General features: G+C 40.4%; 35 protein-coding genes and 1 pseudogene. 24 read left to right on the forward strand and 12 right to left on the reverse strand.

Annotated elements, in window-relative coordinates:
- Positions 1–307: 307 nt before the first annotated feature.
- Positions 308–1,444: pseudogene (locus DES38_RS09680) on the forward strand (IS256 family transposase).
- A gap of 112 nt (positions 1,445–1,556) precedes the next feature.
- Positions 1,557–2,036, forward strand: a complete 480-nt coding sequence (locus tag DES38_RS09685; RefSeq protein WP_110251910.1) for an HIT family protein — start codon at positions 1,557–1,559, stop codon at positions 2,034–2,036.
- A gap of 266 nt (positions 2,037–2,302) precedes the next feature.
- Here DES38_RS09685 and DES38_RS09690 read toward each other — a convergent pair whose 3' ends face one another.
- Positions 2,303–3,028, reverse strand: coding sequence for a helix-turn-helix transcriptional regulator (locus DES38_RS09690; protein WP_110251911.1), 726 nt, complete (start codon positions 3,026–3,028; stop codon positions 2,303–2,305).
- A gap of 422 nt (positions 3,029–3,450) precedes the next feature.
- On the opposite strand from DES38_RS09690, the gene DES38_RS12140 reads away from it, so the two are divergent.
- The 4 genes from DES38_RS12140 to DES38_RS09710 all read left to right on the forward strand — a co-directional run bounded on the left by DES38_RS12140 (position 3,451) and on the right by DES38_RS09710 (position 8,633).
- The gene (locus DES38_RS12140) at positions 3,451–4,593 is read left to right on the forward strand and encodes a D-alanyl-D-alanine carboxypeptidase family protein (RefSeq protein ID WP_110251912.1); all 1,143 of its coding nucleotides are present in this window, start codon (positions 3,451–3,453) and stop codon (positions 4,591–4,593) included.
- A gap of 695 nt (positions 4,594–5,288) precedes the next feature.
- Positions 5,289–7,349 carry a P-loop NTPase fold protein gene (locus tag DES38_RS09700; RefSeq protein ID WP_110251913.1) on the forward strand — a complete coding sequence of 687 codons (2,061 nt, stop codon included), beginning with the start codon at positions 5,289–5,291 and terminating at the stop codon, positions 7,347–7,349.
- Between the two features lies 1 nt (position 7,350).
- The gene (locus tag DES38_RS09705; RefSeq protein ID WP_170114384.1) at positions 7,351–7,893 is read left to right on the forward strand and encodes a GNAT family N-acetyltransferase; all 543 of its coding nucleotides are present in this window, start codon (positions 7,351–7,353) and stop codon (positions 7,891–7,893) included.
- A 71-nt stretch (positions 7,894–7,964) separates the two neighbouring features.
- On the forward strand, positions 7,965–8,633 hold the full coding sequence (locus DES38_RS09710; protein WP_110251915.1) for a hypothetical protein: 669 nt from the start codon (positions 7,965–7,967) through the stop codon (positions 8,631–8,633).
- A gap of 143 nt (positions 8,634–8,776) precedes the next feature.
- On the opposite strand, the gene chbG is transcribed toward DES38_RS09710, so the two are convergent.
- Together chbG and DES38_RS09720 are read right to left on the reverse strand one after the other, a co-directional pair.
- Complete coding sequence (gene chbG / locus DES38_RS09715; RefSeq protein WP_110251916.1) at positions 8,777–9,478, reverse strand: chitin disaccharide deacetylase; 702 nt, start codon at positions 9,476–9,478, stop codon at positions 8,777–8,779.
- A 104-nt stretch (positions 9,479–9,582) separates the two neighbouring features.
- A complete protein-coding gene (locus DES38_RS09720; protein ID WP_342767376.1) occupies positions 9,583–10,314 on the reverse strand; it encodes a GntR family transcriptional regulator in 732 nt (243 codons plus the stop codon).
- Positions 10,315–10,478: 164 nt separating this feature from the next.
- On the opposite strand from DES38_RS09720, the gene DES38_RS09725 reads away from it, so the two are divergent.
- From DES38_RS09725 to DES38_RS09740, 4 genes are all read left to right on the forward strand, one after another.
- Complete coding sequence (locus DES38_RS09725; RefSeq protein WP_110251917.1) at positions 10,479–11,804, forward strand: 6-phospho-beta-glucosidase; 1,326 nt, start codon at positions 10,479–10,481, stop codon at positions 11,802–11,804.
- A gap of 172 nt (positions 11,805–11,976) precedes the next feature.
- Positions 11,977–13,272 carry a PTS sugar transporter subunit IIC gene (locus tag DES38_RS09730; RefSeq protein ID WP_110251918.1) on the forward strand — a complete coding sequence of 432 codons (1,296 nt, stop codon included), beginning with the start codon at positions 11,977–11,979 and terminating at the stop codon, positions 13,270–13,272.
- The gene (locus tag DES38_RS09735) at positions 13,265–13,588 is read left to right on the forward strand and encodes a PTS sugar transporter subunit IIA (protein ID WP_110251919.1); all 324 of its coding nucleotides are present in this window, start codon (positions 13,265–13,267) and stop codon (positions 13,586–13,588) included. Before DES38_RS09730 ends, DES38_RS09735 begins: the two co-directional genes overlap by 8 nt.
- Before the next feature lie 5 nt (positions 13,589–13,593).
- Positions 13,594–13,902, forward strand: a complete 309-nt coding sequence (locus DES38_RS09740; RefSeq protein ID WP_110251920.1) for a PTS sugar transporter subunit IIB — start codon at positions 13,594–13,596, stop codon at positions 13,900–13,902.
- A 286-nt stretch (positions 13,903–14,188) separates the two neighbouring features.
- Here the strand turns inward: DES38_RS09740 and DES38_RS09745 are convergent, their stop codons facing one another.
- A complete protein-coding gene (locus DES38_RS09745; protein ID WP_110251921.1) occupies positions 14,189–14,731 on the reverse strand; it encodes a putative periplasmic lipoprotein in 543 nt (180 codons plus the stop codon).
- A 530-nt stretch (positions 14,732–15,261) separates the two neighbouring features.
- Between DES38_RS09745 and gshB the strand changes: the two genes are divergently transcribed.
- The 4 genes from gshB (at position 15,262) to lexA (ending at position 23,170) form a co-directional block, all read left to right on the forward strand.
- A complete protein-coding gene (gshB, locus tag DES38_RS09750; RefSeq protein WP_110251922.1) occupies positions 15,262–16,311 on the forward strand; it encodes a glutathione synthase in 1,050 nt (349 codons plus the stop codon).
- A complete protein-coding gene (locus tag DES38_RS09755; protein ID WP_110251923.1) occupies positions 16,304–18,334 on the forward strand; it encodes a flavohemoglobin expression-modulating QEGLA motif protein in 2,031 nt (676 codons plus the stop codon). Before gshB ends, DES38_RS09755 begins: the two co-directional genes overlap by 8 nt.
- Before the next feature lie 293 nt (positions 18,335–18,627).
- Positions 18,628–20,343 (forward strand): methyl-accepting chemotaxis protein, encoded by a 1,716-nt coding sequence (locus DES38_RS09760; protein ID WP_170114385.1) that lies wholly within the window; start codon positions 18,628–18,630, stop codon positions 20,341–20,343.
- Positions 20,344–20,731: 388 nt separating this feature from the next.
- Complete coding sequence (gene lexA, locus DES38_RS09765; RefSeq protein WP_110251925.1) at positions 20,732–23,170, forward strand: transcriptional repressor LexA; 2,439 nt, start codon at positions 20,732–20,734, stop codon at positions 23,168–23,170.
- Between the two features lie 187 nt (positions 23,171–23,357).
- On the opposite strand, the gene DES38_RS09770 is transcribed toward lexA, so the two are convergent.
- Positions 23,358–24,224 (reverse strand): helix-turn-helix domain-containing protein, encoded by an 867-nt coding sequence (locus tag DES38_RS09770; RefSeq protein WP_170114386.1) that lies wholly within the window; start codon positions 24,222–24,224, stop codon positions 23,358–23,360.
- 376 nt (positions 24,225–24,600) lie between these two features.
- Between DES38_RS09770 and DES38_RS09775 the strand changes: the two genes are divergently transcribed.
- Positions 24,601–25,074, forward strand: a complete 474-nt coding sequence (locus DES38_RS09775) for an AraC family transcriptional regulator (protein ID WP_110251927.1) — start codon at positions 24,601–24,603, stop codon at positions 25,072–25,074.
- A 352-nt stretch (positions 25,075–25,426) separates the two neighbouring features.
- On the opposite strand, the gene DES38_RS09780 is transcribed toward DES38_RS09775, so the two are convergent.
- On the reverse strand, positions 25,427–25,879 hold the full coding sequence (locus tag DES38_RS09780) for a competence protein ComK (protein WP_110251928.1): 453 nt from the start codon (positions 25,877–25,879) through the stop codon (positions 25,427–25,429).
- A gap of 375 nt (positions 25,880–26,254) precedes the next feature.
- On the opposite strand from DES38_RS09780, the gene DES38_RS09785 reads away from it, so the two are divergent.
- The 3 genes from DES38_RS09785 (at position 26,255) to DES38_RS09795 (ending at position 30,585) form a co-directional block, all read left to right on the forward strand.
- Positions 26,255–27,682 carry a sodium/glutamate symporter gene (locus DES38_RS09785; protein WP_110251929.1) on the forward strand — a complete coding sequence of 476 codons (1,428 nt, stop codon included), beginning with the start codon at positions 26,255–26,257 and terminating at the stop codon, positions 27,680–27,682.
- Positions 27,683–28,000: 318 nt separating this feature from the next.
- On the forward strand, positions 28,001–29,458 hold the full coding sequence (locus DES38_RS09790; protein ID WP_110251930.1) for an alpha-amylase: 1,458 nt from the start codon (positions 28,001–28,003) through the stop codon (positions 29,456–29,458).
- 140 nt (positions 29,459–29,598) lie between these two features.
- Positions 29,599–30,585 (forward strand): aldo/keto reductase, encoded by a 987-nt coding sequence (locus DES38_RS09795; RefSeq protein WP_211305857.1) that lies wholly within the window; start codon positions 29,599–29,601, stop codon positions 30,583–30,585.
- 128 nt (positions 30,586–30,713) lie between these two features.
- Here DES38_RS09795 and DES38_RS09800 read toward each other — a convergent pair whose 3' ends face one another.
- Positions 30,714–32,102, reverse strand: a complete 1,389-nt coding sequence (locus tag DES38_RS09800) for an MATE family efflux transporter (protein WP_110251932.1) — start codon at positions 32,100–32,102, stop codon at positions 30,714–30,716.
- A 286-nt stretch (positions 32,103–32,388) separates the two neighbouring features.
- Between DES38_RS09800 and DES38_RS09805 the strand changes: the two genes are divergently transcribed.
- A complete protein-coding gene (locus DES38_RS09805) occupies positions 32,389–32,814 on the forward strand; it encodes an Hsp20/alpha crystallin family protein (RefSeq protein ID WP_110251933.1) in 426 nt (141 codons plus the stop codon).
- Positions 32,815–32,906: 92 nt separating this feature from the next.
- Here DES38_RS09805 and DES38_RS09810 read toward each other — a convergent pair whose 3' ends face one another.
- From DES38_RS09810 to dhaS, 3 genes are all read right to left on the reverse strand, one after another.
- Positions 32,907–33,818 carry an alpha/beta fold hydrolase gene (locus DES38_RS09810; protein ID WP_110251934.1) on the reverse strand — a complete coding sequence of 304 codons (912 nt, stop codon included), beginning with the start codon at positions 33,816–33,818 and terminating at the stop codon, positions 32,907–32,909.
- Between the two features lie 71 nt (positions 33,819–33,889).
- Entirely contained in the window at positions 33,890–34,876 is a 987-nt protein-coding gene (locus DES38_RS09815; protein WP_110251935.1) for a dihydroxyacetone kinase subunit DhaK, read from the reverse strand.
- A 6-nt stretch (positions 34,877–34,882) separates the two neighbouring features.
- Positions 34,883–35,434, reverse strand: a complete 552-nt coding sequence (gene dhaS, locus DES38_RS09820) for a dihydroxyacetone kinase transcriptional activator DhaS (RefSeq protein WP_110251936.1) — start codon at positions 35,432–35,434, stop codon at positions 34,883–34,885.
- 172 nt (positions 35,435–35,606) lie between these two features.
- On the opposite strand from dhaS, the gene DES38_RS09825 reads away from it, so the two are divergent.
- The 3 genes from DES38_RS09825 (at position 35,607) to dhaK (ending at position 40,908) form a co-directional block, all read left to right on the forward strand.
- Complete coding sequence (locus tag DES38_RS09825) at positions 35,607–36,716, forward strand: glycerol dehydrogenase (protein ID WP_110251937.1); 1,110 nt, start codon at positions 35,607–35,609, stop codon at positions 36,714–36,716.
- Between the two features lie 180 nt (positions 36,717–36,896).
- On the forward strand, positions 36,897–38,906 hold the full coding sequence (locus DES38_RS09830; protein ID WP_245882003.1) for a serine aminopeptidase domain-containing protein: 2,010 nt from the start codon (positions 36,897–36,899) through the stop codon (positions 38,904–38,906).
- Positions 38,907–39,141: 235 nt separating this feature from the next.
- Positions 39,142–40,908 (forward strand): dihydroxyacetone kinase subunit DhaK, encoded by a 1,767-nt coding sequence (dhaK, locus tag DES38_RS09835; RefSeq protein ID WP_110251938.1) that lies wholly within the window; start codon positions 39,142–39,144, stop codon positions 40,906–40,908.
- A gap of 227 nt (positions 40,909–41,135) precedes the next feature.
- On the opposite strand, the gene DES38_RS09840 is transcribed toward dhaK, so the two are convergent.
- Together DES38_RS09840 and DES38_RS09845 are read right to left on the reverse strand one after the other, a co-directional pair.
- On the reverse strand, positions 41,136–41,993 hold the full coding sequence (locus tag DES38_RS09840) for an SDR family NAD(P)-dependent oxidoreductase (RefSeq protein ID WP_110251939.1): 858 nt from the start codon (positions 41,991–41,993) through the stop codon (positions 41,136–41,138).
- 45 nt (positions 41,994–42,038) lie between these two features.
- Positions 42,039–43,979: an oxidoreductase gene (locus DES38_RS09845; RefSeq protein WP_211305854.1), complete on the reverse strand. Its 1,941-nt coding sequence runs from the start codon at positions 43,977–43,979 to the stop codon at positions 42,039–42,041.
- 327 nt (positions 43,980–44,306) lie between these two features.
- Between DES38_RS09845 and DES38_RS09850 the strand changes: the two genes are divergently transcribed.
- Entirely contained in the window at positions 44,307–45,869 is a 1,563-nt protein-coding gene (locus DES38_RS09850; protein ID WP_110251941.1) for a PucR family transcriptional regulator, read from the forward strand.
- Between the two features lie 104 nt (positions 45,870–45,973).
- On the forward strand, positions 45,974–47,046 hold a 1,073-nt coding region (locus DES38_RS09855), incomplete at its 3' end, for a glycerol dehydrogenase (protein WP_110251942.1).

Below are 47,046 nucleotides of genomic sequence, written 5' to 3' on the forward strand. Positions count from 1 at the left end.
CCCCGAACCCAACAAATGACTCACTAAGAAGAGGCACTTACGTCAAGAGCACGCCGCAAGGCGGTGGCTAGTATAGCATAAAAATCAAGCATCCGCATCGATTAAAATAGTATAAGTATAGATTTTTGAATATATTGGGATATATTCAAAAAAGTTTATGCATTTGATTTTACAATTCAGGATTAGAAATGAAAGCTAAATTATAAGATAAAGTCCATATAATTGTGTAAAAGCAAAAAAGCCATATGAATTGCCTATTTACGTACACTGTTTTTAACCACTAAAAACATACCCAGGAGGCAATCATATGACCCAAGTACATTTTACACTGGAAACCGAAGATATTCAAAGCTTAATTGACCAGTCGATCAAAGATAATGCGGCTAAACAGATTCTACAAACGGTATTTAATCAATTGATGGACGAGCAGCGAACCGATTATATTCAAGCAACGAATTATGAACGATCAGATAACCGAAGAAGTCAGCGCAATGGCTATTATGAAAGATAATGAACGATGCGTATTGGTTCTCTTGAATTGAAAGTGCCTCGAACACGCGATGGCGAATTTACACCAACTGTATTTTAGCGGTATCCATGCAATGTGTATATTTCAGGTGTCTCTAGGCGTGAAGTTTCTCAAATCGTTGAGGAACTGTGCGGTAAATCAGTCTCTAAGTACTTTGTCTCCAGTTTAACAGCCCAGTTGGACCCTATGGTCTCCGAATGGCAAAATCGATCTCTATCAGACAAGCATTTTCCTTATATTATGACCGATGTTATCTACATAAAGATCAGAGAACATCATCGTGTTGTTTCTAAAAGCTGTCATATAGCGGTCGGAATATCAGGAGATGGAGAGTGTGAGATAATTGGCTTTATGATTCAAGATGAAGAAAGTGATGAGACTTGGTCTCTCTTCTTTGACTCCCTCAAAACCAGAGGTTTAGAAGGGGTGGAGATGGTCATTTCAGATGCACAAAAAGGCTTAGTTAAAGCTATCAAGAAATCATTTATAAACGCTACATGGCAACGATGTCAGGTTCACTTTATGCGTAATATCCTTAGTTGTATCCCTAAGAAAGAGTCAAAACCTTTCAGAGAAGAAGTCAAAGCCCTCTTCAAATTTACTCATATTGAAACGGCTCGAAAGGCTAAAAATAAGCTAGGAAGCGACTATATTGACCAATCCAAATATCACAAAGCCTGTGAAAAGCTGGACGAAGACTTCGAAGCTGCCTTTCAATACGCCGTTGTCGGTAAAGGTCAATCGAAACTAAAGAGCACAAACCTTCTTGAACGATTAAACGAAGAAGTTAGGTGCAGAGAAATAGTTATCCGAATCTTTCCGAATCACGCCTCTGCCAATCGTTTAATCGGTGCAGTTTTGATTGATCGTCACGAAGACTGGTTAAGTTCTACCAGAAAATATATTCAATTTTAACCCATAGGTTAAAGCTCTAAAGCAGTGTACTGTATTTTACACAATATTATGGACTTGACTAATTTTTTTTATAGAAATAGTAATGAAATATACTTTTAGAGGTAGGTAAAAAATGAAAACAAACTTAAATGAAGAGTGGAAAAAAGATAGAATTGCATCTGCGCATCGTGGGGAAAATCCAATGATAATTGCAGAAATGAGAAGTGGTTTTGCTGCCATTGGAGATACTCAGTTTCTACCAGGATATTGTGTGCTTCTACCATCTAAAGCATTTAGTTCTCTTGAAGAACTTGATTTCAAACAGCGAAGTGAATATTTGTTAGACATGAGCTTGATAGGAGAAGCTATTTTAAAAGTATGTCATCCTAGAAGAGTTAATTACTCAATTTACGGAAATACAGATGCTTATTTACATGCTCATGTGTTTCCTCGATACAGTTGGGAACCTGAAGAACGAATTCCTTATCCAGTTTGGCAATATTCTGGTGATAAGTGGCGCAATTCAGAATATCAATACTCCGATAAAAAACATGGGAAGATTAAAGCATTATTAAGTGCTAAGATTTATGAGTTAATGGAAAAAGCATATTAAACAAATACTTGGTTCATGAACTAAATAATGTTTTGTGGATCTATTTTCTAACTCGAATGTGATTCTTACGGATTTTTGAGGATTGTGTTAGACCCAACACTAGCCGAAAGATATTTGTCTTAGTCAGAAGAGATTCCTGGTTATAAACATGTGCCGAAAGCGTACTGACCTAATAATATGACAAGCCCAGACCTTGCTAATAGGTCTGGGCTATTTAGCGCTTATTCTTAATAGTTAAGTTTATTTTGCCGGTATGTTGATGATGTTTAATCCATTATGCTTGTGAAATTCCGATTAAAACTACGAATACTTTGAAAACCACAAATTCGCCCAATTTGATTGATAGTTAGTGTCGTTTCAAGTAAATATGCACAAGCCTTTTTAATGCGGAACTTATTTAAATATTCATTAAATCTTATCCCGGTTAAGGTTAAAAATGATTTTGATAAGTAATTATAATCATAACCCAGCTTTTCTTGAATTACTTTAAGTGAACATTTTTCACCGAAATGATGTAAAACATAGTCGATGATTTTATGAATCACTTCGCGTTTTTTGTTGGTGTGTTCGATCTCAAACGGTGCGTGTTGGATCAGCTTATTAAGTAAGTCAAAGGTAAATGCCCGTTCCGCATAAGGTGAGGTGAATTTTTCAATGTCAATGGGATTAGGCCAATCAAACAAGGGATTAACGATTGTTTTATTCTTGTACGTTGCATCAAATTCACTTACTAATTCAGGTGAAAAAGTGATGATTGTAAACTTGGCGGTAGTTGAAATATCAATTTTATGTATTTGAAGGACGTGTATAAAAATCGCTTGTTGCTTGTTAACGTGATAGCTTGCGCCATCAATTAAGACATCAAGTTCACCATCATCCACACGAATGAATTCATATGCGTTGTGATAGTGAAGGGATACGGCCTGTTGGTTCTCTATGCTACATTGAAAGAGTGAATGATCACTGTCATCATTGTTGATTAAATTAGTCATGGTAAAATACCCCTTAGTTATTGAATGTAATCATATCATACAATAGGCTCAGTTTATTTTCCAGTATATTGTTAATAATGTGTCGTTTTTTTGATGGTAAGTGAACGATATGTGACAATATATGCATGAAATTAAGAGGGCTTCTATAATTTAGCGTGTGAATCGTTATCTATAAATAGAGGAGTGAACCAACAAAATCAGTGGGATTGCATCTTTTAATTAAACATTAAAAAAACATTGCTAACTTAAGCTTATGTCTTGTAGGTGAAGTTATTTTTTACGAAGAATGACAAGTTATTCATTAATGATTCATGTTAAAATAGGTAATAACATGGCTTTGTTTTCTTTATTGATGACCTGAGGTCATCAGTTTTGCTTATTAAATAAAGCGAAGATTGTTAGCGACGTTAGGAGAGATAATAATGAATAGGTTAATTAAATTAAATACACCAGGATTTTCTGTGCAGTATCCTTTCTTTCGGATGCTGCGCATTGGCGTCTTACTAGGCGTGATGATTGTTGGCGTAGCAGGATGTAACAGTGAAGGTAGTAGTCCGGCAGAATCTGTAGATAAGGCAACAGACCGAATTGAGGACAAAGATGCTGAAGAAATCATTGATACGATTGAACCACCGGAAGAAGAAAGTAATGAGGGAAATGAAGATGAGGGAACGGATAAAGAAAATTCAGACTCTGATGATGATCAGTCTAACCAAGATGAAGAAAGCGATGAGTCAGATGAAGAAGAAATAGACAATAATGATGAAGATGATCAAGACAATCAAGACTTAAAAGCCCCTGATACTTACTCATTAGATGCGGTCCCAGAAGCAGATTACTTAATTCGTAGTGACGTCAACTTTCGTCGAGGACCGAGCACAGACTATCAAGTGATTCGTGCGCTTAGGACAAGGACGACAGTTGAGGTATTAGGTCAATATCAAGATTGGTACAAAGTATCAGAAGGCAATCAATTAGGGTTTGTCCATCGTAACTACGTGACAACTAAAAGTGCTTTAAATGATCAAGAAACGGTGTCAAAAACAGTCATTGATGGTGTACTGATTGTCAATAAAGGTTACGGGTTACCACGTGACTATGCACCCGGTGAAAGTCACGCAGCTAGACAACAATTTGAAGCGATGAAGAAAGAAGCCAGTCGCTTAAACTACCAAATTGAAGCTTTTTCGACGTACCGGAGCTATCAATATCAAAAAGAGTTATACAATCGCTATGTGAATGAACGTGGTCAACAAGCTGCCGATACTTTTTCTGCGCGGCCAGGTCATTCTGAACACCAAACGGGGCTTGCTTTTGATATTGGTTGGGATGGTTATTACACCGATGAACGAATGGAAAGTACCGCGACCGGTAAATGGATGGCCAACAATAGTTGGAAGTTTGGTTTTATTTTACGCTACCCCAAAGGGAAGGATCATATTACGGGTTATAAATACGAACCATGGCATTTCCGCTACTTAGGAAAAGACGTCGCCAAGAAAGTCTACGACAGTGGTGTGACAATGGATGAATACTTTGGTGTGGTTGCGCCTGACTATTCATAGTGACTTAAGAATTGAAGACGTATACGCTGTTTTTTTTGGAATGAGGTTTGAAAAGAATTAATGAACGGATAAAGGATGTCTATAAGTTTACGATTATAAATTATCCTTCCGGTAAACCTGTTGTTGTTTTGAAGTGATGCTCTTGGTTGTGCAAACGGATGTTTTGATAAGTTTAGTCGTTAAGGGGATATGCATAATCATAAAAGCAATGCATCTCTTAAGGGTAAGGCTGTCAACACGTGCGCTGCAATATCACTCAAAAGAACAGCTATGTCAAAAAGACTGATGCTAGCTATAAATATTATAGGACTCAAAAGACAATCCTATTCATTAAAAGTTCAGATGAAATGACAAAAAGCAGCGAGATGATCGTTCGTAGGGAACGTCTAATTGAGCATCAAGAAGGATTAAGCTTAGCTTGTGATACCAATTTCAGATAGATAATGGTAGGATTAAGGTGTGATAAAGAAGATTCGCCGATGAGAATAGGCGAATCAAGTTTTTTAGGGTGTTAGATCGTCTACGACCATTCTTACGGGTATTAAAGTTATTAAAAGCTTAATTCTTCTTTAAAGATAGGTGTGGGACTTAGACGCAAGAGGATCTGACTATAAACTCGTCCGTAATACGAATACCTTTTATAGGTCTTTGTTGAGTGTTAGATAGATCTTACTAATTCAACTGAGGTGATGTAAATGTCGTTTGATTTAAGAGATGCTCCAATAACTTCTACAGAATTTGACTTATTGGATACAGGCAGTTATGCAGATGCGATATCCCAATTCATATTAAACAGTAAGCCACCTGTAACCATTTCGGTGCAAGGGGAATGGGGATGTGGTAAAACGTCACTACTTAAAATGATTGAAAAGAAAGTTAATAACCCTAACGCCACTAAATACTATGAGAGTGTGTGGATAAATACGTGGGAGTTCTTTGTTAATAACACGTCTGATCATGCGTGTGAGCAAATTATTTTATACATACTTAGAGAAATAACAAAGCAAAAAAACGCAAAACAGTCGCGCACGGATATTGAAGATTTAAAATTAAATGTTAAGCGCTATTTAAATAGTGCCGCAAATATAACGATGGACATTGCTGGGGTTACTGAACAAACAAAAAAATCAACCATCGATGTTTTTAGTGACTCTCGTTTAACGACGGTATCCCAATTGCGAGATTCGATAGAGCAAACCATCAACCGGTTAGTCAAGACTCATAATGGTTTAAGTAGTTATGGTTTTGTCTTTTATGTCGATGATTTAGATCGAATTGATCCTGTGCACGCGATTCGTATTTTGGAGATTATAAAGAATTTATTTGATATCGATCATTGTGTATTCATTCTAGCGATTGATTATGAAATCATTACAAGGGGATTAAAAGAAAAGTATGGGGAAGGCGATATACAAAATGAAGCAGCCTACCGTGCATATTTTGATAAACTAATCCAATTGCCTTTTTCTATGCCAATTAAACATTATGATTCCAAACGCCTAATTGAAAAGTCATTGACGGAAATTGGCTATTTTAATACCTTTCCTTTAAGCGAAAGGGATTACAATAAATTTGCTGTAATTGTTAAGAAGACAATCAATAACAACCCAAGAAGTTGGAAACGGATTGCGAATGCCCTATTCTTAAGTGATATTATTGATAAACAGCGCGGTCCAGTCCTAACAACGAAAGAGAATCGGATTATCAACTTTGTATTTGTAAGCTTGCAAATTGGTTACCCAAAAGTGTATGCCTATATGATGACTTACCCGGGGATGTTGATTGATTTTCTCCATGATACCGATGAACACTTTATCACTAAACTAAATCATGAATTAAAAGAAAATTTAACTGAAGAAGCTCTGCATGACATCACGGCAATTTTTGATTTACTGAAAAATTTAGTCAATGATTTTACGGCAAGTCGTGAAATTATATTGAATTCAGCAACAACGAGTATTGAAGACTTATCGCAAATGAAATTCAAGTACGATGGCAGGGCCTATGATAAGTCCTCACAAACCCAGTATCAACAAGGAAGCAAGCTTATTGATAAACTTAAGCTAACGCGTCATGCGAACATATTAGATTTAGGTTGTGGTAATGGGAAAACAACGATTGAATTATATCATGCAGAACCATCCAATCGGATTGTAGCGATTGATCAATCCTCCAGTCAGATTGATATCGCAATTGAAAATCGAACGGCTGCTAAAATACCTGCAACGGCGATAGATTTTCAACAACTGGATGCATTAGATTTAAAAGAAAAAGAAGCATTTGATTTGATTTTCAGTAATGCAGCGCTGCACTGGATCATTGAAAGTAAGGTGATGTACACAAAGATATTTGAGGCGCTGAAACCGAATGGTACCATTGCCATTCATCAGGGCGGGGCAGGGTCTTACCGAGAGTTACATGAGGTTGCTTATGAGACGCTAAATGAGCTTCAACAATCTGATCAATTCAGCAATTGGCAGATTCCACTATTCTATCCGACTAAAAGAGAAATGCAGGACTTGTTAGAAAGTGTTGGGTTTTCTTCAATAAAAATTGAGAGTGTAGAATCTAACGGTCAAGAGTACAGCAATTTAATTGAGAACTTTTCTAATGCTTCATTATTGCCCTATTTACAACACATTAAAAGCGAAGACATGAAAGCCACTTTTAAGCGAGCATTTATCGAGCGAGCTAAGCAAAAAATTGACAGTGTCTACACACACCGTTTATATGTTTTTGCAGAAAAGGGGCGATAACATGGAGATCTATCGATTGGCTGCTGATGAACCAGTGATTCAAGAACAAATAAAAGCATTAGTGTTTGCGTGTGATCAGGAGTTTTATCCACCGCTGTCTAGTCGGACAAGTTCAACCCAAAGCCACCTAAATACAAGTGATTCAGTCAAGGAAGATGGACCACTTACGTATTATGAAGAAATTAAGCAACAATCTTTTATTGTTGCTGTTGAAGATAGTAAGTTGATAGGCTTTTTAACATATATTCAAGATTATCCGCAAGCTGTTTTCGCTGAGTATTGTCCGGGTTGTAACAATCACTATGTCACAACAATTTGTGTGACTAAAGCAAACCGCGGCCAGAAGATTTCTCATCAGTTGTATGAAGAATTGGAGAAACAAACGGCATCAACAATTAATAGTGTTGTATCTACACGAACGTGGTCAGAAAATTATGCGCACATTAATGTGTTAGAAAAAAGAGATTATCAAATGATTTATCAATTAAATAATCATCGCGGCGAAGGCATTCATACCCTGTACTTCGCAAAACAAATAATGTAGATGTGTGTTTAAACTATGAATTGTATTTATTCTGCTCTGTAAACGCATGCTATAAATAGGGGGTGAGCATCGTGTTTGATTGGATTGAGTTACTTTCTTTACTGGAAGTCGTCCTTATCATAGCTTTATTGATGGGATTATGGTTGATCATAGAGTTGATTCATTTACGTCTCGTGCAGCGTCAAGCGCTGCATTTAGCAGAACGTAACCATTTCGATCAACAGCTAACGCATGCCCTAGAGTCGTTTGCTGCAATTAATCAAGCAAATCAGAAAAGGTATAGCTTACGTCAATACCTTGCGGATGAAGAAAAAGTTTGGAATAGTGAGCTGGTTTTAACGAATAATGCTGGCGAATGCTATCTTGTGATAGAAAAGGAATCAACGACTTACCACGTAAGTGAGGATGCACTCATTAGCTTTCTCTTACTGTTAAGTCAGTATCAACGTCTAATAAAACGAAACATTGTCAGTCGAGAAAGTATCTTGTATCTAGCACGGTTCACCTTACCCTTTATTCAACCCGATTACTATTACTTACTTGAAAAACATTATGGTGAAACGTTAATAGGTACCGTATTTGATTTAAATGTACGTATTATGAAACGCCTTCTTAAATTTAAATACCAGCCTGCATATCCTTTAATGGATCAACTTATACATGACTACCGTCGCAAACGGAAAGATCCACGTTATCAACAATTGATCCAAATTGAAAAACGATTACAGAATCGTCGTTAACTGAAACGATGGCATCTTGTTTCGAGTGTTCACTTTTCGTTAGATGTTTTGAGAAAGTTAGTAAATAGAAATAAACAAACAAAACAGACGTAGCATTTCAATGCTACGCTCATTTTGTCTGTATTTAATCGTGAGCTCGTCACTCATATCAGTATCATGGTCGCATCGGGTACAATATTTATCAATGCTTTCTTCTCCTCTTGACGCATATCAACATAACTACTTAATGTCCGGAGATGCTCGTCGATGTTCGCTGGGTGAACCATCACTTCAACGGACGGATAAGGCAAAGCTTTTAAGTCATCAAATAGTTCGGTGCTCACACCTTCTTTATAGAACTTCAACCACAAATAGTCAGTCAGTAAATGTTCAGGATGTTTTTTTAGTGTCGCTACGTAACGCACAGGCACGTTGTAAGTCTTACTGAGTTCTAAGATAACATCTTTTAAATCTTGCCAACCGTGCACGTGATGATGACTATCAATATGGTCTAGCGTTAACCCCATTTGTAGGAACGCATTAATCTGCGTTTCCCACTCTGCTTTTACTTCACTCATTTCCTCGGGCGTAAGACGTGATTCTAAATTAGTGAATTTAAAGGTACCATCAGCCTTTGTTAAGTGTGATGTCGCTGTTTTATTCAGCGGTCTACCAAAAGATAAAACAAGATGAATGCCTACTTTTAGCGTGGGTGTTTCTTTCGCAAGTCTGACAGCATGATAGACCGCATGTCCATTCATCATTAACGTTGTCCGGGTCACAACGCCATTAAGATGAGCATCAATAATCCCTTCATTGACACCCTCGGTTAAACCAAAGTCATCCGCATTTACAATTACCTTCATTTGTCTTCACTCCTCGTTTCATAAATTTGTCGTATCCCTTACTTTTAGTTAAAGCGCGCCTCGGTGCCCCACCAGAACAGCTATCTGTGATGTATCCATACTTATTACTGATCATAGAACCGTTCAACTTTGAAGCTTGTCTTATCGCCTCTAAAGTAAGAACGAGAAAATTCAATCACACGACCCGTATCATCTTCTGCGACTGTTTCAATATAGAAACAAGGCTGCCCAATCTCACATTGCAAGTAATTGCTGACGTCTTTATCAGCTAAGGTGATCTCAAGTGTCTCCGTTGTTTTATGAATGGAAATATCATACGTATCTTTTAATGTGGAATAAAGTGACGCTTCAAGTTGTTCTTTCTTTAGCCCTGGGGCCACACGCCAAGGCACATAAGCAATCTCATATTGGGTTACTTCTTCATTAGCTAAGCGAATCCGTTTAATTTTTTGAATCGGATCGTTTTCGGTAAGGTTGAAGCGTTCTTGTTTTGACCCGCGTGCTGGAACAACTTCAAGCTTCTTCAAGATGATTTTCCCTTGTTTCCCTTGGGCTTTTAGTTGTTGATTAAAGCGATCTTCAGTATGTGATAAGGTTTGGTTTACTTTCGGTTCGGCAACAAAGCTACCTTTGCCGCGCTGACGGATTAGGTAACCTTCCTGGACCAATTGGCTAAGCGCAATTCGCACGGTTGTTCTACTGACATTGAATTCTTCACAAATATCATGTTCGGTCGGGAATTGCTCACCAATTTTATAAACATTTGTTTTAATGCGTTCAATTAATTCTTCTTTTATATAGGCATGTAACGATTGCTTTTTCCCCACAATAGCCATCCTCTCTCTTTGATTACTAATCTAAGTATAACAAACAAATAAATGTATGTACATTTAAAATAATGGTTTGGTGTATTTTTATTAAAAGTATTTACATTTAAATATTTGTATGATACATTTTATTTGTGGTTAATCACAATACAAATTAAAGGAGCACGACAGCGATGAAAATTGTTATTGTGGGGGGAGGTTCAAGCTACACCCCAGAGATTATTGAAGGATTAATTCTAAGACATGATGTTTTTCCCGTTGATACAATTACTTTGGTCGATATTGACAGTGGTAAAGAGAAATTAGAAATTGTCGGTGCGCTTGCTAAGCGAATGATTGAAAAGGCCGGTCTATCAATTAGCCTTCGTTGGACACTGGACCGAAAGGAAGCATTAAAGAATGCTGATTTTGTTTCTACCCAAATTCGTGTGGGTGGACTTAAGGCGCGTGAGAAAGATGAACGGATCCCGCTCAGTCATGGCATGATTGGTCAAGAAACGAACGGTGCGGGTGGAATTTTTAAAGCGTTTCGAACCATCCCAGTGCTATTAGACTTAGCTAAAGATGTTCATGAAATTTGTCCAGATGCTTGGATCATTAACTTCACCAATCCCGCCGGGATTGTCACCGAAGCCTTGTTGAAACATGGGCCACACAAAAAAGTGATTGGTGTCTGTAACATTCCTTACAACATGACGCAATCAACTGCAGAAATTTTAAATGAAGACCCTGACAATGTGCGCATTGAGTTTATTGGTTTAAACCACTTTGTCTTTGGTTCGAAAGTATGGGTCAACGGTGAAAACAAACTCGACACAGTCATTGATGCGTTGATTCACCAAAACGTTGATTTCTCACCAGCAAACATTGTCAGCCTTGGTTGGTCTGAAACATTTTTAAAATCGATGCAATTGTTGCCGAATCCGTACCATCAGTATTATTATCAAACAGCACAGACGTTGAAAAAAGACATTGAGGCGTTTACGAACCACGGCACACGGGCAGAACACGTTCAAGCGATTGAAGAAGAGTTATTTGATGTTTACCGTGATCAAGAATTAAATATGAAACCACAACAGTTAGAACAACGCGGTGGTGCATACTATAGTGATGTGGCATGTAGCTTGATGTCAGCACTCTACAACAACAGTGAAGCGATTATGACTGTTAACACGTTGAATCGCGGTGCGATTATTGATTTGCCCGATGATGCTGTGATTGAAGTGAACAGCATCATCACCAAAGAAGGACCGGTCCCACTTGTGATTGGTCGCTTACCGCAACAGATTAAGGCAGACTTGCTGATGATGAAAGCCTTTGAAGAACAAGTGATTGCTGCAAGCGTAAGTGGGCGTTATCAAGATGCTTACCTGGCCTTCATCATGAATCCATTGATTAAAGATGAGAAAAAAGCAAAAACCGTGTTAGATGAATTGTTAGTTGCCCATCAAGCGTTCTTACCGCAATTTAAGTCAGTCAAACCGATCCACAACGCGTGAAATCATCCGTAAGTGAGGGGCTGTATATCAGGGGGAATATGAGACGCGTATAGGGTTGTTTTTTTGAAAGCGTTAACTTTTTACCGGGGGTATCAACATTTAGTTTAGGATCAAAACAAAACGACCGTTTGGTCGTAAAAATGTTCACGTGTATATAAGGGAGGAAATACAGATGAATAATAAATATGTAGATAAATTTATTGAAATAGCTGGACGAATTGGTGCGCAGCGTCACTTGGTTGCGATTCGTGATGGTTTTGTCGCGGTTATGCCATTAATTATTATTGGTTCCTTAGCGATACTTTTTAACAATTTCCCACCAATTGGCGCCTTCAATTTTGTTGAGCTATTAAACAGCATCTTTGGGGAAGGCAATTGGCAGGCTGTTGGTGGAAGTGTGTGGAATGGTAGTTTCGCCATTATCGGCTTACTGATTGCCTTCTCGATTGCCTATAACCTAGCTAAGTCGTATGACGTTGACGGTCTCGCAGCTGGATTAATTTCAACGGCCAGCTACGTAATGCTTGCACCGGTCACTGCCGATTGGGGACTTAACTTTGCTTGGCTCGGCACACAAGGCTTATTTGTAGCGATTATTCTTTCTTTATCGTTAACTGAACTCTTTAGAGTGTTAGTGCAATCAAAATTTACGATCAAAATGCCAGCCGGTGTACCGGGCGGGGTGGCGCGTTCATTCCAAGCGCTAATTCCAACGGCAGTCATTCTGTTTCTTGTTGGATTGTTCCAAGCACTCTTAACCGTCTTTGTAGGTTCGAGTGTATTTGAACTTATTTTTGAAGCGATTCAAGTACCACTTCAAGGGTTAGGTAATACCTTACCAGCAGCGATTGTGATTGCATTCATGAATCATATCCTTTGGTTCTTTGGTTTACATGGCACGAACATTATTGGTTCGGTTATTGAACCGATTTACTTACCACTTATCCAAGAAAACTTAGCGTTATTCCAAGACGGGATGTCAGCGTTTGACGTGCCTTATGTTGTCACGAAACCATTCCTTGATTCATTTGTTTTTATGGGGGGGTCAGGAACGACAATAGCGTTACTGATGGCCATCTTTATTGTCCTAAGACGGGAACAAAAGCATCCGTACCGTGAAGTTGCAAAGCTATCAGCACCTGCGGGTCTCTTTAACATTAACGAACCGGTTATCTTTGGTCTACCGATTGTATTAAACCCAACCATGTTAATTCCGTTCGTATTGGTACCAGTAACTTTAACGATTATCTCTTACTTTGCCTTGTCACTCGGGATTGTGCCAAGAACTGTTGCGCTTGTTCCGTGGACAACGCCACCGATTCTTTCAGGTTACTTAGTGACAGGTGGCAGCATGCGCGGCATCTTCCTACAAATCTTCAACCTTGCGGTTGCGACAGCGATGTATATACCGTTTGTCTATGCAGGAAGTAAAGCACTAATGAATAAGGAGGCAAATGCAGATGAATAAAGTAAAAGAAGACATTCAAGCAATCGCATTTCAAATCATTCTTCATGCCGGTGATGCCCGTTCTTCAGCAATGGAAGCGATTCAACTAGCACAAGCCGGAAACTATGACGAGGCAGAGGCGAAAATTGAAGCTGCCAGTCAATCATTCACAGAAGCGCATCACGTACAAACCGATCTCTTACAAAAAGAAGCACGCGGAGAAATGACTGATCCAACGTTAATTATGATCCATGCGCAAGACCATTTAATGACAGCCATGGTTGTGAAAGACATGGCTCACGTCATGATTGATTTATATCGACAATTGAAGGGGTGAGGACAATGAGTAAAGTAAACATTATTTTGGTTTGTTCAGCAGGTATGTCAACATCACTACTTGTTGAACGCATGAAACTAGAAGCAGACAAGCGTGCACTTGATGCATCGATTGAAGCCATGGCCGAATCAGAATTAAAAAATCATCTTGATCAACTAGATGTTGTCTTAATTGGTCCGCAAGTGCGCTACTTAGAAAAACAAGTAAAAAAACTCGTTGAGCCAAAAGGCATCAACGCAGCTGTGATTGATACGATGGCCTATGGTCGGATTCAAGGCGATGTCGTCCTTGATCAAGCACTCGCGTTAATATAAAAAACAGATGAGCCTTTATGTCCAATGGGGATGTTTAGGCTCATTATTTCGTCTACGAGCGCATGCGTCTTCATTTAGCGTCGAAGCATGAAGCCCTTTCATAGCATGATAAATAGGGCAAAGGTGCCTTGATAGTTGGGCTTGCATGACTTGCGGCGGAATTGATAACTTAGGTAGTTAGGTGCTAAAGCCAGGTGTTAAAATCATGTGATTGTTGTTATAGGTGCGAAGAAGAAAAAAACGGATGACCCGTTGGAACTGTGGTCATCCGTCTTTTTACGTCGCGTTATTCACTTAATTCCGCAATGTAATTTTGGGCTGCTTCGTAGTTTGAGTCATCTTCTGACACCTGTTCGAACGCATCAATCGCCATCGCATTGTAGTCAATTGCCATGAACTTTTCACCATCACGGAAGGCTTCGCGTGATGCGATCAGTGTTTCGTGTTGGGTCCGAATTTCGGTCACTTTTTCCGGCACACCGTCAAGTTCAATTGCTTCAAACTCTTTTAACGTATTGTTGAAGGTGCTGACACCCATCTCATCATTTTCAAACCTTGACGTTACAGTGTCAATCGCTTCAATTAGCTGTGTTGAGGCATTTTCTTTCACCTCTGTTTGTTCTTCCTCAGTTAAATCACTCGCTTCCAGGTCACTGATCAAGCTATTCACTTCAAAGTAACGTTCTTCCTCAATTGCGGTGGTTAACGTTAGTGTTGCTTCTTCAACCGGTGAAGGTGTTTCACCCGTCTCAGGTGTTGTGTCCTCATCGTTGGCTTGGCAGCCGGCAATGACAACGGTAACGAAGAGTAAAATGATCCATTTTTTCATATTTGTATGCTTCCCTTCTCTATCTCGAATAATTTCACACAAGAAATAGTATAGCACATAAATCTGCCTGTGTTGAGCGATCCTTAGATAATCGAAATAGTTCAAAAATTTAAAAATTTCATCAATAAAATATTGCTTGAAACGCCTGGTATGACTAGGTTTAAGTGGCGTTAAAAAATCCCGTGTTTCTTTACAATATTTAGCTATCTTTTCTAAAAATAAGGTGCTATAATTTCTTTGTTATCCACCGCTATACGCAAGAGGATCGTTTAAAAAATGCCCAGATCTCGGTCTAGACGCGCGTGATAGAGCGAAGAGACTTGATCCAATCAAGGTGTTATCGAGGATTGTTCTGTCTAGATAGCGGGTATATAACAGATAAGTGCTGTTAAAAAGACCGGGTGACATTGAAACAGCGTCTTTGGACCAATCAAAAGCTAAGCATGCACCGTGCGATTTAGTTTGTGTGCCGGATGAAAAAAGAGGTTATTAAAGACGAATGACAAATAAATAAAACGAGGAGAATGATGATGAATATTTGTTTTATTATTAATAACTGGGACACCATGGTACCAGAAACCGAATCAACCTTAAGAATTATCCACGAAGCCTGTAAACGAAACCACAATGTTGGGGTACTGTATACTGCCAATTTGACGATTAGAAATAACGAAACGTATGGTTTTATCAAAATGATTAATAAGATGGATAACCTCTCAGATAATATGGTGACGTTTTATAAGAAAGTCCAATTTAAAGAACAAATGTTGCCGCTTAAAGGCTTTGATGTTATCTTCTTAAGAAAGAATCCACCCATCGACAATTTACTGTTAAACTTCTTAGATTCAATTGATGATGATGTCTTTATCGTCAACAATATCCATGGAATCAGAAAAGCAAATAATAAGTTATACACCACCACGTTCCACGATCCAGATAACGAGTACATTCCGAAAACATACGTGTCGAAAAACGTCGAGTATTTAAAACGGATTGTCGCAGAAAGTGATCAGCCGAAGATGATTTTAAAACCGGTTGATGGTTACGGTGGCAGTGGGGTCATTATTATTGAGAAAACAGCGACCCAAAACTTAAACTCGCTGCTTGATTTCTATATCAACACCGACAAAGGAAAAAAATATGTGATGCTGCAGGAGTATATCGAAGGTGCTGAAAATGGCGACGTCCGTGTGATGATCTTAAACGGGAAAGTGATTGGTGCTTATAAACGGGTACCGAATCAGGGCGACATTCGTTCGAACATTCACGCCGGTGGTTCAGCCGAGAAGTATACGTTAACGGCTGAGGAGAAAACCATTTGTAACACGATTGCGAAAAAACTTAAAGATGACGGCATTTATTTCGCCGGGATTGACTTAATTAACAAGAAATTACTCGAAGTTAATGTCCAAAGTCCGGGTGGGATTGTGAACATTAATAAATTCAATAAAGTGAAATTACAACGTGACGTGATTGACTTTGTTGAAGAGGTTGTTAAAGAGAAAGAAAATCAATTGAAAGAGAAAAGTCATAAGATTAGAAATCGTGAGTCTTATAAAAACGAGGTCAACAATGTATAAGTTATCGATTGAAGCGATGATTGAGAAAATTAATCGTGAAGAAGTGTTTACGGCGACAAATACAGCCGGTGGCTTTACCTTGCATATTGAGAAATACGTGCCGTTTATTTGTGCAGCTGTCCATGACGGTAGCTCAATGAGTGATTACCTGACGGGTCAGTGTGCCCTTGATGAGCAATCGAGATGGAATGAGGAAGATCCTTTCACGGGTAAATTTATTGAGTCGTTACCAATTAGAATCATCGGTAACGATTCCCGTTATTATTATGATTTGAACCGGGCAGAAGATGCCGCGGTATATGATGTGGCTTGGGGGAAGGTTGTTTGGCGTGAACCACTGACCCCAGATATGAAGCTATTGAGTCTAAGTCGTCACCGTGAATTTTATGCTGTATTAAAAGCATTAGTTGCAAAGATTGAATCAAAGTTTGGTGCAGCGATGCTGTACGATATTCACTCTTACAACTACCGAAGAGATGTGGTTGAGCACAAGCACCCGGTGTTTAACTTAGGTACGGAAAACATCAATAAAAATCGCTATGGTCGCTACGTGACGCGACTATTAAAAGAATTAACTAAAATTAGCTTTGATAACATCGAAAATACCGTTGCCGAAAATGAGGTCTTTTTTGGCCGGGGCTACGTTTCGAAATTTGTTACCTCAAATTTTGAGAACACGGTGGTGTTCCCGCTAGAGGTTAAGAAGATTTACTGTGATGAGAATACCGGAGATATGTTCCCGGAAGTGATTGATCGCATTTCTGAAGGAATGAAAAATGCGATCATCGCCACATCACTCTATTTTAATAACCGTGAATGTAAGCAGCGAATCAACAATAAAACGAAGCTCTTATCAAGTGTCGATGACCCGGTACTTCTCGCTGTTGATAAAAAGCTCTACACCTTGCTGCGAAGTTTTGAAACCTTGTTGTACGTGAACCCAAGAAACTTAGAACAGAGCAAAAAGTTGTTTTTTGATTCGAATTATCGTAAAGTACCACAGTTCACCTACCGCCCGCTTAATATTGATGCCTATGAACTAAAGAAACGGCTCTACGAGTTACCGGTTGCCGATATATATGACATCTCTATTCAGCGCTTGTATAAAGATATTATCCGGGAGTACGCAATTACAATTGATATGTTGGCAGCACGAGGAACCGACGACTTCTTATACAATTCACTTAGGTTATACGGGAAGCCGGACAAAACGGATGTCATGAATGCCAATTACATTATCCAGTCCTATGGCTTAGATGATGAAGCACCGAAAACGCTCGGGAAAGAAGAGGTACGCGCACGCTTTAGTGCTGCCCTTAAGGCGTGGGACATGGGTGGGAAATTAACGTTCGGCAAGAACATGGCAGCCCGTGTAATGGTGAACTCGGCCAAAAAAACGTTAATTGTCAATGAAAAAGCTAACTTCAATGAAAATGACATAAAATTGTTGACCCAACATGAAATTGGGGTGCATATGTTAACGACAATCAATGCTAACAAGCAGCCACTTAAGTTTTTATCACTCGGGACACCAAACAATGTTGAAACCCAGGAAGGCTTAGCGGTCTTATCTGAATTCTTAACCGGTACAATGCACATTAACCGGTTGAAAGACCTGGCTTACCGAGTCATTGCCGTTAATATGATGGTAAAAGGGAAAAGCTTTAGAGAAATCTTTGAGTATCTTGTTGATGAGTATAACTTTGGTCGTGATAAAGCCTTTGATTTAACGGCAAGAGTTATGCGTGGCGGTGGATTCACAAAAGATTATTTATACCTTAGAGGTTTCATCAAAGTGTATAACCAGCATAACGCTGGGGAATCCTTTGATCATTTATTAATCGGTAAAACGTCAGTTGAATACAGCGGCTTATTGAAAGAGTTAATTGGGCGTGGTTACCTGAAACGCCCGCACCATGTGAACGATATTTTTAAAAATGGCGAGATTGATGATGCGACAATCAAATATATTTTAAAAAGCACGAAAGCGGTCGATGAAGCAGAAGGCCCGGTACTTAACTAAGGCGTGTGTCGTGACAGCAGTGACACATAACGCATCCGCAGCGCTTGAGATGGGTGTTCGTCTTTAATATTCCTGATTCATTTGAAACAGTCAGTCGTTATGCAACGTATGCATAACGACTGACTGTTTTTGTCATATGTGACACAAATGTCACATATGACGAGAAATTTATCAGAAGTCCTTAAAAACTTCTTTTTAATGGGAAATGATATGTGATATATTGAACGAGTAGGCATACTATTTTCTTATATAAAGGAAAAATGTTAAAAATATATCAATTTGGGGGAACAACGATGAGAAGTATTAAGCAGAAAATGATGATGTTTTTTTCAGTATTGACATTGGTTATTGTATTAAGTATTAGTTTGTTAGGGTTTTATTTTTCTTCAAAACAAATGGAGGAAATGTTTTTAGATCAATCATTAACCCATACATTGACATCCGCTGAGATGTTGTTAGATAAAGAGGTTGGAACATTTACTGAGGCGAATAGCACCCTGACGACCGAGACAGGTGCAGAAGCTGATGACTTAAATGCAGAATTAGATGCGCTCGAGGGATCACTTGACAGTGTGTTTACCGTTTTTGATTACAATGATACGTTTACACGGGTGGCGACGAGTATTACCGATGACGGTGAGCGAATTGTCGGCACAGCCCTTACGTCAGATCAAGTCATTGAGGCATTAGAGAACAAACAAACGTATATTGGGGAAGCAGATATATTAGGAACAAGCTACTACACCGCTTACCAACCGATTGTTGAAGATGATGTGGTTATTGGTGCACTCTTTACGGGAGCCTTGAAGTCAGAGGTTGATGGTTTAATTGGGGGCTACCTTGACCGTTTACAAGGGATCTTTCTTATTGTAGGGGTACTTGCGTTGGCTGTGATGTTGGTTGCAGTGTACTTTGTCGCCCAGTCAATTGCTGGACCGATTACGAAGCTAACTCAAACAGCAACGAAGCTTGGTGATTTTGATTTAACTGAGGATGTCCCAGAACACTTGACAACGAAACGGGATGAAGTCGGGGAAATTGCCTTGGCATTTAGCCATACATTAGTGAAATTACGCCAGATGGTTCGTGATTTACGACAAGCAAGTGAATCAGTCCATGATTCATCAGAGACACTGTCAACGAATGCTAGTCAAACGTCACAAGCTTCAAATGATGTTGCGCACGCGATGAATGAAGTAGCGAGCGGTGCTCAGACCCAAGCACAATCAATCGATGAAGGATCATTGAAAGCACATGATTTAGGCAAGCATATTGAGACAAACCAAGGACACATGCGCGCGCTGAATGAAGCAAATGCTTCCGTTGAATCAGCGGTTACTGGCGGGTTAACTGGCAGTGAACGGTTGTTGAAAAGTTCAAAAGAAAGTGAAAAACAAACGAAGGCGATTGAACAAAGCATTGGTAAGACCAATGCAAGTGCAAACGACATTTCAAAAGCAAGTCAGATGATCGCTGCGGTTGCTGAACAAACAAACTTACTTGCACTTAATGCGGCAATTGAAGCTGCGCGTGCCGGTGAAGCTGGGAAAGGGTTTGCGGTTGTGGCTGATGAGATTCGAAAGCTTGCCGAGGAATCCACCCGTTCAACAACGGAAATTGATACAATCGTTGCTGAACTTCAAACAAACGCACAAAATGCGGTAACGAATATGCAAGCTGTTCTTGATAGTTATCAAAACCAAGCAACAGAAGTTGCTCAAAATAAACAGAACTATCAAGTGATTCAAACAGCAATGGAGACGTCACGAAGAGAAGTGGAAGCACTTACGGTAAACAGTGACACGATGGCCGTTAATAAAGACGAGATCATCGGTATTCTCGAAACACTTGCACAAATCGCAGAAGAGAATGCCTCTTCAACGGAAGAAGTATCTGCCTCTGTTGAAGAACAAGCCGCTTCCATTGATGAAATTTCAAGTGCGAGTGCATCGCTTGTACAGTTATCAAAGGATTTAGATCAATTGGTGCTACAGTTTAAAAACGACTAGGGCGGATGGAAAATCCGTGAGACAATGGCTTCTCGATTAGTGGTGAGGTGGCTGACGTAGAAGAGTGAAAGTGTCTAGATACCGCAAACGGTAGTTTCTTAAAAATAATAGATAGTCAAGCTACCTTGAATAAACGGCGAAACCCCTCGATTGATTTAAGGGTTTCGTCGTTTTTAGTGTAGACAGACCGCTTCAACGTGTGAAAAATAATTTAGGTATGGTCAGGGTGACATTTCTTGACGTCGCTTAAAGTGATGGCATAATAATCGAAACACGCGTGCTGTATTTATAAAACAACAGGGTTAAGCGTGATAAATAGACCAACGCATGCCGCTAAGCTTATGGTACACTAGAAAGAAATGGGACAGCTAAATTGGGAGGTATAACGATGAAACTTAATGTCGAACAACGGCGGCTTGTTGAATTAGAACCACAAGGGCATTTAGCGGTAAAAGGTGTGGCGGGTTCAGGGAAAACGAGTGTTGCGATTCGTCGCCTATCGTTCCTAAAAGAGAACTATTGTTTTGAACCCGACGATAAAATTTTACTCGTTACCTTTAATAAGACCTTGCTGCATTTCATAAACTATCACTATGATAAATTGTCAGAAGCAGGTACCTATGCATCACTTCTAGCAACAAACGAGAAGAATACGACCATCACAAACATTGATAAATTAATGTTTCAATCTTTCAGAAAGCGGAGCAACCGGCGTAACGCGCGTTATCAACTCGCCGAACCGGTTCAAAAACGACTTCAAGTGATGAACCAAGCGATTCAACAACTGATGACTGCATTTCCGGATGTGGCTTTATTAAAACCGAAATATAGCCGGTTTTTATTAGATGAAATTAGTTGGATTAAAGCGTGTGATATTGAAGCGCTTGAGGCCTATCAAACGATTGATCGGTTGGGTCGTTCGAGTGGCGCCAGTGGCATGCCGCAAAAAATCATCAAAAACTCAAGTACGCGTGAAGCGATTTACCGGTTGATGGAGCGGTATGATCAATTGCTTCTCGATGAGGATTTGATTGATTTTCAAACGATGAACATCATGGCGTTAAAGGAAGTTGAAGAAACAGACACGGAGAGTTACACCCACATTATCGTTGATGAAAGTCAAGACTTAACGAAAACACAACTACTGTTTTTACGTGCGATTCACCGTGATAAGCCGTACGGATCATTTATGTTTGTGGCAGATAATACCCAGAGCATTTATGCGAATTCCTGGTTAGGGAAAGGACGCTCCTATGCATCAATTGGTTATGATATGAGCGGACGAACTCGGACCTTATCAAAGAATTACCGGACGACAACTGAGATTTCAAAGGCAGCTTACGGTTTAATTGCGCATGATGAAGCAATCATGAGCAATGTCGATTTCGTTAAACCCGCTTTAATTGATCGGCATGGGCATGCGCCTATTTACCGCTTGTTTAAAAATCATGCCGACCATCTCGCCTTTCTCACTGACGAAATTACTAAACTGCAGAATGATTACGCACTGAAAGACATTTGTATTGTTGCGAAAGAAAATCGCTTACTTGAAGACATTGAACAGCATTTAACCAAGGCTGACATTCCCGCCCATCAATTAAAGGTGGCTGCGCCTGACTTTGACCGGGAAGCGATCAAGTGTTTAACGATGCATTCAATCAAGGGGTTAGAGTTTAAAGTGATTTTACTCGTTCATCTTGATGAAGGGGTGCTACCAAACTTAAAACAAGTTGACCAAGAAGATGAAGCGACGGTTGCGACAGAAGAGCGTAAGCTCTTATATGTTGGCATGACCCGAGCAAATGATTTACTGTACATGACGTCAGTGAAAAAACCGTCGCGATTCCTTCGGGAAATAAATGTCGATCATTTACGGATGTTACGTGACCAAAAGCTTCATCCCTATCAGACTGTACCGATTCCAGAGTATCGCTTAACTGATCAAGTGAATGATTTAAATGGAAAAGAAGAGAAGGTCAGACAATGGCTCATTAAAGAATTGGTTGAAACCTATCATTATCCCGACACACTGATCGCGCTTGAGTATCCCGTCCAACAGTTCTCAAAACGCGGCTATGTCGACCTTGCTGTTTCAATCTATAAAGAAAATGAAAAACAGCCTTATTTCTTTGTGGAAACAAAAGCCCTCGGATCAGGCCTCGAAGAAGCAAAGGCGCAGTTAACAAGTTATTTACAGGCAGATACGCAGGTTCGTTACGGCATTGTGACAGATGGTTTAGAGCTACTTATCTTCGATAAACAAGGGGATTATGTGACGGATATTCCGCCCTGTCAGCCGCAATTTCTGCCCCAAACAGAACATCAAAACGTCTATCATAATTTCAGAAACCAAAAAGATTATCGCTATTTAGCGGATAAAGATGATGCGAGGCAAGTCACTGTGATCGATCAGGCCTCAGAGCTTGTCTTAGATGAAACCCTAGAACGCGTGCCGGTGATTGGCGATGTCGCTGCCGGGGTTCCAATTGCTGCGACACAACACTTTGAAGATAGCGTGTATTTGCCCCGTGGTTTTATCATCAGACAAGCAGAAACATTCGCACTTACGGTTAAAGGTGACAGCATGATTAATATTGGCATTGATAAAGGAGATATCGTCATCGTCCATCGGCAACAGACAGCGGATGCGGGTGATGTGGTTATTGCGCTGATTGACGGTGAAGCGACAATGAAAACGTATCGCCCGATGGGCTCAGATATCTTGTTGCAATCAGAGAACTATAACTACGAACCGATCATCATGCATGCGAGCGACATTGAGATTAACGGCAAAGTGATAGGTGTCTTAAAAAATAATGTGGTTTAATTAAGCTGGGCGTGAAGATCTGCAATTAACGAGCCTGGCCAATCGCATGTTCAGCCCTTTATTGATTAGCCGTTTGAAGGGGCTATTTCTATGAAAAGTTAAGCCTTCAAATAATTAGACACGCTTCATACTCCATATAACCATAAAGAAGGACCACGTCGCATTGCGACATGGTCCTTCTTTATGGTTAGTCAGTGGCTGTATTATACATGGCTATCTCACTTTCAACAGACGTTTTTAAGCCCTCAAGCTCAAGCAATTCGAGGATGCTTAGGCCTTGTTGAATGAACGTGTCATCGTTCATGACCAAGCCTTTTCGGACGAGTAAGACCGCTTTCATATCATAATAGCGCATCTGGGTAGCGTCTTTAATTAAATCATCAATTTCTGCGACAGTTACGGTATGCATCGGATCATAGAACATCTTGTAAGAGAAGGTATTCAGTTTCAAGGAGAACAAAATGGTTTTTTTTAACTGATACTCAAACCCTTGATACTTATCTAACGTAAGAACCGAGCGCTTATACATTTCCGCCATTGTTTCTTCTTCAAATAAAAACAAAATGTTATTAACCAGTAAAACATCATCAAAATACCACGTGTTTCGTTCGCTTAAATGCTCCCAAACGTCAGCTGCGATAACTTTGGCTTCTTCCATATTGTTTTCGTTTAATGCCAGCAACGCCTGACAGACCTGTTGAATGTTTTCGATATGCAGGTCGTCTTGTTTGCTTAAAAATGACTGGCATTGCTGAATGATTTTGTTGAGTTGAGCGACATCAAAATTCCCTCGCGTTTGTTTAAACGCATTTATAATTTCCCAGCGATCATCAAAACGGTAGCCATTATAAATATAAAAGAACTCATCAAAGCTAATGTTAAGCCGACCCATGATGTTATGGAAGTTATCAATTCCTGGTGCAATCACGCCACGTTCGATCTTGCTGTAAGTCGTCCGGGACATCAGTTGGTCAGTAATATCCTTTTGTTTTAATCCTTTTCCGTGTCGAACACTTGTTAATGTTTGTGCAATTTGTTCCTTATCTAACGTCATAAACAATACTCCTCTAAAAAATAATGTGATTATAGTGTTCATTATAAGATATCTTATTAGAAAAGTGTAACATATACCTGATAAAAGCATCCATTTCTTCTTCGACAAAGAGGTGAGCGCATGTTTGAGATCTTAGTTGTTTGGTTAACAGGCGGAGGCGGCTGAAAACAGTCGAAGGTCTTTTCTCAGGTAGAGCGAGTGCATCAAGCCCAGTAACATCGATTAATAAATAAAGCATCAACAGCTGATGAGCGAAATGAGGCTGTTTGGTAGAAAGGGTGGTGCTTTAATTGCACCATCCTTTAAGAGAAAAACGATGTGGCAAGGTTCTTATTGTCAGTGAAGGATAGGGATAATTACGAAGGGGGCGTTTTTTATGATCAAGTCACCGATTAAAGAAAACAAAAAGTTAGTGCTTAAAAATGTCTTAACGAAACACTATCAGCGGATAGATATTCATGCAATCAAAGCGACGATCGATCAGTTTATTTATGAACTTCGGTTGCGACAAATTGAGACGACGGGACCACTTGTCGTTAGACGTAAAGGCGGAAGAATTGATAAAGACGGCAGGCACACAACGGATTTAGAGGTGTTTATTCAAGCTGAAGCTTATCCGTGCAATCAAGACTATTTCCAAACAGCAGAATCGATTTGTTTTGATCGTTGCTTACATCTCAGATACAAAGGCAAAAGAAGTCGGCTTCATTTTGCTTATTCGAAACTCGAACTTTACATTTTTAATCATGGATTAGTTACAGAAGATGATACCATTTCGGTCTACGTCCATGAGTATCAAGATCACGTGGAGATGGATGTTTTTAGACCGCTAAAACCCGTCTTGTCGTAAGCGAAAAGGTACGGTGAGGGGATAGCCTGTCGACGTTTAGGCAGTTGATTGACCCACAAAGAAGTTGACGTTTCGAAATGAATCATTAAAAATATAGCCCACTACGTTGCTTGATTAAAGGAATCAAGCAACGTGGTGGGTTCTTTGTTCGTTCAACTGAAAGGACTGGAATAGCTATTTAACCGAACGAAAAACGCGACAAAAAGCCGTGCATGTAACGTCCATCATCGGAATGCCCTCAAGCTTAGGATAAAGAATAAACCCTGTTTCATCGATGATTTGTTTTGAACGGTTATCACAATCATCGAGCGGGTAAGTGTGACAGAAATTATGGGTCTTCGTGGTAGGGTAATTACGGCTTGAAATAGAGGTGGTAACTATGCAACAGTCCCATAATGCGAACGATTTTTCGCTTTGACATTTCGACTGTTTTTGTTTTTCCATTTTTAAAATGAAAAGTAATCGCATCTTTACATTCTGTGTAGGTTTTAAGCTGGGCGGTAAATATAAAAATGCAGTCAGTGGTTCTGATCGAGTGGGTCATAAACACGTAGTGATCGTGATGAGGATGTAGGGGTAAGGCGGGTACTTGATTAAGATTAAAGAGCTTTTTTAAGGCTTTGGTGTTGCCGGTTAACGTCGTTCCTGTTTGTATAAAGGTTTGTTCTAGGATTTGTTTGCAACTTTGACTGGAATAGAGGGTTTGGTTTGTTTCTTCAATGTGTGTTTCAAATTCAAGGCCAACGGTATGTTCTAAATAGAGCGTATCTTGATGACAAAAGTAGGGGGGAATCGTCGTCTTCATTAAAGCCTCCTAAATGTGTTCATATTTTTTAATGATGGATGGTGCTACCCCTGTGATAAAGGGTGAAATCTTTTTTAGTATGCCATAAGTGAAGCGCTTACACCAGTGTTTTTTTGAGTTTTTTTAAAAAAAGAGCGAAAACATTGTCTGGTTTTTAATTTTCAGCATGAAAGCGTGAAAAACAAGCGTGAACTATCAGTCCTTTTTAGCTGTGATTCTGGTGAGGGAGACCGCTGAAGTGTGTTATCGTCAGAAAAATCGAAATAGTAGAATATTACAAGTTATCCTTGTATAGCCAAAAACGCTGCATTATAATAACGTTGGTGCCATTTATGAAAAATGCGCATTTTTATTTTTGTTTAGAGGAGGAATAATATGTCAGCGAACGTCATTGGTTTTAGTTTTGTTTTAATTGGTATCTTTTTAATATTAGGGAAAGTTGTGCGTCTGCACAGCAAATGGTTACGTGATTTGTTTTTACCGAGTTCAATCATTGCCGGATTCATCGCGCTGTTGTTAGGCCCTGATGTTCTCGGAAGACTTGCGGAAATGCTTGTCCCTGACGTGTCATTTCTTGCAGGAGGCTTAATTCCTGATGATATATTAAGCGTCTGGTCAACGCTACCGGGGTTGTTTATAAACATTGTCTTTGCCACGTTATTTTTAGGGAAAACAGTGCCGTCAATCAAAAAGATTTGGGGAATGGCTGGTCCGCAAGTGGTGATGGGACAAACGGTCTCGTGGGGCCAGTACGTTGTGGGGATTCTTTTGGCGCTGTTTGTTTTAACGCCCGTGTTTGGCATGAGCCCGCTGTCGGGTGCACTGATTGAAATAAGTTTTGTTGGTGGACACGGAACAGCAGCTGGACTCGCAGGAACGTTTGATGAGTTAGGCTTTTCTGAAGGGGCTGACTTAGCACTTGGCCTGGCGACGATTGGTATTTTATCTGGTGTCGTGATTGGTATTTTTGTGATCAACTGGGGCTTTCGGAAAGGTTTTGCTAAACACGTTGGTGGGCGTAGTTACTTTACTGATGAAGAACGTGAGCGCATTGGTGAGTCGTATGGCTTTGAAATGGAACGTGACGTTAGAGAAGCAAAAGCGATTGAACCGTTGGCGTTTCACTTATCACTTGTAGCCGTTGCAATCGCACTCGGTTATGTGATTCAACAAGCTTTAATTGGTCTTGAAGCTTTGACCTGGGGAAGTTGGACGGATGTCTATTTATTCCCTTATGTTCCGCTTTTCCCGCTTGCGATGGTGGGTGGCGTGATTGTGCAACTATTCTTTGATAAACTAAACATTCATATGTACATTGATCAAAACTTAATCAGTAAGATTTCCGGTTTTGCGCTGGATGTCTTGTTAGTGTCTGCGCTTGGTACGTTGTCCCTTGCGGTGATTGGTGATAATTTATTGCCATTCTTATTGATCTCAATTGTTGCAATTATTTGGAACGTCTTTGCTTTTCTCTATCTCGGTCCGCGCATGATTCCAGAGGCTTGGTTTGAACGAGGATTAGGTGACTTCGGTCAAGCGACCGGAATGACAGCAACCGGGCTACTATTAATGAAAATTGCTGATCCTGATCATCAAACACCGGCGCTAGAAGGTTTCGGTTACAAACAAATTCTCTTTGAACCGTTTGTCGGTGGTGGTTTAGTTACCGCTGCATCACTGCCATTGATTTATCAATTTGGGCCGGTTGTCTTTTTGCTGATTTCTTTAGCAATTACTGTGTTTTTCCTAGTGTTTGGATTGGTTCATTTCGGTGGACTAAGAAAAAATAAAAGCAATAGCTAGTGATGCAATCTAAGGAAGTTAAACGGATTAATGATAAGATCTAATCGGTATTGCTAAACATAAAGACCTTTATTCGAATGGGGAAAGCCCGTGCGAAAAAGGTCTTTTTAGCTTTTCAGGAGCACGTCATCGAGACACCAATGCCACACGCTCATTCAAAAAGGCTCTTTCAAACAGGCAACATATAAATAATGTACTGTGCTAAAGGACGTAAAATGATGTTCATTCGGATAAGGGTTCATCACGAATGTTACCTGAAAATGTTTAAAAACAGCGAAAGAATGGTATATGTAGGAAAAACGGGAAGAAGGAATACGGATGCAAACAAATGGGGTAATGTTTCAAGCGTTTGAGTGGTATTTAAAAGATGATGGCAACTATTATTTAGATATGATTGAAAAGTTAGATGAATTAAAAGACATGGGTGTTGATAGCATTTGGTTACCACCGGTAACTAAAGCACAAGGAACAAATGATACCGGATACGGCGTGTATGATTTATATGATTTAGGCGAGTTTGATCAAAAGGGCGATGTTCGAACAAAATACGGCACGAAAGAGCAACTTCATCAATTGATTGATAAGATTCATCAGCGGGACATGAGGGTTTATTGTGATGTTGTTATTAATCACAAAGCAGGCGCAGATGAAGAAGAAACCTTTCAAGCGGTTCCGGTCGATGAAAATGACCGTACCCAAGAAATTGATACGCCTCGTGAAATCAAGGGATGGACCAAGTTTATCTTTCCTGGACGAGACGGAAAATACTCAGATTTCACCTGGAACTTTCATCACTTTAACGGCGTCGATTATGACAGCAAACATGATGAGACGGGCATCTTTCGTATTTTAGGTGAAAACAAAGGGTGGAACTATGGTGTCAGTAAAGACAAAGGAAACTTTGATTATTTGATGTTTGCCAATATTGATCATGCGCACCCAGAAGTAGAACAAGAACTGAAAGATTGGATAGGTTGGTTTATAGAAACACTGAATATTGACGGTATTCGTCTAGATGCAGTTAAGCATATTGACCATCATTTCATGGAGCGTTTTGTTAAACATGTCCATGCAGAAACCAATGATGACTTCTATGTGTTAGGAGAGTACTGGGATCAAAAAGGCGATCATAAAGATATCTATTTGAAAGAAACGAACTATACGATTGATTTATTTGATGTTGATCTGCATTATCATTTTCATGAAGCGTCGAAAAAAGATGATTATGATTTCAGTAAACTTTTTGATAATACACTGTTGAAAGATCATCCAACTCGGGCGGTGACCTTTGTGGATAATCATGATACGCAACCGGAACAGTCACTGGAGTCATTTGTAGAACCGTGGTTTAAACCCCTTGCTTATGCGATTATTCTCTTGCGAAAAGAAGGTTACCCTTGTCTTTTTTATGGGGATGTTTACGGGATTAATCAACCAAAGATTGAACCCATCAATAAGGTCATCACACAATTAGCGAAAATTAGAGGCCTTTATGCCTATGGGGATGAAGACTTGTATCTGGACGGTGGTCATTGTTTAGGCTTTGTGCGCCACGGAGACGATAAACATCCGCAGCAACTCATCACCGTCATGTCACAAAGAGATGCGACAACGATTAAGATGTTCATTGGCAAAGAACATGCGGGTAAAGTGTTTGCCGATGTACTAGGCCACACAGAAGCAAAGGTGACGATTGATGATGAGGGTTATGGTGCGTTTAAAACAGAAGCAGGCAACGTCTCTGTCTATTTAGTGGAAGGAACGACCATTGACTAATTCCTGGATGTAGTGAAGAAGTCAAAAGCGATACAAATTAGGGGAATACCTAAAGCTGTGTCGCTTTTTCTTTTTCCTCATTTAAGTTAAACTAGTCATGTAAGCGCAAACAAACATAAGAGAAGAAAGGGATGAACGAATTGAACTATCATACATTAGGTAAAACAGGCTATAAGATTAGTGAACTCAGTTTTGGAACGTGGGCAATCGGTGGTGCTTGGGGAAAGACAAACGATGAAGAATCGTTACGTGCTCTAGAAATCGCCATTGAAAAGGGGGTTAATTTCTTCGATACCGCTGATGTCTACGGTGACGGACATAGTGAAGAACTGTTACGGGAGGCAACGAAAGGCAAAGAAGATGAGATTTATGTTGCTTCTAAATTCTGTCGCAAGGGAGATATTCACGATCCAGACAATTATTCAAAAGAAGCAGTGACGAATTACTTAAATGACACGTTAAAACGTCTCGGCCGTGATACGTTGGATTTATATCAGATCCACTGTCCCCCATTAGAAATCTTACAAGAAGGATCTGTTTTCCGGGTCTTAGATGATTTAAAAGCAGCGGGTAAGATTCGTCACTATGGTGTCAGTATCGAGACCGTTGAAGAAGGTTTGTATTTGCTTGAGAATGAACCAGGTGTAAGTACCTTACAGGTCATTTTCAATATGATGCGTCAAAAACCATTGGATGAACTCTTCCCAAAAGCAGTGGCGAAAAATGTTGGCATTATCGCACGCTTGCCACTTGCGAGTGGCTTATTGACCGGGAAATTCAATAAGAACCATACATTTGAAAGTGACGACCACCGCAACTTCAATAAAGACGGAGAAGCGTTCAATGTTGGGGAAACCTTTGGTGGACTTCCCTTTGAAACAGGGGTAGAACTTGCCAATAAACTGAACTGGATTGCCGATGATCACGGTGATATGGCCCAAGCAGCTTTGAAGTGGATCATGCAACAACCAGGGGTATCAACGGTTATTCCTGGCTTTAAAAACACAAAACAGGTCAAAGATAATCTAGGTTCAGTTGCTGTCAAAGACTTTACCGAAGCTGAGTTGAATAGATTACGTGACTTCTATCAAGAAGAGATCCATCAACACATTCGCGGACCGTATTAAAAAAATGAGCTAAAGCGACAGGTCCCTCGTGGCTTAATAAAAAGAAGTGAGCGCCCCCCTAAGCAGATGGCTTGAGGTGGCGCTCGTTTTTTATCTTATTTGACTAGACGACGACAGGACTCGTAAGTTTATCTTTCTAAATCTTCAATAATGTCCTGACCACGGTCGACCAGTGATTTACCCATCCAGCGCTTACTGCGCCAGCGCCACCACATGATTCCCGCTCTAATCCACTCATCCATTAACATCGCTACCCAGACCCCAGCAAGACCATAGCCGAGCTGAATACCGAGTAAGTAAGACATCGGAATGGCCACCCCCCACATAATTAACATACCGATAAGGACAGGGAAACGTGCATCACCAGAGGCCCGGAGCGCACTAATGATGACCAAGTTAGACGTCCGCCCAGGCTCGAGAATTAATCCAATCACTAAAATTGTTGCCCCTAAAGAAATCACATCGGGATCATTACTGAAAATGCCAAAGACTTGTTCGCCAAATATCGCAAGCACCGAGCCGATGGTTAAGGCAACCGTTAGGGCGTGACGCACACCGATGAACATATTGTGATAGGCTTCATCGTCTTTACCTGCTCCTACTAATTGACCAATAAAGATTTGCATCCCTTTTGATATCGACATCGAGAAGATTGTCATAAAGCCCATAAAGTTTTGGGCATAGACGCGTGTCGCAAGTGCTGTGGGTCCGAGTGAGGTGACAAAAATCGTGATCACAATTTGTGAAATGTTGTACGATAACTGTTCACCGGCAGCAGGGACACCAATTTGTAAGATTTTCTTTAAATATTCTTTCTCAAAGGTAAGAAACGCTTTGAATGGTAACTTAATCGGCATCCGGCGGACGAGTAAAACAAAAATACCAATCATCGCTAAGAAACGCATGGCTGAGGTGGCCATGGCGACCCCTTGGACACCAAGCTCAGGAAATCCTAACGCACCAAAGATAAAGACATAGTTACCGAAGATGTTTAAGGCATTCATAATAAGGACGACAAACATGACATCTTTCGTATGACCCATCGCTTGTAGGATCGCAGAGACAGTTAAAATCATCGCCTGCGCAAAGAGAAATGCACCGACTATGGACATGTAGGTCATCGCAAATTCGTAGAGCTCAGCTTCGAGTGAAAACAAACCAATGAATTGTTCACGGAAACTAAAGACCACTGCACTTATAAACAGACCGAAGGATAAATTGATGGTAATCGCATGAGCGATGGTCTTTCTGACCCCTTCGGGGTTATTGGCGCCAACAAATTGTGAGACGACCACACCCGAACCCATCGCGGTAAAGTTAAATAAGACAAAGGTAAACATCATGACTTGATTGACGACACCAATCGCGGCAACGGCATCATCGGATATGTAACTAAGCATAAACACGTCAGAAAAACGCATCAGCATTTGTAAGAAAACTTCAATAAAAATCGGCCATGTGATTAAAAATAATTGGCGCTTCGCAGAGATAGCTGCAGTATTTGTTAAGCGTTCCATAGATAGTCACCATACTTTTCTTCGTTTTGTAAACGCTATTATATCATAGCTTAGTCATGTGTGGTGTCTTTTGTTCGAGAATCGAAGCTTTTTTCTGATTTTTCTATCGTTTTAGGGGGGACGAATGGTTAGCGTTGTTAGTTATAAGCGATCGGAGTGCTGTCGTTAAACAGGGTGAAAAAAAGGGAGAAATGTCAAGAAATCTTCACCAAAAAGGTGTTTATACTGCTGCAAAGGTGGTATTAAAAATAGTGGAGAGGCCAAATTAAAAAGGAGGAATGAATTGATGGGCAGCTTGTTTCCAAGAAAAGACGATTTCTTTGATGCATTGCCACGTCTCTTTGACCGTGATCATGAGTTGTTTTCACCTTTTCACCGCCACGAGATGCCAAAGGTGGACGTGGTCGAAAAGGATGATCACTATGTAATTGATGCTGAACTTCCTGGTTTTGAGAAAGATGATGTTGTTGTTTCGTACAAGGATGACTATTTGATGATTGAAGGTAAGCGCGAAGCAGAAGTTAATGTTGAAGAAGACAACTATGTTCGAAAAGAGCGCGCCACAGGCTCATTTAAACGCCAATTCTTTGTAGGTGATATCGACGAAACAAAGATTAAAGGCGCGTTTAAAAATGGTGTGCTTACGGTTACCGTACCCAAACCATCAACAACCCTCTCCGAAGAAAAACGTTATCGTATTGACTTAGAATAGTTAGCGGATTAACCTGTTTACTAATTTAAAAGACCATTGCGTTCACGTGAGAGCATATATGAGGCTGTCATGTGAACGCATTTTTTTGGTGGTTAAGCATTAATCTGGCGCTCTATCCACAGCTGAATATCATGAATGACTTCTTTACGGTTTGTCTCAAAGATTAGCTCGTGGCGTGCACCTGGATAAAAAGTAACATCAATTTGTTTAACGCCAATTTGTTCATAGGCATGAATCGCTTTTTTGACACCTTTAGTGAAGTTACCAACCGGGTCATCTGTGCCACTAATAAACAAGATAGCCAAATCTTTATTTACCTTGGTTAATGCTTCCGGTTTATGCAAGGTGTCAATGCCTGTGAGTAAATCGTAAAAGAACTGACTGGTCGAGATAAAACCGCTTAGCGGGTCTTTTCTGTAAAGTGCGACTTGTGCTTGATCACGACTCAACCAGCTCCCCGTTTTAAAATGGTTTTGGAAGCGACCAAAACTTAATTTGTCCATCAGCCTACTTTTATGTGTCTGATTAAAAAGTAATGTTTCCAATTTGGCGATCAAGCTGCCTATTTTTCCAACGATGCCTTGATGATAACCGGTGCCAGATAAAATCACGGCGGTTTTATCATCTGGGTACTTCTCAATATAACGACGGACTAAAAATGACCCCATACTATGGCCCATCATGATTTGGGGAACCGACGCGTAATCCATTGCGATATGGTGATGGATTAAGGATAAATCGTCAACAGCCATTTCAAAACCTGCTTCTTTTGCGAAAAAGCCCATCACTCCCATCTTTTCTCCGGTTTTACCATGGCCACGGTGGTCGTTGGCAATGACGGAAATGCCATTTGTTTGCAAAAAGGTAAAAAACGCATGATAACGTCCTGCATGTTCACCCATCCCGTGGGCAAATTGGAGGACAGCCTTCGGATCGTTTGCCTTATAGTGATACAAGTAAATAGGGGTACCATCGGTTGATGTGAACCACTCTGTTGAAAACATTTCAATCACTCCTTAAGTGAAAAGCTAGCATTGTTAAGCTCTGTTCATAAGCCTCAGGCGTTTCGGTCTTCTTACCAATGCGATGCGTCTGTGGCTGCTTCAAGTGCGCGGATCCATTTCTGGTCAGCGAGTTTCAATAGTGTTAGTGACATGCCGTGCATGTTGTAAGACGTTAAATGATTTCCGACTTTAAGGACAGGAATGGTTAATTGTTCCAATTGCAAAAGACGCCGGACATCATTTGTGAAAATATATTGTTCCATTAAGGGTGTTGAACCGAGGCCGTTAATAAGGACGGCATAGTGATCATTTGGGTGCCAGTGATTGATGCGTTTTAATTTATTGACGAGTTCAATCGCAAGCTGTTCGGATGATTTAAATGCCTCTTTCCGGTACCCTTTCTCTCCGTGAATCCCAACCCCAAAGTACACTTCTGAATCAGATAATGTAAATGACGGCGCATCTGTACCCGGAACATAGGCCGGCGCTAAGGCTACACCTAACGTATAAAGGTTATCGTTAATTGTTTCCGCAAGTTGGACGAGTTCCGGTAATGTTGCGCCCTCTCTCGCATATGCGCCAAGTATTTTTTGAGCAAACACAGTTCCCGCTACCCCGCGTTTGCGTTTTTTGTAAGTCAATTTATCTTCAATGGAATGGTCATCTGAGATCGTGACCAGTTCAACCTTGTGACCCTCTGCTTCGGCAATTTCTTTTGCTTTCGTAAACATTTCGACATCACTGGCAAAGTTTTTAACGATCAATAAGACACCAGCCCCGGTATCGGTTAATTTAATGGCTTCGACAATGGCTTCTGGAAAAGGGGGGGTAAATAAGTCACCACTGACGCTTGCAGTAAGCATTCCTGCGCCAACGTATCCAAAGTCGGCCGGTTCGTGACCCGAACCACCGCCACTGATTAAAGCAACTTGGTCTGTCACCTTTTGATAAGTGATTTTATGGGTAAGGTCTAACTGGATACGGTTACGATGTTCCGCCTGGTAACCACTTAACATTGCCCGTACATTTTTTTTAGCATGATTCTGTATGTGTTTCATCTGTTGTCACTCCTTCTTCTCGCACATTTTGTTGATTAAGTATGTATAGACATAATCGGCTAGTTCTTCAGGGGGTTCAACACAACCAGCTTCAATCCAATCAGTGATAATGCCAACTAAGCCATGACTGAAAAAACTAGCGATGGTTTCTTTCTTCTTTTCAGTTAAGTTAACGCTCGATTGATACAAATCCGTTAATGCTTTTGAAAAGAGCGCTTTCAAATTAATGTAAAGATATTCGCGGAAGCCATTTTGTTCAGTAATTGCTAAGGCGTTTTTATAGTATTTTTGATGTCTGTAAAAATAGACAAACACTTGATTTAGAATGGTGTCCCACCGTTCATAATCAAGAAAATCTGAGATGTTTTCTTTTGTTTCTGTTTGATAAATCCATTCTAATAACTCAAATTTATCTTGAAAGTGATAGTAAAACGTCTGACGTCTCATATCAGCCATCTTCATAATATCACTAACAGAAATTTTAACGAATGCTTCTTTTTGCATTAATGTTTTAAAGGCATGTGCAATAATTTTTTTCGTTATAATCGATTGGTTCATTTTATCACCCCACTATATTGTAGCGAAGATCGATCGAAATGACGAGCGAAAAGCGCGTGAGTTTTGACAGTTAAATAAATCTGTCCGTTTATTTTTAAGCGCTTTCATTTTATGATTGAATTAATTACTTTTCATCGTTATAGGGTGGGAAGGAAAACAAGGAGGCGTTTAAATGGACAAGATTTTCGTGAGTCCCAGTCGTTACGTGCAAGGAAAAGATTTGATGTTTCATGCGGGTCCTTATTTAGAGCCGTTTGGAACACGCGTGTTAGTTTTAGCAGATCCGTTCGTCCAAGATTTAGCTGCGAACAAGTTGATTGAAAAGTTAACTGGAGAGTTTAAGGTGACAAAAGTGACCTTTAATGGTGAATGTTCGATGAAAGAGATTCATCGGGTCAGTGACATTGCTGAAGAAGAGACAGTGGATTTCATTTTAGGCATGGGCGCAGGTAAAGCGCTGGACACGGCAAAAGCTGTCGCAAACAATTTGAATGTGCCAGTTGTCGTTTTCCCAACCCTTGCATCAACGGATGCGCCAACGTCTGGTTTATCGGTTGTGTATACAGAAGAAGGTGCATTTGATCAATACTTATTCTATAAAAAGAATCCAGATCTCGTTTTAATGGATACTAAAATTATTGCGGGTGCACCTGCGAAGATGTTAGCATCAGGCATCTCAGATGCCTTAGCGACACTCGTGGAAGCACGCGCGGTTAAACAAAAAAACGGCAACACGATGAGTGGGGGAAAAGCAACGATTGCTGGTTTTGCGATTGCGGAAAAATGTGAAGAAGTCCTGTTTGATTACGGGATGCTTGCCTATGAAGCCAATAAAGCAAACGTTGTGACACCAGCGCTCGAAGCGATTGTTGAAGCGAATACGTTGCTTTCTGGTCTTGGCTTTGAAGACTCAGGTCTAGCGGCAGCACATGCGATTCATAACGGCTTTACCGCCGTCGATGGTGACATCCACCATTTATCACATGGAGAGAAAGTAGCCTACGGAACCTTGACGCAATTGGTCTTAGAAAATAAAACGCTCACAGAAATTGAACGTTACTTGGCGATGTATGTGGCCCTTGATTTACCGGTCACGTTAGAACAGATGCATTTAGAAGATAAATCCTATGAAGAATTGTTAGCCGTTGGTAAGTCGGCGACAAAAGCGGGCGAAACGATGGAAAACATGCCATTTGACGTGACAGCTGAGGATGTCGTTGAAGCGATTCGTGCCGTTGATGTTTATGCTAAAGCCTATTTGAAAAAGCATGCAATAACATAGACGGATCGATGAAGTGTTCAGGGGAATAAAGGGGTATCAGACACGGCAGCAGTAAATACAACGAAACATAAATAATAATTGCTTAAGTGCCGTTTATATATTTTAAGCTCTTTATAGCTTTTCGTTAAAGATACACGGCTTAGGTAGTTGATATTTATGATGAAAATGGAGGTAAGTCAATTGAAAAAACGAACATTGGTATTATTGATTACATCATTAGCCTTAATTTTGATTGGGAGTTTAATTGCTTCAATCAGTAATAACTCAGGTGGTGACGTAGATGTCTCACGGATAAGTTTTGAAACAGATAGCGGCGAACTCTCAGGGTTATTATATTTACCTGATGGCGCAGAAAGTGAACCACGTCCAACAATTGTGGCAACGCATGGTTATTTAAACTCAGCGGAGATGCAAGCACCACAAGCGATTGAAATGTCAAAACGAGGTTATGTTGTTTTAGCGCTTGATCAATACGATCACGGTCATTCTGTTGGGACGATGGATAAATCAATTCCATTCTTCTCTTTCTGGCCAACATCAATTTATGATGCGGTTAATTATATGTATGAACAAGATTACGTATTGAAAGATGAAGATGGAAACGGGATTATTGCTGTTTCTGGTCACTCAATGGGTGGCTTCTCATCAACCCATGCCATCTTACTAGACGAAATGTTCTATGAACAAGCAGGGATTAGAAAAATTGATAGCTACTTATCAATGGGCTCTGATTATCAGTGGATTTATGCACTTGGGTATGAACTAGAAGACATCGCAGCTGCATATGGTCCGAGAACTGCTGGTAAAATTGCCGGGACTTATGATGAATTCTTCTTCAGTCCAGAAGCGACCGCTCAAGGTCAAACCGTAGTAGAGAAAAATTATATTGCCACTGAAGAAGGGCAAGCTTTCTTAGGTCATCCCGAAGACCCTACTGTTGGAGAATTCTATGCGGTCGGTGATGGTCAACGGATTATTTATCAGCCAGAGGAAACGCACCCATGGAATCATTTTTCGATGACAACCACAGACCATGTCATTAACTTTTATGATGAAGCATTTGCTGAGTATGATGTAGTAGAGACGAGTGAAACCGGGCAATCATGGATGTATAAAGAGTGGTTCTCATTTGTTGCTTTAATTGGTTTCTTCTTGCTGTTTGTACCTGTGGTGCAATTATTGCTTAAGGTACCATTCTTATCAGACACGGTTGTTGAAAAACCAAAAGCACTGCCTTTACCAGCTACCGACAGTGAAAAAACGTCTAATTTAGTAATGATTATCTTTGGTGCCTTTTTCCCGGCGCTGTTATTTACGACTTTCTATAGTGGTGTGGAAGTTGGCTTAAGATTAATCACACAAATTAACTACATCATGATTGCGACAAGTTTAATTTCATTAATTGTCGCTTATGTAAAAGATAAACAGACCCACATGAAAAAATTATCAATTAGTGTCTTGATTATTGGTATTATTCAGTTCTTGATGCTGAGGTACCGCGACACATTAATCGAAGTGAGTGAGTTCTTTGGTGCACCAACAGGGAACACGATTGTTTACTGGGCATTGCATGTAGCTATTATTACCGCATTAGTCCTTGTAATAAGCTACTTTGCTTCTCAAAAAGCGAAAGGGGTCACACTTGATAATTACGGTTTAAAAACGAAGGTGAAACCTATCTTTGCTAGCTTCGTTGTTGCAGTTATTGCAATTGCGGTTGGTTATTTAATGCTCTTTATTGTTGATGCCATCTTTAAAACAGACTTTAGATTATGGACCCTCGCCGTGAAGACATTTGAAGCGCATCACCTTGTTGCTTTAATGAAGTATGCACCACTGTTCTTTGTTTTCTATTTCGTTGTTGGCTTATCAATCAATGTGAATACAGCTGATGAACGGTTTGAAGGGATCAAAGGTTACCTCGTCTCGATCTTCATGTTTGTAGGCGGTTTAATCTTCTACTTGCTCTATCAATATGGTTCACTCTTTATGACGGGTACAGCGGCCTTCCCAGCTGAAGCATTGTCTTCAATTGTTGTTATCGGTTTAGTGCCGGTGCTTATCATTGCAGCAATCTTTAACCGGTATTTCTACCGACTTACTGGGAATATTTATTTAGGAGCATTCATTAATGCATTATTGATGACGCTTATTCTACTGGCGAACACAGCCTTGTATGCCACGTTGTAAATAGGTAATCTTGGCGATTAGTGGCAGTCAAATACAAGTTATAGCTTTTAAATTTGAGGGATGTAGCAGTACGCGGCTATATCCCTCAATCCTATGAAGGACGTATCATTTACTTTTGACAATTAAACAAATGTGTCTCTGGTTTAAACACGAATCTGACATTATCATTAAGTTAAAGTGAGACTGACGTCACAAAAAAAGCAGTTACTCATTTGAAAATTGAGGAGGTTAAGAAATGAAAAAAATTATCAACCAACCAAGTACGTTAATGATGGAAATGCTGAATGGCATTGTCATGGCCCATCCGGAACTCGAGTTATTAAGAAAACACAAAGTGATTAAAAGAAAGCAATTGGACACAGATAAGGTTACCCTTATCAGTGGTGGTGGCAGTGGACATGAACCGGCCCATGCAGGCTTCGTTGGGAAAGGTATGCTTGATGCTGCAGTTTGTGGTGAAGTCTTCGCCTCACCCTCACAAATTCAAGTTTATCAAGCGATTAGAGAAACAGCCAGTACTAAAGGGACTTTGCTTATTATTAAGAACTATTCAGGAGATGTGATGAATTTTAAGAATGCGGCACATTTAGCTGAAGAAGATGGTAGAAAAGTTGATTATGTCCGGGTAGAAGATGATATTGCCGTGGAGGATAGTTTGTATACGGTCGGACGTCGCGGTGTGGCCGGTACCGTCTTGGTACATAAAGCGGCCGGAGCAGCAGCTGAAGAGGGACGTTCGCTAGAAGAAGTGAAACGTATTGCTCAAAAAGCAGCCGATAACGTGCGAAGCATTGGTATTGCACTCACTTCGTGTACCGTTCCAGCGAAGGGGTCACCGACGTTTCAGTTAGCAGAAGATGAAATGGAATATGGTGTAGGAATTCACGGTGAACCAGGCATCCGTAGAGAAAAAGTCTTATCTGCTGGTGCGTTAGCAAAGCGAATGACCACTGACGTTTTAAAAGACTTACAGATTACTGAAGGTAGTGAAGCTGAACTGGTTGTTTTAATCAATGGTTTTGGCGGGACACCGCTCCAAGAATTGTATGCCTTTAATCATGAAGTAGCAAAAGAATTATCAAAACGTCACTTGAACGTTAACCGGAGCTTTGTTGGTAACTTTATGACAAGTATTGATATGGCCGGTGTCTCGTTGTCAATTTTAAAATTGGATGACGAACTAAAAACACTTATCTCTCGAGAAAGTGATGCACCTGCTTTTAAAGTATCAGGGCCTGTTGCACGTGCACAGTATTTAGCACTTGATAAGGAAAAGACTCACGCCTCGGTGTCATTCACAGTTGAAACAGACACGGCATATGCAACGGTCAACCAAACGAAACTAACGTTACCTAACATGATCTATTTGGTTGATAAGATGAGTGAAATTATTATTGAAAACGAAGCGCCATTTTGTGAGTTAGATGCCCATGCTGGTGATGGTGATTTTGGGATGAGCATTGCGAATGGCTTTAAACAATTGAAAAGAGAATGGACAGATATCTTAAAGCAGTCAGATGATATTGGTGCGTTCTTAGAAGAAAGTGCCTTAGTCATCATGGAATATTGTGGCGGGGCGTCAGGTCCGATTTGGGGTTCAGCTTTTCGAGCTGCGGGTAAAGCAGTCGAAGGTAAAACCGAGCTAACAGTCGGGGAGTTTGCCAACATGTTAAAAGCAGCAGTTGAAGGCATTCAAGCAACTGGTGAACGTTCATTTGGTAAGGGAGCAGATATTGGTGATAAAACATTAATTGATGCCTTGATTCCGTGTCAACAAGCGTGGGCAAAGAGCGCGGCTGAGAACATGGGCTTTGATACGGCTTTTAAAGCGGGTGCTCTAGCGGCCGTTGAAGGGGCAAGAACAACAGAAGGTATTGTTGCTCATATGGGTCGAGCAGGGACAGTTGGCGAGCGAAGCATTGGTCACCCAGATGCAGGTGCCTATGCCCTTGGTGTTATCTTTACTGAGTTATCTGAAAGTATACATGTTGCAGATAAATAAGAACAGTTAGCATGTCATTATCATGATGAATGCCCGGCGCCGTTAGACCACAACCATGTGACTGACGATGTCGGGCATTCTTTTTGTTTCAGGTACGCCTGTCTAAAAAAGCAGCACTTTGGCAAACAGGTAAATAAAGCCCCCCTTTTAACAGCAAGTGATCTGTCAAAAAGGGGGCAAGGTTTTTCAAATATCATCTTAAACTTAGGCATCCACTGTTCGTTCTGTTAAGAAGAAAAGATACGAACGGACGGGATGACACCTTCTAACATATCTTTTACCCGTTTTCCAATCATGGGGTTGTATTTTGGGTGAGTTAGGATATAAAAACGTTCTTCTTCAATCGCTGTGAATACACTTTGACTAATTGAATCAATTGGTATCCCTGTGTTAATCACATGTTGAGCACGCTTTAAACCTTCTAGGAAAGTTTTACTTTGGTAGTAGGGTTCACTAGGGTTTATTTTAAAGCGCTCTGGCCGGTAATCATCTGAATGATGGAGATTGGTTTGAACAAAGCCCGGACAAAATACTGAGAGCTTAATGTTTGCTTGTTTTGCTTGCATTGCATAATTCACTGACTCACTAAGTGCAACGGTCGCATGTTTACTGGTGTGATAAGCAGCCATACTTGGTGTTGTTAATAACCCGGCAATTGAGGCGGTGTTGACGATGTGACAAGCCGTCTCTTGTTCAAGCATGATCGGAATAAAGGCGCGTAAGCCATAAGCGATTCCATTTACATTTACACTCATGATCCAGTCCCAGTCGTTCATCGGGATTTCCCAAACGGGTCCTGGCACGACGACACCGGCGTTGTTGAAGAGCAAGTCAACCTGGCCAAAGTGCTCAATCGTTTTTGTAGCAAGCTGAGCGACCTGCTCGTAAATCGAAACGTCTGTTGGTACAGCTAATACGTCACAATTCATTTCTTTTAATAAACGTTCTGTTTTTTGTAAATCATCTTCACGAATGTCAGCAAGCACCACTTTCATTTGTCGGTTGGCGCATGCTTTGGCAAATTCCACTCCGAAACCATTTCCGGCCCCAGTAATAACAGCAACTTTACCTGAAAACTCATTCATTAAATATTCCTCCTTGTGAACATGGTTATAGGATACTTCGAGCGATTAGTTTAAAACAAAGGCTTTTTCATAACCTTCGCGCACAGCGTCAGCAATACGTCCACCTTTATTTGCATCCCCAATAACAGCAACATGCGGGCAGATTTCTTTCAGTTGATCAACAAATCCGACGCGAGGTTTTACACCGACGGATAAAACGACATGATCAGCAATGATTTCATTTGTCGTGCCCGATTTTAAGTTTGTCACCGTCACATTATCGTCGTGAATCGTGTTGACACTATGTTCTGTCATGATCTCGACTTGATATTTATTTAGTTTCTGAAGCATATCAAAGCGAATCGACGGGTAAATGCCATTACCGACTGTTTTTTGCATTTCAACAATCGTGACACGGTTCCCGTCGGCGGCTAACATTTCAGCTGTTTCACAGCCAGTCATACCGGATCCGATCACGACAACTTCTTTATCAGTTAAAGTAACCTTTTCGTCGAGAATATCACTGGCAACACTAATGCGTGACTGGTCAACACCTTTAATTGGTGGAACAATATGTTCAGCACCAGCGGCCCAAAAAACGGCATGGGGATTAAGGGCACGAATATCAGCGAGTGTTGGTGACGTGTTCAGTCGAATGTCAATATTTAAGCGTTTAAGTTCATGGACTTGATAGTCAACAAACCACGTCATTTTTTCTTTGCCTGGAGGTTTACCAGCGAGTCTTAATGCGCCTCCAAGTTCACTTTCTTTTTCAAATAAGATAGGCTGGTAGTTGCGAAGTGCAAGCGTTCTTGCTGCTTCCATTCCCCCAGGTCCACCACCGATGATGACAACGACCTTGTTGTCGCCATCGGTTTCTAAATGACTAAACTCTTCTTCTCGTCCAACTTTGGGATTGACCGCACATTTGACGGCCCGACCCGCACTGACTTCTGCAATACAATGTAAACATGAAATACAAGGTCTAATGCTTTCATCTTGACCAAGTAGCGCTTTGTTTGCCCAATCGGGATCAGCGAGATGAGCTCTGCCTAAACCGATAAAATCAGAAACGTGATCGGTTAATAATTCTTCAGCAAAGTCAGGTTTACGGACAACATTGACGGCAATAACCGGAAGTTTTACCGCCGCTTTAATGGTCTTGGCTAAATGTTTTTTCCAACCTTGAGCAAACGATGTCGGTTCAACGATGGTTGCGCCAGACTCATAGATACCACTACTAATGTTTAAGGCGTCAATCCCAATGCTTTCAAGGTAGCGCGCTATTTTCACCGTATCGTCAAGTTTAAGTCCTCCCTCAACAAACTCATCAGCACTTAAGCGGACGCTAATTGGAAAATCAGCCCCGCAGATGTGTCTAATCCCGAGAATGATCTCAGTGATGAAACGCATCCTGTTCTCAAAATGGCCACCGTATTTATCAGAACGTTTATTTGTGTAAGGACTTAAAAATTGATTAATTAAGTAACCATGCGCCCCGTGTAATTCGACACCATCAACCCCAGCAATTTGCGCGAGTCGTGCCCCTTTAACAAAAGCTTTGACAAGGCCTTCAGTTTCTTCAGTTGTTAGTGCCCGGGGCTCTTCCTGTGTGCTCTTACACATAATTGCACTAGGGGCAACGATTTGTTTCCCTTTAAGTAGATGACCATGTGTTTCTCGACCTGGATGATGAAGTTGAACAAATAGTTTTGTTCCATATTTATGAACGGTCTTTGTTAAACGCTCCAGTTGTGGGACCTGTTCAGGATCCGTAGCAGTCAATTGCGTGGGTAACCCAGCCCCATACGTTTCATCAATCTTTGTGATTTCTGTGATAATTAACCCACAACCACCTCTAGCGCGTTCTTCATAGTAACGAATTAATTCAGCAGATGCTTCACCGGTGGCACTGGCGAGTGATGTTCCAATCGCTGGCATAACAATCCGGTTTTTAAGTTTGACGGATCCAATCTGACCTTCAGAAAAAAGTAACGGATATTTCATAATCTTTGTCCTCCTGTCAATAATGTGAAATAATGAACATGTCCTATTGCAAAATTATCACAGCCATATCGCGCATACAATATTCATCAGGACTAAATATCATAGGTGAAACTGTTCACAAGTAACAGTGGTAGAAACGAGTTTCTAAAGAAAAGCTGTTAAACCAGCTGTTCTGAAGTAAAAAGGATGGACGGATTCACCATTAATTAAAGCATGTTTTGGACACATCTTTAAATGTGTCCGTTTACCTGATAAGGGATCTTTAATACGGTTGTAGCAAAGGTAGAGGTGTTCTAATCAAAGCACAAAAAAAGACCTGGAGTGATCATGATGATAACTGTGCCTCAATTAGTAGAAGAGTTAGCAGCTTTTAATGCCAAGCTGTTGACGCATGATAATAACAAAACATTGACTGGTTTTGAAAACCTTTCAACTTGTAACCAGTCAAGCGTTAGTGACAAAGTGGTTTATCTAACCGATGTTTTCATGTTAGCCAAACATTTACCAGATTGCTTTGAGGTAACGTTTCTTGTTATAACAAACGAACCAGTTAACCCAGTTTTAATCAGGCAGGTTGACGATCAAAATTGTGACGTGATTATTTGTGACAGTAGCCACCAAGGAAATGATGTACATCAACGACTCAACTTAATATTTGATGAAACGTACGCTTATTTGCGTTTACACAAAGCGTTATACGATACAATTGGTCACTCACAGACTTTACATGAGATTTTAACCTACGCAGAGAGCATTTTCTTAAATCCTGTACTAATGATTGACAGCAACTTTAAAGTGATTGATTACGCTAAAAACAAAAAAATGAGTGATCCCATATGGTTAGAAATTTGCCGAAGAGGGTATTGTTCATATGAATTCGTAAAAGAAGTGATCAGCTATCAATCGGTTTTAGAAGCGCCTGAATCTGAGGTGCCCTTTACAGTTGTTTGTCATAAAAGTCAGACCCGTAAACGTGTAAGTAAAATTATTTTTGAAGGTAAATTATATGGGTTTATGATTGTTTTAGAAACGGACACTCCAATTCCTAATTATAAAGAAGTATTACTAAGTGACATAAGCAAGGTGGTTTCTAATTATTTACGGGGAAAAGTAACCTTGCATCTAGATGTCGAAGAAAAGCTGATCATCGATTTGATTGAGGGACATATCAAGACAAAGGAGGAGTTAGCTGAACGAAAAAAAGCCAGTAAGCATCTTTTCGGAAAAACCAATCGATTACTGTTGATTAAAAGTAAAGGAAAGTCACGGGCAACAAGAGAAACGATTGAAAGAGCACTGTATCAGATATTCCCCCGCGGAAGACAAGTCATTTACCAGGAACACTTACTTGTCTTAACAACCAGTTTTGGCGAGGAAATGGAAGAAGCAGTAGCTCGTGAAAGACTCATTGATACGCTAAAGGAGCATAACCTGATCGCAATTGCTAGCGAAGTATTTGAAGCGCCTTTAGCGCTGAAAGAGCTATATGAGCAACTGCTAGAAAGCTTTGTTATAGCTGAAAGGTTAAAGAATACGGATCGGTTAATAGGGTTTCAAGCGTTGAAGTTTTATCATTTGATCAATGCTGATTTAGCGGAGAAGACAATGCTTGGCCTATGTCAGACTGAATTGCTTAAATTGCGTCAACGCGACCAGAACGAACATACAGATTATTATCATTCCTTACATGTTTTTTTGCAGCATAATGGGAGCATTGCCCGCACTGCTGACGCGCTTTATATTCATCGAAACACGCTGCAAAACCGGATGAAAAAGATACGTCAACTTCTTAATCTTGACCTTGAAGACGGTGAAACTGTTTTTCAACTGATGTACTCATTCAAAGTCTTGCAATTTGTCAAGGATGCGAATGAAGGTGACTCTTTTTGACAGATTTTAAAAATTGTCCGTGTTAATTTAAGCGTTTTCATTGTAAGGTAATAATAGAACAACGATTTTTAATTATTTCTAAACAAAAAAATGGAGGGTTTTAAATGGATAAAATTTTTGTAAGTCCAAGTCGTTACATTCAAGGGAAAGATTTAATGCATCACGCCGGTCAGTATATCGAACACTTCGGTAAAAAGGTGATTGTCTTAGCCGATGAATTTGTCCAAGACCTCGCCGCTAACACATTAATTGATCATTTAAAAGATAGCTTTACCATTACGAAAGTCACCTTTAACGGTGAGTGCTCAATGAAAGAAATTGAACGGGTCAGTGCGATTGCGAAAGAAAACAATGTCGACTTTGTTTTAGGCATGGGTGCAGGTAAAGCGCTGGACACGGCAAAAGCTGTCGCGAACAATTTGAATGTGCCAGTTGTCGTTTTCCCAACCCTCGCTTCAACGGATGCGCCAACGTCTGGCTTATCGGTTGTGTATACAGAAGAAGGGGCATTTGATCAATACTTATTCTATAAAAAGAATCCTGATCTCGTTTTAATGGATACTAAAATTATTGCGGGTGCACCAGCGAAGATGTTGGCATCAGGCATCTCAGATGCCTTAGCGACACTCGTGGAAGCACGCGCGGTTAAACAAAAAAACGGCAACACGATGAGTGGGGGAAAAGCAACGATTGCTGGCTTTGCGATTGCGGAAAAATGTGAAGAAGTCCTGTTTGATTACGGGATGCTTGCCTATGAAGCCAATAAAGCAAACGTTGTGACACCAGCGCTCGAAGCGATTGTTGAAGCGAATACGTTGCTTTCTGGTCTTGGCTTTGAAGACTCAGGTCTAGCGGCAGCACATGCGATTCATAACGGCTTTACCGCCGTCGATGGTGACATCCACCATTTATCACATGGAGAGAAAGTGGCCTACGGAACTTTGACGCAATTGGTCTTAGAAAATAAAACGCTCACAGAAATTGAACGTTACTTGGCGATGTATGTGGCCCTTGATTTACCGGTCACGTTAGAACAGATGCATTTAGAAGATAAATCCTATGAAGAATTGTTAGCCGTTGGTAAGTCGGCGACAAAAGCGGGCGAAACGATGGAAAACATGCCATTTGACGTGACAGCTGAGGATGTCGTTGAAGCGATTCGTGCCGTTGATGTATA

Origin of the sequence: Streptohalobacillus salinus (genome assembly GCF_003201605.1) — a bacterium.
GTDB classification, from domain to species: domain Bacteria; phylum Bacillota; class Bacilli; order Bacillales; family Amphibacillaceae; genus Streptohalobacillus; species Streptohalobacillus salinus.

Coding starts and splice junctions, on each gene's coding strand:
- DES38_RS09770 (WP_170114386.1), bottom strand. CDS start 24,224: ATGACGTTAGATAAGGAACAAATTGCACAAACATTAACAAGTGTTCGA.
- DES38_RS09690 (WP_110251911.1), bottom strand. CDS start 3,028: ATGACTAATTTAATCAACAATGATGACAGTGATCATTCACTCTTTCAA.
- DES38_RS09825 (WP_110251937.1), top strand. CDS start 35,607: ATGGACAAGATTTTCGTGAGTCCCAGTCGTTACGTGCAAGGAAAAGAT.
- lexA (WP_110251925.1), top strand. CDS start 20,732: ATGAAACTTAATGTCGAACAACGGCGGCTTGTTGAATTAGAACCACAA.
- chbG (WP_110251916.1), bottom strand. CDS start 9,478: ATGAAGGTAATTGTAAATGCGGATGACTTTGGTTTAACCGAGGGTGTC.
- DES38_RS09725 (WP_110251917.1), top strand. CDS start 10,479: ATGAAAATTGTTATTGTGGGGGGAGGTTCAAGCTACACCCCAGAGATT.
- DES38_RS09730 (WP_110251918.1), top strand. CDS start 11,977: ATGAATAATAAATATGTAGATAAATTTATTGAAATAGCTGGACGAATT.
- DES38_RS09780 (WP_110251928.1), bottom strand. CDS start 25,879: ATGAAGACGACGATTCCCCCCTACTTTTGTCATCAAGATACGCTCTAT.
- DES38_RS09740 (WP_110251920.1), top strand. CDS start 13,594: ATGAGTAAAGTAAACATTATTTTGGTTTGTTCAGCAGGTATGTCAACA.
- gshB (WP_110251922.1), top strand. CDS start 15,262: ATGAATATTTGTTTTATTATTAATAACTGGGACACCATGGTACCAGAA.
- DES38_RS09785 (WP_110251929.1), top strand. CDS start 26,255: ATGTCAGCGAACGTCATTGGTTTTAGTTTTGTTTTAATTGGTATCTTT.
- DES38_RS09755 (WP_110251923.1), top strand. CDS start 16,304: ATGTATAAGTTATCGATTGAAGCGATGATTGAGAAAATTAATCGTGAA.
- DES38_RS12140 (WP_110251912.1), top strand. CDS start 3,451: ATGAATAGGTTAATTAAATTAAATACACCAGGATTTTCTGTGCAGTAT.
- DES38_RS09840 (WP_110251939.1), bottom strand. CDS start 41,993: ATGAATGAGTTTTCAGGTAAAGTTGCTGTTATTACTGGGGCCGGAAAT.
- DES38_RS09815 (WP_110251935.1), bottom strand. CDS start 34,876: ATGAAACACATACAGAATCATGCTAAAAAAAATGTACGGGCAATGTTA.
- DES38_RS09705 (WP_170114384.1), top strand. CDS start 7,351: ATGGAGATCTATCGATTGGCTGCTGATGAACCAGTGATTCAAGAACAA.
- dhaS (WP_110251936.1), bottom strand. CDS start 35,434: ATGAACCAATCGATTATAACGAAAAAAATTATTGCACATGCCTTTAAA.
- DES38_RS09805 (WP_110251933.1), top strand. CDS start 32,389: ATGGGCAGCTTGTTTCCAAGAAAAGACGATTTCTTTGATGCATTGCCA.
- DES38_RS09775 (WP_110251927.1), top strand. CDS start 24,601: ATGATCAAGTCACCGATTAAAGAAAACAAAAAGTTAGTGCTTAAAAAT.
- DES38_RS09845 (WP_211305854.1), bottom strand. CDS start 43,979: ATGAAATATCCGTTACTTTTTTCTGAAGGTCAGATTGGATCCGTCAAA.
- DES38_RS09760 (WP_170114385.1), top strand. CDS start 18,628: ATGAGAAGTATTAAGCAGAAAATGATGATGTTTTTTTCAGTATTGACA.
- DES38_RS09685 (WP_110251910.1), top strand. CDS start 1,557: ATGAAAACAAACTTAAATGAAGAGTGGAAAAAAGATAGAATTGCATCT.
- DES38_RS09800 (WP_110251932.1), bottom strand. CDS start 32,102: ATGGAACGCTTAACAAATACTGCAGCTATCTCTGCGAAGCGCCAATTA.
- DES38_RS09735 (WP_110251919.1), top strand. CDS start 13,265: ATGAATAAAGTAAAAGAAGACATTCAAGCAATCGCATTTCAAATCATT.
- DES38_RS09790 (WP_110251930.1), top strand. CDS start 28,001: ATGCAAACAAATGGGGTAATGTTTCAAGCGTTTGAGTGGTATTTAAAA.
- DES38_RS09745 (WP_110251921.1), bottom strand. CDS start 14,731: ATGAAAAAATGGATCATTTTACTCTTCGTTACCGTTGTCATTGCCGGC.
- dhaK (WP_110251938.1), top strand. CDS start 39,142: ATGAAAAAAATTATCAACCAACCAAGTACGTTAATGATGGAAATGCTG.
- DES38_RS09720 (WP_342767376.1), bottom strand. CDS start 10,314: ATGGCTATTGTGGGGAAAAAGCAATCGTTACATGCCTATATAAAAGAA.
- DES38_RS09700 (WP_110251913.1), top strand. CDS start 5,289: ATGTCGTTTGATTTAAGAGATGCTCCAATAACTTCTACAGAATTTGAC.
- DES38_RS09850 (WP_110251941.1), top strand. CDS start 44,307: ATGATGATAACTGTGCCTCAATTAGTAGAAGAGTTAGCAGCTTTTAAT.
- DES38_RS09810 (WP_110251934.1), bottom strand. CDS start 33,818: ATGTTTTCAACAGAGTGGTTCACATCAACCGATGGTACCCCTATTTAC.